Source organism: Achromobacter sp. 2789STDY5608615 (assembly GCF_001298995.1).
GTDB lineage: Bacteria > Pseudomonadota > Gammaproteobacteria > Burkholderiales > Burkholderiaceae_B > Achromobacter > Achromobacter insuavis.
The window spans coordinates 1-57,671 of sequence record NZ_CYTY01000037.1; the positions used below are offsets into that span (position 1 = coordinate 1).

Below are 57,671 nucleotides of genomic sequence, written 5' to 3' on the forward strand. Positions count from 1 at the left end.
GGCCCCGGACGGTTTTGCCGTCACGGGGCCGTGAGTAGTTCGTCGCCTCAGATCACATACAAGTCGATGTACTCGTGGACCGGCATCGTTTCCAGCTTTTTCTGGTCCAGCGAGGCTTCCAGGATGCGGGGCTGTTGGCGGGCGGGGAAGATGCGGGCGAGGTTGGTGCGGAACTTGGCTTCGAGCAGGGGGATGCCGTCGGCGCGGCGGCGCTTGTGGCCGATGGGGTATTCGCAGACGACCTCGTCGAGCTGGGTGCCATCGGTGAACCTGACGGTGAGGGCGTTGGCGATGGAGCGCTTGTCGGGGTCGTGGTAGTCGCGGGTGTAGGCCGGGTCCTCGACGCAGGTGATCTTGTCGCGCAGGGCGTCGATGCGCGGGTCGGCGGCGACGTCGTCCTCGTAGTCGGCGGCGGTGAGGCGGCCGAACAGGAGCGGGACGGCGACCATGTACTGGATGCAGTGGTCGCGGTCGGCGGGGTTGTTCAGCGGGCCCTTCTTGTCGATGATGCGGATGCACGCCTCGTGGGTGCGGATGGTGATGCTGGCGATGTCGTCGGTGGACTTGCCCAGGGACTTGAGGCGGTCATGGAGCTGCATGGCGCACTCGACCGCGGTCTGCGAGTGGAACTCGGCCGGGAACGAGATCTTGAACAGCACGTTTTCCATGACGTAGCTGCCGTAGGGGCGCTGGAACCTGAGCGGCTGGCCCTTGAACAGCACGTCGTAGAAGCCCCAGGTCTTGGCCGACAGCACCGAGGGGTAGCCCATCTCGCCGGTGCGGGCGATCAGCGCCAGGCGCACGGCGCGGCTGGTGGCGTCGCCGGCGGCCCAGCTCTTGCGGCTGCCGGTGTTGGGGGCGTGGCGATAGGTGCGCAGGCTCTGGCCGTCGACCCAGGCCAGCGAGACGGCGTTGATGACTTCGTCGCGGGTGAGGCCCAGCATCTGCGCCACCACGGCGGTGGATGCCACCTTGACCAGCACCACGTGGTCCAGGCCGACCTTGTTGAAGGAGTTTTCCAGCGCGATGCAGCCCTGGATCTCGTGCGCCTTGATCATGCCGGTCAGCACGGCGCGCATGGTCAGCGGCGGCTTGCCGGCGGCGACGGCGGTGCGCGACAGCCAGTCGGCGGTGGCGAGGATGCCGCCCAGGTTGTCGGACGGGTGGCCCCATTCGGCGGCCAGCCAGGTGTCGTTGAAATCGAGCCAGCGGATCATCGCGCCGATGTTGAACGCGGCCTGCACGGGGTCCAGCTGGAATTGGGTGCCGGGCACCTTGGCGCCGTGCGGGACGACGGTGCCGGGGACGACGGGGCCCAGCAGCTTGCGGCACGCCGGATATTCCAGCGCTTCCAGGCCGCAGCCGAGGGTGTCGATCAGGCAGTTGCGAGCGGTCTCGTAGGCCAGGCCGCTCTGGATTTCATAGTTCAGTACGTAGTCGGCGATATCGACCAGGACCTGGTCGGGCTCGGGACGGACGTTGGAGATCGGGGCAGACATTTGGTACCTCTCCTGAGTGTTTACAGGCGGCACTGGGCCCGCGCGGCGCGGGGAATGGCGTCGGCAGGCCCATGTCGTCGTCTTACTTGCGCTTGTCGATCGGCACGAACTTCTGATCTTCCGGACCGACGTAGTTGGCGGTCGGGCGGATGATCTTGTTGTCGACGCGCTGCTCGATGATGTGGGCCGACCAGCCCGCCGTGCGCGCGATCACGAACAGCGGAGTGAACATGGCGGTGGGCACGCCCATCATGTGGTAGCTGACGGCCGAGAACCAGTCCAGGTTGGGGAACATCTTCTTGATGTCCCACATGACCGTCTCAAGGCGTTCGGCGATGTCGAACATCTTGGTGCTGCCGGCCTTCTTGGACAGCTTCTTGGCCACTTCCTTGATGACCTTGTTGCGCGGGTCGGACACGGTGTAGACCGGGTGGCCGAAGCCGATGATGACTTCCTTGGCCTCGACGCGGCGGCGGATGTCGGCCTCGGCTTCGTCGGGCGTCTCGTAGCGCTTCTGCACGTCGAAGGCGACCTCGTTGGCGCCGCCATGCTTGGGGCCGCGCAGCGCGCCGATGGCGCCGGTGATGGCCGAGAACATGTCCGACCCGGTGCCGGCGATGACGCGGGCGGTGAAGGTCGAGGCGTTGAACTCGTGCTCGGCGTACAGGTTCAGCGAGATGTGCATCGCCTTGACCCACTCGTCGCTGGGCTTCTCGCCATGCAGCAGGTGCAGGAAGTGGCCGCCGATGCTGTCATCGTCGGTCTGCACGTCGATCACGCGGCCGTTGTGGCTGTAGTGGTACCAGTAGAGCAGGGCCGAGCCCAGGTTGGCCATCAGGCGGTCGGCGATGTCGCGCGCGCCGGGCAGGTTGTGGTCGTCCTTCTCGGGCAGCACGCAGCCGAGCACCGAGACGGCCGTGCGCATCACGTCCATCGGGTGGCTGGCGGCGGGCAGCGCTTCGAGCGCGTCCTGCAGTTGCACCGGCAGGCCGCGCAGCGAGCGCAGCTTTTCCTTGTAGGCCTTCAGTTCGGCCTTGTTGGGCAGCTTGCCGTGCACCAGCAGGTGGGCGATTTCCTCGAACTCGCTGGTATGGGCGATGTCCAGGATGTCGTAGCCGCGGTAGTGCAGGTCATTGCCGCTGCGGCCGACCGTACACAGCGCGGTGTTGCCGGCGACCACGCCGGACAGCGCGACCGATTTCTTGGGCTTGAAGCCGGCCTTTTCTTCGGGCTTGGCATCCGGGGTGGCGTCCGTCTTGGCTGCTTGCTTCTTGGGAGCCGTGCTCATGTCTCTACTCCTTTCCTTTCGCGGTGGTCGATGCAATGCAATGGGGGAAGCGTGGCGCCGCGGGTTCGCCGTGGCGCCGGATACGGTGGCAAGCGCTCAGGCCTTGCCCTTCTGGAACAGGGCGTCCAGGCGCGATTCGAATTCGTGGTAGCCGATGCGGTCGTACAGTTCCTCGCGCGTCTGCATCAGGTCGACCACGTTCTTCTGGTGGCCGTCGCGGCGGATCGCGGTGTAGACGGCCTCGGCGGCCTTGTTCATGGCGCGGAAGGCCGACAGCGGGTAGAGCACCATGCCCACGCCCACGCTCTTGAGCTCTTCCACCGAGAACAGCGGCGTCTTGCCGAATTCGGTGATGTTGGCCAGCACCGGCACGTTGACGGCCTTGACGAAGCGGTCGTAGGTCGGCAGGTCGTAGGCGGCTTCGGCGAAGATGGCGTCGGCGCCGGCTTCGACGCAGGCCAGGGCGCGCTCGATGGCGGCGTCCACCCCGTGCGAGGCGATGGCGTCGGTGCGCGCGATCAGGTAGAAGTCGCTGTCGGTGCGGGCGTCGGCCGCGGCCTTGACGCGGTCGGCCATTTCCTCGGTGCTGACGATTTCCTTGCCCGGACGGTGGCCGCAGCGCTTGGCGCCGACCTGGTCCTCGATGTGGCAGGCGGCGGCGCCGAACTTGATCAGGCTCTTGACGGTGCGGGCGATGTTGAACGCCGACGGACCGAAGCCGGTGTCGATGTCGACCAGCAGCGGCACGTCGCAGACGTCGGTGATGCGGCGCACGTCCGTCAGCACGTCGTCCATGGTGTTGATGCCCAGGTCGGGCAGGCCCAGCGAACCCGCCGCCACGCCGCCGCCCGAGAGATAGATGGCGCGGTAGCCGGCGCGCTTGGCCAGCAGGGCGTGGTTGGCGTTGATGGCGCCGATGATCTGCAGCGGGCTTTCTTCGGCGAGCGCGCGGCGGAACTGGGCGCCGGCGGATTCGGGTCTGGACATGAGGGGTCTCCGTTATAGAGGGCCGGGTGTCGTGACGTTGCCCCGGCTGGGATGGCTGGGTCTGCGGGCCCGCGGCGAGTGTGGCCGTGCCGGATCGGGTTCCGGCGCCTGGCCACGACCTTACCGCGGTCGCGGAACGTAAATCTGTCCCCTTCGCGACAATTCATTGCGCGGGCGCAAAGAGACAGGTTTGCGTTCCGCGGATGGCGCCTCTGTCGATGCGCCGTCCGCTTGCGAATTGGGCCCGCGTCAACGGGCCCAATTCTGCTTGATGACTGCTTACTTCAGCAGGTCCTTGACGCCGTCGCGCTCTTCGAGGAGCTCTTTCAGCGTGAAGCCCAGGCGCTCACGCGAGAAGGCGTCGATTTCCAGGCCTTCGACGCGCTTGTATTCGCCGTTTTCGGTCGTGACCGGCACGCCGTAGATGATGCCTTCGGGGATGCCGTAGGAGCCATCCGACGGGATGCCCATGGTGACCCACTTGCCGTTGCTGCCCAGGACCCAGTCACGCACGTGGTCGATGGCGGCGTTGGCGGCCGAGGCGGCCGACGACAGGCCACGGGCCTCGATGATGGCGGCGCCGCGCTTGCCCACGGTGGGGATGAACGTGTCGCGGTTCCAGGCGTCGTCGTTGATCAGCTTGGACAGCGATTCGCCGCCGACGGTGGCGAAGCGGAAGTCGGGGTACATGGTGGGCGAGTGGTTGCCCCACACGACCAGCTTCTCGATGTCGGCCACGGCCTTGCCCGACTTGGCGGCCAGTTGCGACAGGGCGCGGTTGTGGTCCAGGCGCAGCATGGCGGTGAAGTTCTTGGCCGGCAGGTCCGGCGCCGACTTCATGGCGATGTAGGCGTTGGTGTTGGCCGGGTTGCCGACCACCAGGACCTTGACGTTGCGGCTGGCGACGTCGTTCAGGGCCTTGCCCTGCGCCGTGAAGATCTGGGCGTTGACCGACAGCAGGTCCTTGCGTTCCATGCCGGGGCCGCGCGGGCGGGCGCCGACCAGCAGGGCCACGTCCGCGTCCTTGAACGCCGTGCGCGGATCGCTGTGGGCGGTGACTTCCTGCAGCAGCGGGAAGGCGCAGTCATCCAGTTCCATGATGACGCCCTTCAGGGCCTTTTGCGCTTTCTCGTCGGGGATTTCGAGCAGTTGCAGAATGACGGGCTGATCTTTGCCCAGCATTTCGCCGGAGGCGATGCGGAACAGCAGGGCGTAACCGATTTGGCCGGCGGCGCCGGTGACGGCGACACGCAAGGCAGGCTTAGACATGGACGTTCTCCGTAATGGTGTGGCGAGAAAAAAATCTCACCAATCAGTGTAATCTGTTGAGCGGCGAAGACCGTCCGCGCGCGAGGGGCGGACAGGTTGCCGGACAGACAGAAATCCTAGAACTAATTTACGGGTGCGTCAATTGATCTTATATCTTATATAAGACATAAGACGTTGGACAGCGCCACCCCCGATATGCCACAATAGAGCGTTTGTTCGAATGCGCCGCAGCACCGCCGGCTGCGCGCCTGTATCAGGCCAGAACACCGGCAACGCAGCAGCGCATGCGAATGGAAACCGCATCGTTTGCGCTGCCTTTCCATTCTCCGGATGAACATGACACTTCCAAGACGATCCATGGCAGACCCCCGGCCCGAAACTCCCCTACGCACACGCGCCGCCCGTCCGACGGGCGAGGGGGCCGCTTTCAGTCCGCTGTACCGCCAGATCAAGGACCTGCTCGTGCAGAGCCTGGACCGCGGCGAATGGAAGCCCGGCGAACTCATCCCCAGCGAAATCGATCTGGCCGCCCGTTTCCAGGTGAGCCAGGGCACGGTGCGCAAGGCGGTCGATGAGCTGGCCGCCGAACACTTGCTGCTGCGTCGCCAGGGCAAGGGCACCTTCGTCGCCACCCACCATGAAGCCCGCGTGCGCTACCGTTTCCTGCGCCTGGCCCCCGATGAAGAGGGCGAGGCCGTGCGGGCGGAAAGCCGCATCCTCGAGTGCCGCCGCCTGCGCGCGCCGGCCGAGATCGCGCGCGCGCTCGACCTGCGCGCCGGCGAAACCGTGATCTCGATCCGCCGGCTGCTGTGCATGGGGCAGGTGCCCACCGTGCTGGACGACATCTGGCTGCCCGGATCGATCTTCCGCGGCCTCACCCAGGAGCTGCTGACCGCCAACAAGGCGCCGCTCTATGGCCTGTTTGAATCCGAGTTCGGCGTGAGCATGGTGCGCGCGGACGAAAAGCTGCGCGCCGTGGCGGCGCCGGCCGAAGTCTGTACGCTGCTTAATGTTGCCGCCGGCGCGCCGTTGTTGCAGGTGGATCGCGTGTCGTACACGTATGGTGACCGCCCCATGGAAATTCGGCGGGGCTTGTACTTGACCGATCGCTACCACTACCGCAATAGTCTGAATTGATGAGCTTTTTATCTACGATTTGATACCAACCCGATCTCTGGGCGAAAATACCGTGTTTGCCCGCAAGGGCCACGGCATTAGCGCCGTCACGATTCCCTAGTTCCGAAACACCGAGGCCGTCATGTCCGACACCGCTGCCAAGCCACGTCCGCAGTTTCGCAATATTGGGCTTGCCCAAGTTGCGTTCTCCTATCGCCTGCCCCTGGCCGGCAAGCTGTCCATCCTGCACCGCATCAGCGGCATATTGCTGTTCCTCTGTTTGCCCTTGGTCATCGTTCCGCTGTTCGCAGCGAGCGTGGCCGCGCCGCAGTCGTTCGCATGGATCGCTTCCATCGCGGCCAACCCGATCGTCAAGCTTGTCTTCCTGGTCCTGATCTGGGGCTACCTGCACCACTTCTGTGCTGGCATCCGCTACCTGCTGCTGGACCTGCACCTGGGTATCGACAAGCTGTCGGCCAAGAAAAGCGCCGGCGTGGTCTTCGGTGTCAGCCTGGCGCTGACGCTGGTGTTCGGTCTCAAACTGTTCGGAGTGCTGTAAATGGCCGCCGCTAAAAACTACGGACCCAAGCGCCTGGTCGTCGGCGCCCATTACGGCGTCATGGACTTCATCATCCAGCGCATCACCGCCGTCATCATGGCCGTGTACACGCTGGTGCTGCTCATCGGCATCCTGACGATGCCCGCCTTCACGTACGAACACTGGGTCAAGCTGTTCAATTTCTACGTGGGCTTCATTCCGGTTGGCCAGATCCTGGCCTCCCTTGCCTTCTTTGCGTTGGCCTGGCATGCCTGGATTGGCGTGCGCGACATCTGGATGGACTACGTCAAGCCGGCGGGCCTGCGCCTGCTGCTGCAAGTGCTGACGATCCTCTGGTTGATCGGTACGGTCGTTTACTTCGCGCAAATCCTCTGGAGCATCTAAGCCGTGGTCTCTGTCCTGAAATCCTTGCCGCGCCGCCAGTTTGATGTGGTGGTCGTTGGCGCCGGCGGAGCCGGCATGCGTTGTTCGCTGCAACTGTCCCAAGCGGGCCTGTCCGTTGCAGTGCTGTCCAAGGTGTTCCCCACGCGTTCGCACACCGTGGCCGCGCAAGGCGGCGTGAGCGCCTCGCTGGGCAACATGAGCGAAGACAACTGGTACTGGCACATGTACGACACCGTCAAGGGTTCGGACTGGCTGGGCGACCAGGACGCCATCGAATTCATGTGCCACGAAGCCCCGAACGCCGTGTACGAGCTCGAGCACTTCGGCATGCCGTTCGACCGCAACCCCGATGGCACCATCTACCAGCGTCCGTTCGGCGGCCACACCGCCAACTTCGGTGAAAAGCCGGTCCAGCGCGCCTGTGCCGCTGCCGACCGCACCGGTCACGCGCTGCTGCACACCCTGTACCAGCGCAACGTTGCCGCCCGCACCCAGTTCTTCGTCGAATGGATGGCGCTGGACCTGCTGCGCAACGAAGCTGGCGACGTCGTGGGCGTGACCGCCCTCGAAATGGAAACCGGCGAGATCTACATCCTGGAAGCCAAGACCACGGTGCTGGCCACCGGCGGCGCCGGCCGTATCTGGGCCGCTTCCACCAACGCCTTCATCAACACCGGTGACGGCCTGGGCATGGCCGCCCGCGCGGGCATCCCGCTGCAGGACATGGAATTCTGGCAATTCCACCCGACCGGCGTGGCCGGCGCCGGCGTGCTGATCACCGAAGGCGTGCGCGGCGAAGGCGGCATCCTGCTGAACAAGGATGGCGAACGCTTCATGGAGCGCTACGCGCCCACGCTGAAGGATCTGGCCCCGCGTGACTTCGTGTCGCGCTCGATGGACCAGGAAATCAAGGAAGGCCGCGGTTGCGGTCCGGACGGCAGCTACGTGGTGCTCAAGCTCGATCACCTCGGCGCCGACGTCATCAACAAGCGCCTGCCCTCGATCCGCGAAATCGCCATCAAGTTCGGCAACGTCGACCCGATCAAGGAACCGATCCCCGTCGTTCCGACCATCCACTACCAGATGGGCGGCATCCCGGCCAACTACCACGGCCAGGTGCTGACGCGCGAAAACGGCGAGAACAAGATCGTCAACGGCCTGTACGCCATCGGCGAATGCGCCGCGGTGTCGGTGCACGGCGCCAACCGCCTGGGCACCAACTCGCTGCTGGACCTGATCGTGTTCGGCCGCGCCACCGGCAACCACATCGTCAATTCGCATCCGGAACGCCAGCACGCGCACCAGCCCGTGCCGCAGCAGGCCGTCGAATTCTCGCTGGATCGCGTCAACAAGCTGGAATCGCGCACCTCGGGCGAGAAGACCCAGGACATCGGCAACGCCATCCGCTTCTCGATGCAGCGCCACTGCGGCGTGTTCCGCACGCTGGAGCTGCTGAACGAAGGTGTGACCCAGATCGAAGACCTGGCCAAGCAAGCCGACAACATCTACTTCAAGGACAAGTCCAAGGTGTTCAACACCGCGCGCGTCGAGGCGCTGGAACTGGCCAACATGACCGAAGTGGCCCGCGCCACGATCAAGTCGGCCGCCAACCGCACCGAAAGCCGCGGCGCCCATGCGCTGGACGACCACCCGACCCGCGACGACGAGAACTGGCTCAAGCACACCCTGTGGTACTCCGAAGGCAGCCGCCTGGATTACAAGCCTGTGCAGATGAAGCCGCTGACGGTCGAGTCCTTCCCGCCCAAGGCGCGTACCTTCTAAGTCCGGATAGAGCCTACTATGAGCACCAAGAGAATCGTCAAGTTCGAAATCTACCGCTACGATCCGGACAAGGACGAGCGCCCGTACATGCAGAAGCTGGAAGTCGAACTCCAGCCCACCGACAAGATGCTGCTTGATGCGCTGGTGCGCATCAAGAACGACGTCGATGACAGCCTGGCCCTGCGCCGCTCGTGCCGTGAAGGCGTGTGCGGTTCGGACGCCATGAACATCAACGGCAAGAACGGCCTGGCCTGCACGACGAACCTGCGCGAGCTGAAGGAACCGATCGTGCTGCGCCCGCTGCCGGGCCTGCCCGTGATCCGCGACCTGATCGTGGACATGACGCACTTCTTCAACCAGTACCACTCGATCCGCCCGTACCTCATCAACGACACGCCGCCACCCGAGAAAGAGCGCCTGCAGTCGCCCGAGGCGCGCGAAGAGCTGGACGGCCTGTACGAGTGCATCCTGTGCGCGTGCTGTTCCACTTCCTGCCCGTCCTTCTGGTGGAATCCGGACAAGTTCGTCGGCCCCGCCGGCCTGCTGCAAGCCTACCGCTTCATCGCCGACAGCCGCGACGAAGCCACCGGCGAGCGTCTGGACAACCTGGAAGACCCGTACCGCCTGTTCCGTTGCCATACCATCATGAACTGCGTCGACGTCTGTCCCAAGGGGCTGAACCCGACCAAGGCCATTGGCAAGATCAAGGAACTGATGGTCCGTCGGACGGTCTAGTGGTTTGGTGTATTTAAGGTGTAATGATGAGCAGGCTTACTGAACTGGAACGGGCGCGTCTGCGTTGGCGGGCGCGCCGGGGCCTGCTCGAAAACGACTTGATCATCACCCGGTATCTCGACGCCCACGAAGCCGAGCTTACCGACGATGACGTGACGGCATTGACGCAGCTCTTCGAGTTGGGAGACAACGATCTTCTCGACCTGCTGCTGGCCCGCAAGGAACTCGAGGGCGAACTCGACACGCCCCGACTCCGCGGCATCATCGGCCAGATGCGGTCGCTCTGATTAATTGAGAGGAAAAAACATGAACCTGTCTGACAAAAAAGCCACTCTGTCCTTCTCGGACGGCAGCGCACCCATTGAGTTCCCTGTTTACAAGGGTACGGTCGGTCCGGATGTGATCGACATCCGCAAGCTGTACGGCCAGACGGGCATGTTCACGTTTGACCCCGGCTTCATGTCGACCGCCGCCTGCGAATCGGGCATCACCTACATCGACGGCGACAAGGGCGAGCTGCTGTACCGCGGCTACCCGATCGAGCAACTGGCCGTCAATTGCGACTTCATGGACATCTGCTACCTGATCCTGAACGGCGAACTGCCGAACCAGGAACAGAAGGCCGACTTCGATTCGCAAGTGACCCATCACACGATGGTCAACGAACAGCTGCACTTCTTCCTGCGCGGTTTCCGTCGCGACGCCCACCCGATGGCCGTCCTGACGGGCCTGGTGGGCGCGCTGTCGGCGTTCTACCACGACTCGACCGACATCACGAACCCGCAACACCGTCACATCTCGGCCATCCGCCTGATCGCCAAGATGCCGACGCTGGTCGCGATGGCGTACAAGTACTCGCAAGGCCAACCGTTCATCTACCCGCAGAACGACCTGTCCTACACGGGCAACTTCCTGCGCATGATGTTCGCCACGCCGTGCGAAGACTACAAGGTCAACGAAGTCGTCGAGCGCGCGCTCGACCGCATCTTCATCCTGCACGCCGACCACGAGCAGAACGCCTCGACCTCCACGGTCCGCCTGTGCGGTTCGTCGGGCACCAACCCGTTCGCCGCCATTTCGGCCGGCGTGGCTTGCCTGTGGGGCCCGGCTCACGGCGGCGCCAACGAAGCTTGCCTGCAGATGCTGGAAGAGCTGCAAGCCAACGGCGGCATCGCCAAGGTCGGCGAGTTCATGGAGAAGGTCAAGGACAAGAACTCGGGCGTGCGCCTGATGGGCTTTGGCCACCGCGTCTACAAGAACTACGACCCGCGCGCCAAGCTGATGCAGGAAACGTGCAAGGAAGTGCTCTCGGCCCTGGGCCTGGAAAACGACCCGCTGTTCAAGCTGGCCATGGAACTGGAACGCATCGCCCTGTCGGATCCTTACTTCGTGCAGCGCAAGCTGTACCCGAACGTGGACTTCTACTCGGGTATCGTCCAGCGCGCCATCGGCATCCCGACCTCGCTGTTTACGGCCATCTTCGCGCTGGCCCGCACGGTGGGCTGGATCGCCCAGTGGAACGAAATGCTGTCGGATCCCGATTACAAGATCGGCCGTCCGCGCCAGCTGTTCACCGGTTCGGTCACGCGCGACGTGCCCCCGATGGACAAGCGTTGATACGCTGCCTGGCTTGAACAAGAAACCGCCTTCGGGCGGTTTTTTGTTGCCCGCTCGCGCCGCCGTCGAGCGCGCCGTCGCGGCCGGGCGCTTTGGCGTTTATCATCCTTGCCATGATTCCGATAGCACTGCCCTCCGCGGGCTTCTATATCTTCGTTTCCCTGGGCTTCCTGGCGGGGCTTATCCTGCTTGGCTGGGCGCTGGTGCTGGTCGCCAGTGGCGGCGCGCGCCGCACGGTGCGCAAGTACTGGAAGACCTCCAGCCTGCTGTTCGTGGTGCTGGCGGTTCCCTTTGCCTTCTATGCCTGGGTCCAGGCGGTGATCTGGCAGGTGGAGCGCGAAGGCGATCGCGCCGAGGCCGCCCGCAATGTCACCCTCGCGGCGACGACCACGGTGGGCGGCATTGCCATGCCGGCCGGCACGCGCCTGAAGCTGCAGGACGAGGGGCAACTGGAGACCTACGTCGAGGCCGAGTTCCCGCGGCCGGTGGCCATGTACGGCGTGCAGGCGACGAGCGCGCGGCGCTATCTCGACGCCGAGTACGACAGCGAGACCTACGCGCTGCGCGGCCGGCATCCGCGCACCGTCCTGCTGCGGGGCGCCGGCAGCCAGGCGGTGCAGGGCTGGCAGTGCGACGCCACCCAGGACATCGAGTTCGACGTGATGCAGGATGGCGCCATGAAGGCGCTGAACACGTGCGTGCTGGGCCCGGGCAACCGGGTCGATGCGCTCGATCTTGCGCCCGGCTCCATCGTGTATGGATCGGGCGGCACCGTCTATACCGATGGCTCGCGCGACCCGGACCAATGGCGCATCGAGGTCAAGGATCCGGTGGCGGTCAAGGTGTTCGGATTGCCGTTGAGCGAGCCCCGGCTCTACCTCGATGGCGAGCGGCGCCTGCTGCGTGTCAGCGATGCCGAATTGGCCTGCCCGACGACCTTTGGCGGCGTCCGCTACGCCGCCGGCACGCAGGTCCAGACCATGCGGCGCGGCCGCGGCGATGGCCGCGAGCCGTTCCCGGGCGTGCTGGTGCTGAGTCCGTGGAATGGCGACGTCGCCAGGCGCGACGGCCAGGCCGACGTGCCCGAGGGCATGTCGGTGAGGCAGACGCTGTCGGGCGAGGTCATCGACGTGGTCAAGAACGACGCCGTGGGCGTGTTCCACTTCGCCACCATCATCGTGGGCGACGACGCGCCCCAGCCGACCCGCGCGCGCTGTCCCTGAGCCGGGCGGGCCGCGCGGGTCGCGGCGCGCGTTACGCGCCGATGCCGCGCGCCATCAGCACGGCGAACAGCGGCAGGAAGATGAACAGGTGCGATTCGATCATCACCCAGCGGCGCGCGCGCTTGATCTGCGCGGCGTCCGGCACGAAGGCGGGCTGCTGGCGCGCCTGTTTCGCCCAGCGCAGGAAGGCCAGCGTGGGCGGGGCCGAACAGAGGCCGATGATGACGAACAGCGTGACCTTGGCGTGGAACCACGGGTTGCCCATGTAGAACGCGGCGCCCTTGACGCCCAGGGTCAGGCGCAGCACGCCGGTGACCAGCACCAGGATCGCGCTGAGCAGATAGAGGCGGTCATAGACCACCAGGCGCTTGAGCGTGGCCGGCGTCAGGTCGGGGCGCAGCAGCACTGCTTCGGCGGTCAGCACCACCACCAGCACGAAGATGGCCAGGAAGTGAAACCAGGCCAGGAAGGCGTCGAGCAACATAGGGTCGGGCTCCGGTAGGGAAGGGGTCGAGGGGAGTCTCTGCCCCGTTTTTACCATTCGCCCGTCGCCACGCACTATCGCGCCATCAAGCCGCACAAAAAAAAGGACGCCCCGTGGGGCGTCCCTTGCGTGCCGATCAGCGCAATGCGATCAACGGCGCTTCTTGGCGGCCTCGGCGGCTTCCTGCTGCGCATCGACCACGGCCAGGGCGGTCATGTTGACGATGCGGCGCACGGTGGCGCTGGTCGTCAGGATGTGCACCGGACGCGCGGCACCCAGCAGGATCGGGCCCATCGCGACGCCATTGCTGCCGGTCATCTTCAGCATGTTGTACGTGATGTTGCCGGTGTCCAGCGTCGGCATGACCAGCAGGTTGGCCGGACCCTTCAGGGTGCTGTCCGGGTAGGCCTGCACGCGGATCTTTTCCGACAGGGCGGCGTCGGCGTGCATTTCGCCGTCCACTTCCAGGTCGGGCGCGCGGTCCTGCACCAGCTGGCGCGCGGCGGCCATCTTGCGCGACGATTCCGTGACGCGGCTGCCGAAGTTCGAGTGCGACAGCAGGGCGATCTTGGGCACCACGCCGAAACGCAGCATCTCGTCGGCGGCCTGGATGGTGATGTTGGCGACTTCCTCGGCCGACGGGTTCTCGTTGACGTGGGTGTCGGTGACGAACAGCGTCTGGTCGGGCAGCATCAGCACGTTCAGGGCGGCGTAGGTCTGGCCTTCCTTCCTGCCGATGATCTCGTCGATGTACTTGAGCTGGTTGTCGTACTTGCTGGCCACGCCGCACAGCAGCGCGTCGGCGTCGCCACGGCGCAGCAGCATCGCGCCGATCAGCGTGTTGTGCTTGCGGATCATCGCCTTGGCGATGGCCGGGGTCACGCCCTCGCGGCCCTTGAGCTGGTAGTACGCGTTCCAGGTTTCGTTGAAGCGGCTGTCGTCTTCGGGATCGACGATCTCGAAGTGCTGGCCGGCGACCAGGCGCAGGCCGAACTTCTTGATGCGCATCTCGATCACGGACGGGCGGCCGATCAGGATCGGGAACGCCAGCTTTTCGTCGGCCACGGTCTGCACCGCGCGCAGCACGCGCTCGTCTTCGCCGTCGGCGTAGATGACGCGCTTGGGCGCCTTCTTGGCCTGGGCGAACAGCGGGCGCATCAGCTGGCCCGAGTGGTAGACGAAGCCCATCAGCTTCTGGCGGTAGGCCTCGATGTCCTCGATCGGACGGGCGGCCACGCCGGAGTCGGCGGCGGCCTGGGCCACGGCCGGGGCGATCTGGACGATCAGGCGCGGGTCGAACGGCTTCGGGATGATGTAGTCGGGACCGAACGACAGTTCCTGGCCGGCGTAGGCGCGGGCCACTTCGTCGTTCTGTTCGGCTTCCGCCAGTTCGGCGATGGCCTTGACGCACGCCAGCTTCATTTCCTCGGTGATGCGCGAGGCGCCGGCATCCATGGCGCCGCGGAAGATGAAGGGGAAGCACAGCACGTTGTTGACCTGGTTCGGGTAGTCCGAACGGCCGGTGGCGATGATGCAGTCGGGGCGGGCGGCCTTGGCGATTTCCGGGCGGATTTCCGGTTCCGGGTTGGCCAGCGCCAGGATCAGCGGACGGTCGGCCATGGTCTTGACCATGTCGGCGGTCAGCACGCCGGCGGTCGAGCAGCCCAGGAACACGTCGGCGCCGTTGACCACGTCGGCCAGCGTGCGCGCGTCGGTCTTCTGCGCGTAGCGCTTCTTGTTGGCTTCCATGTTTTCATCGCGGCCTTCCCAGATCACGCCGCGCGAATCCACCACGTAGATGTTCTCGCGCTTGACGCCCAGGTGCACCAGCAGGTCCAGGCAGGCGATGGCGGCGGCGCCGGCGCCCGAGCAGGCCAGCTTGACCGTGCCGATGTCCTTGCCCACGACCTTCAGGCCGTTCAGGATGGCGGCCGACGAGATGATGGCGGTGCCGTGCTGGTCGTCGTGGAAGACGGGGATCTTCATGCGCTCGCGCAGCTTCTTCTCGATGTAGAAGCACTCGGGCGCCTTGATGTCCTCGAGGTTGACGCCGCCGAGCGTGGGCTCGAGCGCGGCGATGATGTCGACCAGCTTGTCGGGGTCGTTCTCGGCCAGTTCGATATCGAACACGTCGATGCCGGCGAACTTCTTGAACAGGCAGCCCTTGCCTTCCATGACCGGCTTGGCGGCCAGCGGACCGATGTTGCCCAGGCCCAGCACGGCGGTGCCGTTGGTGATCGCGCCCACCAGGTTGCCGCGCGAGGTGTACTTGGAGGCGGCGTCGTCGCCCTGGTCGAAGATGGCCATGCACGCGGCGGCCACGCCGGGCGAGTACGCCAGCGACAGGTCGTCCTGGTTGGCGAGGGTCTTGGTCGGGGTGACCGAGATTTTGCCGGGGGTGGGATAGGCGTGGTAATCCAACGCCAGCTTGGTGAGGGTTTCGTCCATGGGATATAGCCTTTTCGGCGCTAACTGTAGGTAAAAAACGGAAAGCAAAAAGCGGGCTCGCGGCCCGCCGTATTCTTTGGGAAATGCTTAGGGAACACCCGTATTTCAACAGAAAGCGGCGCGAATTGGTTGCTGCACTGCAGCGATCGTCCGATTTTGATCAAGCCGGCGCACTTTCGCGCCTCCGGCACGCAAAAGGAAAAAGCCCCGGCGTTCGGGGCTTTTTCCTTTGCTTTCAGCGCGTTATTGCGCCCAGGGCGGCGTGGCGCGGGTCGTGGCCCCGAGTTTCTGGCGCAGCGTGTCGGCCTGCGCCTGCAGGCCCAGGCTGTCCAGCGCGTGCAGCACGATCCAGTCGGCGCTGACTTCGAAGAAGTCGCGCAGGCGGGCGCGGGTGTCGCTGCGGCCGAAGCCGTCGGTGCCCAGCGTGCGGTAGGGCGCGGGCACCCAGGCGCGGATCTGTTCGGGCACGGCGCGCACGTAGTCGGTCGCGGCCACCACCGGCGCGTCGCTGCCGCCGAGGCAGGCGCGCACCCAGTCCGCGTCCGGCGCGGTGGCCAGGCCGAGCGCGCGGGCGCGTTCGGCCTCGCGGCCGTCGCGCGCCAGTTCGGAGAAGCTGGTCACGCTCCAGACCTCGGCATCCACGTCGTATTCCGCGTGCAGCCGCTCGGCGGCCATTTCCGCTTCGCGCAGCATGGGGCCGGCGCCCAGCAGGCGCACCGCGGCCTGCTGGCGCGCCGGGCGCAGGCGGTACATGCCGCGCAGGATGCCTTCGGCCGCCGCGCCGTCCTGCGGCAGGTCGGGCTGCGCCAGGTTCTCGTTGGTGACGGTCAGGTAGAAGAACTCGTCGCGCTGCTCGTCCAGCATGCGGCGCATGCCGTACTCGACGATCACCGCGACTTCGTAGGCGTAGGCCGGATCGTAGGCGCGGCAGTTGGGCACGGCCGCGGCCATGATGTGGCTGGAGCCGTCCTGGTGCTGCAGGCCTTCGCCGCCCAGCGTGGTGCGGCCGGACGTGGCGCCGATGAGAAAGCCGCGCGTGCGCTGGTCGGCCGCGGCCCAGATCAGGTCGCCGATGCGCTGGAAGCCGAACATCGAGTAATAGATATAGAAGGGCAGCATCGGCAGGCCATTGACCGAGTAGCTGGTGCCGGCCGCCGTCCACGACGAGATCGCGCCGGCTTCGGTGATGCCTTCTTCCAGGATCTGGCCGTCGCGCGCCTCGCGGTAGTACAGCACCGAGCCGATGTCCTCGGGTTCGTACAGCTGGCCCTGCGCCGAGTAGATGCCGATCTGGCGGAACAGGTTGGCCATGCCGAAGGTGCGCGCTTCGTCGGCCACGATCGGCACGATGCGCGGGCCGACCTGCGGGTCCTTCAGCAGCGCTGTCAGCATGCGCACGATGGCCATGGTGGACGACATTTCCTTGCCGTCGGCGCTGAGCGCGAAGCGCGCCCATTGCTCGACCGCCGGCGGCGCCAGGCGCGGCGCCTGCGTCTGGCGGCGCGGAATGTGGCCGCCGAGCGCGGCGCGGCGCGCCTGCAGGTGGCGCAGCTCGGCGCTGTCTTCGGCGGGGCGGTAGAACTTGAGCGCCAGACAGTCGGCGTCGGAAATCGGCAGCGCGAAGCGGTCGCGGAACGCCAGCAGCGCCTCGTCGTCCAGCTTCTTCTGCTGGTGGGTGGTCATCTTGCCCTGGCCGGCCGTGCCCATGCCGAAGCCCTTCTTGGTCTGCGCCAGGATCACGGTGGGCTGGCCGCGATGATGCGCGGCGCGGTGGTACGCGGCATGGATCTTGACCATGTCGTGGCCACCGCGGTGCAGGCGGTCGATGGCCTCGTCAGTCCAGTCGGCCACCAGCGCCGCCAGCTCGGGATTCTGGTTGAAGAAGTGCGCGCGGTTGAAGGCGCCGTCGTTGGCGGCGAAGGTCTGGAACTGGCCGTCCACCGTGTTGGCGAAGGCGCGCGCCAGGGCGCCGTTGGTGTCACGGCGCAGCAGGGCGTCCCAGTCGCTGCCCCAGACCAGCTTGATGACGTTCCAGCCGGCGCCGGCGTACAGCGTTTCCAGCTCGTCGATGATGCGGCCGTTGCCGCGCACCGGGCCGTCCAGGCGCTGCAGGTTGCAGTTGACCACGAACACCAGGTTGTCGAGTTTCTCGCGCGCGGCCAGGGTCAGCGCGGCGATCGATTCGGGCTCGTCCATCTCGCCGTCGCCGAAGATGCCCCAGACCTTGCGGTCGGCGCCCGGCACCAGCGAGCGGTGTTCCAGGTAGCGCATGAAGCGCGCCTGGTAGATCGCGTTGATCGGGCCGATGCCCATCGAGCCGGTCGGGAACTGCCAGAAATCCGGCATCAGCCACGGATGCGGGTACGACGACAGGCCGCGCAGGCCGCGCGCGGTGGCGGTGATTTCCTGGCGGAAGTGGGCCAGGTCGTCGTCGCTGAGGAAACCCTCCAGGTAGGCGCGGGCGTAGACGCCGGGCGCCGAGTGCGGCTGCATGTAGACCAGGTCGCCCGGGCCGTCGGCGCCGGCGGCGCGGAAGAAATGGTTGAAGCCGACCTCGAACAGGTCGGCGGCCGAGGCGTAGCTGGCGATGTGTCCGCCCAGCTCGCCATGGGCCTGGTTGGCGCGCACCACCATGGCCAGCGCGTTCCAGCGGTTGATGCGGGCAATGCGTTCCTCGACCGCCAGGTTGCCGGGGAAGGGCGGCTCCTGGTCGGCGGGAATGGTGTTCAGGTAGGCGGTGCGCGTCTGGCTGTTGGCGCGCAGCCCCAGCGTGGCGGCATGCCCCAGCAGGTTGTCCAGCACATAGCCCGCCCGGTCGGCGCCCGAGGCCTCGACCAGGGACTGCAGGCCGTCGCGCCATTCGGCGGTTTCGGCGGGATCGGCGTCATGCCGGGGGTCTGTCCCGGCGGGGGAATGGCTGGCGTCGCACATGATGGTTTTGTCTCCTTGTAAGCGCCATGCTAGTCCTGTCCCTGGGGCATGGGTAATCAAAATGCCAGGAGGAAATCCAGGTTTTCAGCATAATCGTTTGCCGATTTCAGGGTGGGCGGCAGGATCTGCCGCCAAGGGCCGCTTACCGGTGGTGACCACCTGCTGGACGCCGAGGCGCTAGAATTCGCGCTTCAGAAAAAACAAACCGGCAACCAACAGGGCGTAAACGCCCTGAAGGCCGTGGCCGTCCCGCTCCCGCGGCGGGTCGACCCCGGCCAGTAAAGGGAGACTTCAATGACTCAACCCACCACCGTCCCGGCAGAGGTCACGCTACCGGAACTGACGTTCCGCGGCGTGCTGCTGGGCGCGGTCATCACCATCATCTTCACCGCCTCCAATGTGTTCCTGGGGCTCAAGGTCGGCCTGACCTTTTCGTCGGCGATCCCGGCGGCGGTCATTTCCATGTCGGTGTTGCGGCTATTCAAGGACGCCAACATCCTCGAGAACAACATGGTGCAGACGCAGGCCTCGGCGGCCGGCACGCTGTCCTCCATCATCTTCATCCTGCCGGCCCTGGTCATGATGGGCCACTGGCAGGGCTTTCCGTTCTGGCAGACCCTGGGCATCTGCGCGGCCGGCGGCATGCTGGGCGTGATGTTCACGATTCCGCTGCGCCACGTGATGGTGGTGCAGAGCGACCTGCCGTATCCGGAAGGCGTGGCCGCGGCCGAGATCCTGCGGGTTGGCAGCGCCGAGCGCGCCCAGGAAGCGGCCGAAGAGGCGGGCCGGGCGCCGGCCAAGCCGGCCGCCACCGGCATGGGCGACATCGTCAGCGGCGGCGTGGTCGCGGCGGCGGTCAGCTTCGCCGCCAGCGGCCTGCGGGTGCTGGGCGAAGGCGTCAGCGGCTGGTTCGCGCTGGGCGGCGCGGTGTTCCGGCTGCCGATGGGTTTTTCGCTGGCGCTGCTCGGCGCCGGCTACCTGATCGGCATCGTGGCCGGCCTGGCCATGCTGACCGGGCTGGTGATCTCGTGGGGCATCGCGGTGCCGATCCTGACCTCGATGGCCGAGATGCCCGCCGGCATGACGCTGGCCAAGTTCGCCACCGGGCTGTGGTCGTCGCAGGTGCGTTTCATCGGCGCCGGCGTGATCGGCGTGGGCGCCATCTGGACGCTGGCGACGCTGTTCGTGCCGATGGCGCGCGGCGTCAAGGCCTCGTTCTCGGCGCTGACAAAGGCTGGCGCGGCGCGCGCCGGCAAGGCCCCGCGCACCGAGCGCGACCTGTCTGCCGGCTGGATCTCGGTGGTCACGCTGGTGCTGGTGGCGGTGCTGGTGATCACCTTCCAGGTGTTCCTGGCGGGCGCGCCGCTGTCGGCCGCGGCCATCTGGAAGCTGGTGGCCTACGCGGTGCTGTTCGCCTTCGTGTTCGGCTTCCTGGTGGCGGCCGCCTGCGGCTACATGGCCGGCCTGGTGGGGTCGTCGACCAGCCCGATCTCGGGCGTGGGCATCGTCGCCATCGTGCTGGTGTCGTTGCTGATGCTGGCCCTGGGCGGCGAATTGCTGGCGGTGCAGAACGGCGTGCAGATGACGATCGCGCTGGCCATCTTCAGCACGTCGGCGGTGGTGGCCGTGGCGTCGATCTCGAACGACAACCTGCAGGACCTGAAGACCGGCTGGCTGGTGGGCGCGACGCCCTGGCGCCAGCAGGTGGCGCTGCTGATCGGCTGCGTGGTCGGCGCCGCGGTGATCTCGCCGGTGCTGGAGCTGCTGTACAACGCCTACGGCTTTGCCGACGCCATGCCGCGCGAAGGCATGGATCCGGCGCAGGCGCTGTCGGCGCCGCAGGCCACGCTGATGCTGGCGATCGCGCGCGGCATTTTCACGCACCAGCTGAACTGGACCATGATCCTGATCGGCATGGCGGTGGGCGTCGGCCTGATCGTGCTGGACGAGATCCTCAAGCGCACCTGCAAGGTGGCGCGCATCCCGGTGCTGGCGGTGGGTATCGGCATCTACCTGCCGCCGACCGTGGCGGCGCCGATCGTGGCCGGCGCGCTGCTGGCCTGGCTGCTGGAGCGGGCGCTGCGCCGTCGCGCCGCGGCCGCCGGCAAGGACTACGAGTCGTTCGCCGAGGCCGCCAACCGGCGCGGCGTGCTGATCGCCTCCGGCCTGATCGTGGGCGAGAGCCTGGTGGGCGTGGTGATGGCGGCCATCATCGGCGCCGCCGGCACCGATGCGCCGCTGGCGATCGCGGGCGAGGAGTTCGCGCGCACCGCCTCGTTCCTGGGGCTGGCGGTATTCGCGCTGGTGGCGGTGCTGTTCTGGCGCCGGGTGATGCGGCTGGCGTAGCGCCGCGACGCATCGATCAAGGGGCATGGCGCGCGGGCGCCATGCCCTTTTTTCATGCGGATCGCAGCAGGTCGGCCAATGTGCGGGCGATGACCTTGGTGGCGCGCCGCAGGTCTTCCAGCACTACGCGCTCGTCGCTGCGCTTGGCGTGCGATTCCAGCACGGTGCGCGGACCGGCGCCGTAGATCACACCGGGAACGCCGGCCTCAGCATACAGGCGCACGTCGGTATAGAGCGGCGTGCCCATGGCGGGGATGGGCTCGCCGAACAGCTCCTGGCCGTGCTTGCGCAGGGCGTCCACCAGTGGCTGGTTGCCGGGCAGCGGCCGCATGGCGTTGGCCAGCAGCAGGCGCCTGATCTCGACGCGGATGCCGGGCGCGGCGGCCGCGGCGTCTTCGATGATGCGGCGGATGTCGGCCTCGACCTCGGCCGCGTTCTCTTCGGGGATCATGCGGCGGTCCAGCTTGAACACGACCTTGCCGGGCACCACGTTGGTGTTGGTGCCGCCTTCGATGCGGCCGATGTTCAGGTAGGGGTGGCTGATGCCTTCGACCTGCGAGGTGATCCCGCGATAGCGCGCATTCTGCGCATACAGCGCGTTCATGATGCCGACCGCGCCCTGCAGCGCGTCCACGCCGGTGGCGGGAATGGCGGCGTGCGCCATCTTGCCGTGCACCGTGACTTCCATCTGCAGGCAGCCGTTGTGCGCCGTCACGACTTCATAGCTGAAGCCGGCCGCGATCAGCAGGTCGGGTTTCGTCAACCCCTGGCGCAGTAGCCAGCCGGGCCCGAGCAGGCCGCCGAATTCCTCGTCGTAGGTGAAATGCAGCTCGACCGCGCCGTGGCTCGGACGGGCCACCGCTTCCAGCGCGCGCAGCGCGAAGGTGAAGCTGGCGAAATCGCTCTTGCTGACCGCGGCGGCGCGGCCGTACAGGCTGCCGTCCACGATCTCGGCGCCGTACGGATCGTGCTCCCAGCCGTCGCCCGGCGGCACCACGTCGCCATGGGCGTTGAGCGCGACGCGGCGGCCGCCGGCGCCGTATTCGCGGCGCACGATCAGGTTGGTGATGGATTCCATGCCATAGGCGCGCACCTCGTCGGCGGGCACGGGATGGGACTCGGCCTGCAGGCCGAAGCCCTGCAGCAGTTCGGCGGTGCGGACGGCGTGGGGGGCGTTGTTGCCCGGCGGCGTGTCGGTCGGCACGCGCACCAGTTCCTGCAGGAAGCGCACTTCTTCATCGAAGTGGGCGTCCACCCAGGCGTCGAGTCGGGCGTAATCGGTCATGGTTCAGCTCGTTGCTTCGTTGGCGAGATCGTCAAGCAGCCGCTGCATTGCCTGCGCGGCCAGCTGCATGTCGTGGTTGGTGGTGGATTCGAGCGGGTTGTGGCTGATGCCGGCGTTCTGGCCGCGCACGAACAGCATGGCTTGCGGCATGATCTCGTGCAGCTTCATGGCGTCGTGGCCGGCGCCGCTGGGCATGCAGTGGACCGGCACGCCCTGCGCCTGGACCGCGCGCTCCCAGCGTTGCTGCCAGGCCGGCGCGCTGGGCGCGGCGGCGGCGCGCATGGTCTCCTCGAGCGTGTAGCGCAGGCCGCGGCGCTGGCAGATCGCTTCCAGTTCGGCCAGCACGTCCGTGGCCAGCGCATCGCGCTGCGGATCGCTGGGCGCGCGCAGGTCGAGGCTGAAGCGGCATTCGCCGGGCACCACGTTGATCGAGCCATTGGGCACTTCCAGCATGCCGACGGTGCCGACCGAGTCGCCGTCGCGCGCGGCGCGGCCTTCGACGAACACGATCAGCTCGGCCGCGGCCACGGCGGCGTCGCGGCGCCGGTCCATCGGCGTGGTGCCGGCGTGGCAGGCCGTGCCGTGGATCCGCACGCGGTAGCGCACGCAGCCGTTGATGGAGGTGACCACGCCCAGCGGCAGGCCCATTTCATTGAGCACGGGGCCCTGTTCGATATGCACTTCGACAAAGCCCAGATAACGGGCCGGGTCGCGCTTGAGCTTGGGAATGTCGTCGATACACAGCCCCGCGTGCGCCATGGCCTCGCGCATGCTGATGCCGTCGGCGTCCTTCTGTTCCAGCCAGCGCGGCTGGAAGTCGCCGATCAGCGCGCCGGAACCGAGGAAGGTGGCCGGATAGCGCTGGCCCTCTTCTTCGGAAAAGGCGATCACTTCGATCGCGTAGGGCAGGCGCCGGCCCTGACGGTGCAGCGCGCGCACGCAGGCCATCGGCACGAAGATGCCGAGGCGGCCGTCGTATTTGCCGGCATTGCGCACCGTGTCGTAATGGCTGCCGCTCATCAGGATGGGCGCATCGGCGCGGACCGCATGGTAGCGGCCGACCACGTTGCCGACCGCGTCGATGCCGACTTCGTCGAAGCCGCAATCGCGCATCCAGTGCGAGATGCGCTGCGCGCAGGCGCGGTGCGCATCGGTCAGGTAGGTGACGGTGAGCTGGCCGTTCTCGGCATAGCCGGGGTCGCTGTGCGCGCTGAGTTTTTCCTGCCAGTCCCAGATGTCGTTGCCCTGTTGCGGTTCGGCGCCGAAGCGTTCGTGCAACTGCACTTCGGCGTCGCGGTGCAATTGGCGCAGGGCCTCGCGGCGCTCATCGTCCGGCGCGTTGTGCTGGCGGCGTTCGAGGGCCTGGACCCACTGCGCGTCTTGCACGGGGGCGCCGCGCGGGTCGTAGCGGGACAGCACGAACGGGAAGCCGAAACGCGCGGCATGGTCGGCGGCCAGCGCGGCTGCGGCGTTGGCGGCGAGGGCGGGCGCGGGCTGGGCGCGCAGCAGCGCCAATTGCGCGGCGGCATCGGCGTCGTCCACCGCGCGTTGCAGCGCCAGCTGCAACTGGGCCACGCTGTGCACCGGCCGCGCGCGCACCGCCTGGTCCACGGCCCAGGGCGCGTGCGGATACAGGTCGGCCAGCATGGCGGCCGCGTCTTGCGGCGCGGCGTCGTTGAATCGGGCGAGGGTATGGGCCATGGTTGCGCCGTTCAGGGAGCGGGTTGATAGGGATGGCGCGCCTGCCAGTGCCGGGCGATGTCCAGGCGGCGGCAGACCCAGACGCGGTCGTGGCGCGCGATGTGGTCCAGGAAGCGTTGCAGGGCGACGATGCGGCCCGGCCGGCCCAGCAGGCGGCAATGCATGCCGATGCTGAGCATCTTGGGGGCCTCGTCGCCTTCGGCGTAGAGCGCGTCGAAACTGTCCTTGAGGTACTGGAAGAACGGGTCGGCGTGCGAGTAGCCCTGCGGCAGCGCGAAGCGCATGTCGTTGCAATCCAGGGTGTAGGGCACGATCAGTTGCGGCGCCACGCTGCCGTCGCTCTTTTGCACCTGCATCCAGAAGGGCAGGTCGTCGCCGTAGTAGTCGCTGTCGTACTCGAAGCCGCCGTAGTCGGCCACCAGGCGGCGCGTGCGCGGGCTGTCGCGGCCGGTGTACCAGCCCAGCGGGCGGGCGCCGGTCAGCTGCGCCAGGGCGTCCATGCCCAGGCGCATGTGCTCGCGTTCGGTGGCTTCGTCCACGTTCTGGTAGTGCACCCAGCGCCAGCCGTGGCAGGCGATCTCGTGGTCGAGTTCGACCAGCGCCGAGGCCAGCTCGGGGTGGCGCTGCAGCGCCATGCCGACGGCGAACACCGTGAGCGGCAGGCCGCGCTTTTCGAATTCACGCAGGATGCGCCAGACGCCCACGCGCGAGCCGTACTCGTAGATGCCTTCCATGCTCAGGTGGCGTTCCGGGTAGCTGGCCGGATTGAACATCTCGGACAGGAACTGCTCGGACCCCGCGTCGCCATGCAGCACGCAGTTTTCGCCGCCTTCCTCGTAATTGAGCACGAACTGCACCGCGATGCGGGCGCCGCCGGGCCATTGCGCATGCGGCGGGTTGCGGCCGTAGCCGATCAGGTCACGCGGGTAGGGCTGGGTGGCGTCGTAGGTGCTCATGGCGGGGCGGGCGTGGACATCGTGTTCGACACGATAAGGTAAACCGCATTGTCTGTATACAATTTATGTACATCATTAGTGATGACCCTAATACGCCAGGGAAAATCGGTCGTCCTGAAACGAACAACCCGCCGGCATGCGCTGCCGGCGGGTTGTTCGTGGGCATCGGTAATCGGTCGGGTCAGCGCAGGTCGCCGCAGGGCCAGGCGCTGGCGCCGTAGCCGCCGTCAGCCGTTGCGGTAGAGAAAGCTGTAGGCGTTGATCGCCGGCACCCCCCCCAAGATGCGCGTACAGCACCCGGGAACCGGCAGGAATCTCTCCGCGCCGCACGATGTCCATCATGCCCTGCATCGATTTACCCTCGTAGACCGGGTCGGTCATCATCCCTTCGAGCCGCGCGCACAGGCGGATGGCCTCGTTGGTCTCGGCCGACGGCAGGCCGTAGGCCGGGTACGCATAACGCGTGTCCAGCACCACGTCGCTGTCCGTGATGGGGCGTTGCAGGCCCACCATGTCGGCGGTGCGGCGCGCGATGCGCAGGATCTGCGCGCGGGTCTGGTCGGGCGTGGCCGAGGCGTCGATGCCGATCACGCGGTCGGCGCGGCCGTCGGCGGCAAAGCCCACCACCATGCCGGCCTGGGTGCTGCCGGTGACGGCGCAGACCACGATGTAGTCGAACCTGAAGCCCAGCTCGGCCTCCTGCCGCCGCACTTCCTCGGCGAAGCCGACATAGCCCAGCCCGCCCAGCTCATGGTCGGAGGCGCCGGCCGGGATCGCATAGGGCTTGCCGCCGCGCTTGCGCACGTCTTCCAGCGCCTCTTCCCAGCTGCGGCGGAAACCGATGTCGAAGCCCTGGTCCACCAGGCGCACGTCGGCGCCCATCAGCCGGCTCATCATGATGTTGCCGACCCGGTCGTAGACCGCGTCCGAGTAGTCCACCCAGTTTTCCTGCACCAGCACGCAGGCCAGGCCGAGCTTGGCGGCCACCGCCGCCACCATGCGGGTGTGGTTGGACTGGATGCCGCCGATGGTGACGAGCGTGTCGCAGCCCTGTTCCAGCGCCTGCGGAATCAGGTATTCCAGCTTGCGCAGCTTGTTGCCGCCGAATGCCAGGCCGCTGTTGCAGTCCTCGCGCTTGGCATAGATCTCGACCTTGCCGCCCAGATGGGCGGACAGGCGCTCGAGCTTCTCGATGGGGGTGTCGCCGAAGGTCAGGCGATGGCGGGGAAAGCGTTGCGGATCCATGCGGGCTCCTGGTGGGGAAGGGTCCGGGCGGACGGCGCCGCGGATGGAAAAATCATAGGAACCCGTCGGATTGTTGGTCAATTGCGTATTTTTTTTATTTCTTCCTTTTAAATTTTTAGGAAATTGGATTTTTAGATCTAATATTTATGAATAAAAAATAAAAACCAAATTAAATTTTATAGGGACATATTGAATGGCCGCCATCGCCGGGCTGGATCGCATCGACCGCCAGATCCTTCGCCTGCTGCAGCAGGACGCCCAGATCACCAACCTGGACCTGAGCGCGCGCGTGCACCTCAGTCCCGCGGCCTGCCTGCGGCGCGTGGAAAAGCTCAAGGCCGAGGGCATCATCCGGAAGACCGTGGCGCTGCTCGAACCGGCTGAGGTCGAGATGGCCACGCTGGTCATCGTCGGGGTGGTGCTGGACCGCTCCACGCCCGAGTCCTTCACCGACTTCGAAGCGGCGGCGCGCGGCATCAGCGGCTGCCTCGAATGCCACCTCGTGGCGGGCGAGTTCGACTACTTCCTGATGCTGCGCATCCGCGACCTGGAGCGCTTCAACAAGCTGCACGCGGGCGAGATCATCAAGCTGCCCGGGGTGCGCCAGATCCGCACTTTTTTCGTCCTGAAAGAGATCCTGTCGACCACCGAGCTGCCGCTCTGACGAGGCTATTGCGCAACACCCCGTGCGCGGGCCAAAAAAAATGCCGCATTGCGGCATTTTTCGTTAGCGGAAATTGGTGGCGAGTAGACAGCGTAATTGCAGGGGTTGGGCGGACATTCCAATACCGCATGGAGCCATTCCGCTTGCGCTTTTGCGTCACGCAATCGCAAGAAGACGCCCATAAACTCAAAGGGTTATACTTTCATCCATACGGCTTTCAAGGCTTGTACGCGCCTTCTGCCCCTGCTATCCGCTAAACGGGAAGCCCGTGTCGCGGAAGGTTTTCCTGCATCGTAATCGAGTGAAGCACTCGTAAAGGTGAAGCGATTATGTCTTCGGAAATAGAATCCCTATCCACGTCTTACTTGTTTGGGGGAAATGCCCCCTACGTTGAGGAGCTTTACGAAGCCTACCTCGACAACCCCGGTTCGGTACCTGACAACTGGCGCGAATACTTCGACCAGCTGCAGCACGCTCCCGCGACCGACGGCCAGGAATCCACCCGCGACCAGGCCCACGCTCCCATCGTCGAATCGTTCGCCCAGCGCGCCAAGGCCAATGCCTTCGTGCAACGCGCCGCCGAACCCGATCTGAGCGTCGCCTCCAAGCAAGTCTCGGTGCAATCGCTGATCGCCGCCTACCGCTCGCTGGGTTCGCGCTGGGCCGACCTGGATCCGCTCAAGCGCCAGGAACGTCCCCCGATCCCCGAACTCGATCCGGCCTTCTACGGCCTGACCGAAGCCGACCTGGACCAGACCTACTCGGCCACCAACACCTACTTTACGACCGCCAGCACCATGACGCTGCGCGACATCCTGAAGGCGCTGCGCGACACGTACTGCCGCAGCATCGGTGCTGAATTCACGCACATCTCCGACCCCGCCGCCAAGCGCTGGATCCAGGAACGCCTGGAAACCACGCTGGGCGCGCCGACCTACTCGGTCGAGGAAAAGCGTCACATCCTGCAGCAGCTGACCGAGTCCGAAGGCCTCGAGCGTTTCCTGCACACCAAGTACGTCGGCCAGAAGCGCTTCTCGCTGGAAGGCGGCGAAAGCTTCATCGCCTCGATGGACGAAGTGGTGAACCACGCCGGTGAAAACGGCGTCCAGGAAATCGTGGTCGGCATGGCCCACCGCGGCCGCCTGAACCTGCTCGTGAACATCATGGGCAAGATGCCCGGCGACCTGTTCGCCGAGTTCGAAGGCAAGCACGCCGAAGGCCTGACCGATGGCGACGTGAAGTACCACAACGGCTTCTCGAGCGACCTGTCGACCCGTGGCGGTCCGGTGCACCTGTCGCTGGCGTTCAACCCGTCCCACCTGGAAATCGTCAACCCCGTGGTCGAAGGCAGCGCGCGCGCCCGCCAGGAACGCCGCGGCGACGCCGAAGGCAAGCAAGTGCTGCCGGTGCTGGTGCACGGCGACGCGGCCTTCGCCGGCCAGGGCGTGGTGATGGAAACGCTGAACCTGGCCCAGACCCGCGGCTACGGCACGGGCGGCACGATGCACATCGTCATCAACAACCAGATCGGCTTCACCACGTCGGATCCGCGCGACTCGCGCTCGACGCTGTATTGCACCGACGTGGCCAAGATGATCGAAGCCCCGGTGTTCCACGTCAACGGCGACGATCCCGAAGCCGTCGTGTTCATCACCAAGCTGGCCCTGGATTACCGCCTGCAGTTCCGCCACGACGTCGTGGTCGACATCGTCTGCTTCCGCAAGCTGGGCCACAACGAGCAGGACACCCCGTCGCTGACGCAGCCGCTGATGTACAAGCGCATCGGCCACCACCCCGGCACGCGCAAGCTGTACGCCGACAAGCTGACCACGCAAGGCGTGCTGGCCGAAGGCGAAGCCGACCAGCTGGTCAAGGACTACCGTCAGCTGATGGAAGACGGCCAGCGCACCATTGAACCGGTGCTGACCGACTACAAGAGCAAGTACGCCATCGACTGGTCGCCGTTCCTGGGCGCCAAGTGGACCGACCAGGCCGACACCGCCGTGCCGCTGGCCGAGCTCAAGCGCATCGGCGAGCGCATCACCACGGTGCCGGAAGGCTTCACGGTGCACCCGCTGGTCGCCAAGCTGCTGAACGACCGCCGCACCATGGCCAAGGGCGAGATGAACCTGGATTGGGGCATGGGCGAACACCTCGCCTTCGCCACGCTGGTTTCGTCGGGCTACGCCATCCGCATCACCGGCCAGGACTCGGGCCGCGGCACGTTCACGCACCGCCACGCCGTGCTGCACGACCAGAACCGCGAGCGCTGGAACGACGGCACCTACATTCCGCTGCAGAACGTCTCGGAAGGCCAGGCTCCGTTCACCGTGATCGACTCGGTGCTGTCCGAAGAGGCCGTGCTGGGCTTCGAATACGGCTACTCGAGCGCCGAACCCAACACGCTGACCATCTGGGAAGGCCAGTTCGGCGACTTCGTCAACGGCGCCCAGGTCGTGATCGACCAGTTCATCAGCTCCGGCGAAGCCAAGTGGGGCCGCCAGTCGGGCCTGACGCTGATGCTGCCGCACGGCTACGAAGGCCAGGGTCCCGAGCACTCGTCGGGCCGCATCGAGCGCTTCCTGCAGCTGTGCGCCGACAACAACATGCAAGTGATCCAGCCGACCTCGGCCTCGCAGATCTTCCATGTGCTGCGTCGCCAGATGATCCGCCCGTTCCGCAAGCCGCTGGTGCTGTTCACGCCCAAGTCGCTGCTGCGCAACAAGGACGCCGGTTCGCCCCTGACCGAACTGGCCGGCGGCAGCTTCCGCCCGGTCATCGGCGAGGTCGACGAGGCCATCGACGCCGCCAAGGTCAAGCGCGTGCTGGCTTGCTCGGGCAAGGTCTACTACGATCTGGTCAATGCCCGCCGTGAACGTGGCGCCGACAACGTCGCCATCGTCCGCGTCGAGCAGCTGTACCCGTTCGCGCACAAGTCGTTCGAGACCGAACTGCGCAAGTACCCGAAGGCCACCGAAGTGATCTGGGTCCAGGACGAGCCGCAGAACCAGGGTGCGTGGTTCTACGTTCAGCATCACGTGTACGAGAACATGGTCGAAGGCCAGAAGCTGGGTTACGCCGGCCGCGCCGCGTCGGCATCGCCGGCCGTGGGCTACCTGGCCAAGCACCAGGAACAGCAGAAGGCCCTGATCGAAACGGCTTTCGCGCCCAAGTTCAAGGTCATGCTGACCAAGTAACCAACCCGATGCACGCGCGGCGTGCGGCAAGTTCCAGCAACCCGCTTTCGAACTTTGCCCGCGCCGCGCGGTCCAGAACACACACTCTACGGAATAAACAAAATGGCTATCACCGACGTCGTCGTCCCCCAACTCTCCGAATCCGTTTCCGAAGCGACCCTGCTGACCTGGAAGAAGCAGCCCGGCGCTGCCGTCGAAGCGGACGAAATCCTGATCGAAGTCGAAACCGACAAGGTCGTGCTGGAAGTGCCGGCTCCCGCCTCGGGCGTGCTGGCTGAAATCGTCAAGGGCGATGGCAGCACCGTCACCTCGGGCGAAGTCCTGGCCCGTATCGACACCGCCGGCAAGGCCGCCGCCACCCCGGCCACCGCCCCCGCCGCCGAAGCGCCCAAGGCCGCCGCGCAAGCCGCCGCCGCCCCGGCCGCTCCCGCCTCGACCGCCGCCGCCGGCGTGGCTTCGCCCGCCGCCGCCAAGATCCTCGCCGAAAAGGGCGTGGACGCCGCCAACGTCGCCGGCTCCGGCCGTGACGGCCGCGTCACCAAGGGCGACGCCCTGAACGCCAGCGCCCCCGCCGCCAAGGCCGCCCCGGCCAAGGCCGCCGCCGCTCCGGCCCCGACCACGCTGTCGCTGGACGGCCGTCCGGAACAGCGCGTGCCGATGAGCCGCCTGCGCGCCCGCATCGCCGAGCGCCTGCTGCAATCGCAACAGGAAAACGCGATCCTGACCACGTTCAACGAAGTGAACATGCAAGCGGTCATCGATCTGCGCAACAAGTACAAGGACAAGTTCGAGAAGGAACACGGCATCAAGCTGGGCTTCATGTCGTTCTTCGTCAAGGCCGCCGTTGCCGCGCTGAAGAAGTTCCCGCTGATCAACGCCTCGATCGACGGCAAGGACATCATCTACCACGGCTACTTCGACATCGGTATCGCTGTCGGCAGCCCGCGTGGCCTGGTGGTGCCGATCCTGCGCAACGCCGACCAGCTGTCGATCGCCGAGATCGAAAAGACCATCGCCGACTTCGGCCGCCGCGCCGCCGACGGCAAGCTGGGCATCGAAGAGATGACCGGCGGCACGTTCTCGATCTCCAATGGTGGCGTGTTCGGCTCGATGCTGTCGACCCCGATCATCAACCCGCCGCAATCGGCCATCCTGGGCGTGCACGCCACCAAGGATCGCGCCGTGGTGGAAAACGGCCAGATCGTCATCCGCCCGATGAACTACCTGGCCCTGTCCTACGACCACCGCATCATCGACGGCCGCGAAGCCGTCCTGGGCCTGGTCGCCATGAAGGACGCCCTGGAAGATCCGCAGCGCCTGTTGCTGGACCTGTAATCTCGGCGCCCTGAGCCCGGCGCCGCCGCGGCCTTCGGGCCGGCGGCGCCCGGCCGGCCCCTCGGGCCGGCTCGCGCGGGCCGGGGCGAGTTTCACTCCCTCCTCATTCGCGAGAACACTATGTCCAAACAATTCGACGTCGTCGTCATCGGCGCGGGCCCCGGCGGCTACATCGCCGCCATCCGCGCCGCGCAGCTCGGCATGTCGGTGGCTTGCATCGACGCCTGGCAGAACGGCCAGGGCGGCCCGGCCCCCGGCGGCACCTGCACCAACGTTGGTTGCATCCCGTCCAAGGCGCTGCTGCAATCGTCCGAGCACTACGAGCAGGCCAACCACCACTTCGCCGAGCACGGCATCGAAGTCAAGGGCGTCAGCCTGAAGCTCGACACGCTGATCGGCCGCAAGAACTCGGTGGTCAAGCAGAACAACGACGGCATCCTGTACCTGTTCAAGAAGAACAAGGTCACCTTCTTCCATGGCAAGGGCGCGTTCGTCGGCCAGGTCGAGGGCGGCTGGGCCATCAAGGTCACCGGCACCGCCGAGGAAGACCTGGTTGCCAAGCACGTGGTGGTCGCCACCGGTTCGTCGGCGCGCGAGCTGCCCGGCCTGCCGTTCGATGAAAAGGTCGTGCTGTCCAACGACGGCGCGCTGAACATCGGCGCCGTGCCGAAGTCGCTGGGCGTGATCGGCGCCGGCGTCATCGGTCTGGAAATGGGCAGCGTGTGGCGCCGCCTGGGTTCGGAAGTCACCATCCTGGAAGCGATGCCGGAATTCCTGGCCGCCGCCGACCAGCAAGTGGCCAAGGAAGCCCTGAAGGCCTTCACCAAGCAAGGCCTGAACATCCAGATGGGCGTCAAGATCGGCGAGATCAAGGCGACCGCCAAGTCGGTGACCGTGCCCTACGTCGACGCCAAGGGCGCCGAGCAGAAGCTGGTGGTCGACAAGCTGATCGTCTCGATCGGCCGCGTGCCCTACACCGGCGGCCTGAACGCCGACGCCGTGGGCCTGAAGCTCGACGAGCGCGGCTTCGTTGCCGTGGACGGCGATTGCAAGACCAATCTGCCCAACGTCTGGGCGGTGGGCGACGTGGTGCGCGGCCCGATGCTGGCGCACAAGGCCGAGGAAGAGGGCGTGGCGGTTGCCGAGCGCATCGCCGGCCAGCACGGCCACGTCAACTTCGACACCGTGCCGTGGGTCATCTACACCTCGCCGGAAATCGCCTGGGTCGGCAAGACCGAGCAGCAGCTCAAGGCCGAAGGCCGCGAGTACAAGGCCGGCAGCTTCCCGTTCCTGGCCAACGGCCGCGCCCGCGCGCTGGGTGACACCACCGGCTTCGCCAAGGTGATCGCCGATGCCAAGACCGACGAAGTCCTGGGCGTGCACATCGTGGGCCCGATGGCCTCGGAACTGATCTCGGAAGCCGTGACCATCATGGAATTCCGCGGCGCCGCCGAAGACATCGCCCGCATCTGCCATGCGCACCCGACGCTGTCGGAAGCCGTGAAGGAAGCCGCCCTGGCCGTCGACAAGCGCGCCTTGAACTTCTGATCCGGCACCGCGCTGCGGCTTAGCCAAAGGGGCGGGTTCTCGGACCCGCCCTTTTTTTCATTTGCCTGACCTGCCTTCCCCATGAACGTCCGCGAATACTACGAACAAGCCCTGGCCGAACGCGGCTACCAGCCCGACGCCGCCCAGAAAAAGGCGATCGACCGGCTGCAGCGCTATTACGACGAATGGGTCAAGTTCAAGGCGCTGCGCTCGAACGCGCTCAAGAAGCTATTGAACCGTCCCGACGTGCCGCGCGGCGTGTATCTGTGGGGCGGGGTGGGGCGCGGCAAGAGCTTCCTGATGGACGCGTTCTACGCCACCGTGCCGGTGGTGCGCAAGACGCGCCTGCACTTCCACGAATTCATGCGCGGCGTGCACCGCGAGCTGGAAGAAGTGAAGGGCATGCAGGACCCGCTGGACGAGGTCGCCAAGCGCGTCGCCAAGCGTTATCGCCTGATCTGTTTCGACGAGTTCCATGTGTCGGACGTGGCGGACGCGATGATCCTGCACCGTCTGCTGTTCAAGCTGTTCGAGTACGGCACCTCGTTCGTGATGACCTCCAACTACGAGCCATCGACGCTGTATCCCGACGGCCTGCACCGCGACCGCGTGCTGCCGGCGATCGAGCTGATCCAGGCGCGCATGGACGTGATGAACGTGGATGCCGGCGTCGATTACCGCCGCCGTTCGCTCGAGCAGGTGCAGTGCTATCACTCGCCGCTCGATGAGCATGCGCAGCAGGCGCTGCAGCAGGCGTTCGACAGCCTGGCCGACACGCCGCCGCAGGAGCCGGTGCTGCACATCGAGCACCGCGAGATCCGCGCGCTGGCGCTGGCCGGTTCGGTGGTGTGGTTCGACTTCGCCACGCTGTGCGGCGGCCCGCGTTCGCAGAATGATTACCTGGAGCTGGCCAACCGCTTCCACGCCGTGATCCTGTCCGGCGTGCCGCGCATGGGACCGCGGCAGGCCTCCGAGGCGCGCCGCTTCACCTGGCTGATCGACGTGTTCTACGATCACCGCGTCAAGCTGATCATGTCGGCCGAGTGCGAACCCGAGGAAATCTATACCGAGGGCGTGCTGGCCAATGAATTCCACCGCACGGTCTCGCGCATTCTCGAAATGCAGTCGCGCGAATACCTGGAATCCGAGCGCCGCCTGACCGTAACGTTGTAGTTATGCCGCAAGCGCCCGCCCCGTGGACGCGCGCGGGGCGGTTTGCGTGGTTAGCATTAGTAATGCAAGTCATTATCAATTAAGATCCGAAGACTTCAGGTCCCGTACCGCAGTCTTCAAGTGTCTTCCCCCTTCATTCCGTCTTCGGCCTCGTGCGCCGATGCGTCCGTCACGCCCGTCGATGGCCTGTACCGCGACCATCGGCCATGGCTGTTCGGCTGGCTGCGCCGCAAGCTCGGCTGCGCGCACCGCGCCGAGGACCTGGCGCAGGATGTGTTCGTGCGCGTCATCCAGGGCCGCAAGACGGTGCGCGCCGGCGATGCCCGCGCCCTGCTGACCACCATCGCCAAGGGCCTGGTGGTCGATCATCAGCGCCACGCGGCGTTGGAACACGCTTATCTGGCCTATCTGGCCGCGATGCCCGAGGCCCATGCGCCGTCGCCCGAAACGCAGGCCGAGCAGATGCAGGCCCTGATGCAGCTCGACCGGCTGCTCGACAGCCTGCCGCCCAAGGCGCGCTCGGCGTTCCTGTTGTCGCAGCTGGACGGCCTGACCTATCCCGAAATCGCGCAGCGGCTCGGCGTGTCGCTCAGTTCCGTGCAGCAGTACATGGTGCGCGCCATGTCCGCCTGCTATGCGGCGCTTTATGACTAGCGTCCTCGGCAGGCCGTCGGAGTCCGTGGTGCGCGAGGCCATCGCCTGGTGGGCCCGTCTGCAATCCGGTCAGGCCGATGCGCACGACCGCGACGCCTGTGATGCCTGGCTGGCGCGGGATCCCCTGCACCGGCAGGCCTGGGATCGGCTGGAAATGATCGGCCACGATGCGCGCCGCGTTCCCGCGGCATTGGCGCATGCGGCGCTGGACGCGCCGGGGCCGGCCGGCCGCCGCCGGGCTTTGCGCGCCATGCTGACGCTTGCGGGCGTCGGCGTGGCGGGATGGGCCGGATACCGGCACACGCCGTGGCAACGCCTGGCGGCGGACCTGAGCACCGGCGTCGGCGAACGGCGCACGGTCGCGGTGGCCGATGGCCTGCTGATCACCTTGAACAGCGACAGCGCGCTGCGCTTGCGGCTCGACGGCGGCGCGCGCGGCATCGATCTGCTGCGCGGTGAGATTCTGGTCAACGCGCAAGCGCGGGCGGGCGCGACCGCGCTGCGGGTGGATACGGGCTACGGCGCGCTGTTGGCCGAGAACGCGCGCTTTGACGTGCGGCGCATGGATGACGGCGCGCGGCTGGGGGTCTACCAGGGCAGCGTCGCGCTGCTGCGCGACGGGCGGCAGGCCCAGGCCGAGGCGGGCGAGCGCCTGACCTATGGCGCGCAGGGCGCCGTCGAGCGGCATGCCGCGGATCCGGACCGCCTGGCCTGGGTCGACGGCCTGGTGGTGGCCAAGGACTGGCGCCTGGATTACTTCGCCCAATACCTGGCGCGCCAGCGGATCGGCGTGATCCGGGTGGACCCGGCGGTGGCCGGGCTGCGGCTGTCGGGCGTCTTTCCGCTGGACGACGCCGAACGCGCGCTCAGGGCGCTGGAGCCGGCCCTGCCCATCGTGGTGACGCGGCATACGCAGTATTGGCTGCAGGTCGGTCCGCGCGCGGTCTGATCGTTACAATTTTCTCGCTCGACGCATTGCAGGTTTTTGTTCCCGGTACGGAAAGGCAGAGATAGAGACCTACGTACAGGGAGTTTTTCGTGTCCGCTTCATCCTGCCCGCGCCCGCGCGCGACCTTGACCGCCGGCCGCCTGGCCGTGCTTGCCGCGACCTGCGCCGGCGCCTGGCTGGCCGCCGCGCCTGCCGCCTGGGCGCAAGCCTCGCCCGCCGCGGCCCAGGCCCCGCGCACCTACCAGATCGCCGCCGGTCCGCTCGGCGATGCGTTGACCCAGTTCGCGCGCAGTGCGGGCGTGGTGCTGTCGTTCGACCCGGCCCAGGTGCGCGGCCTGCGCTCCGACGGCCTGGACGGCGCCTATTCGGTGGGCGCGGGCTTTGCCCGCATCCTGGCGGGCAGCGGCCTGCTGGCGCGCGCCCAGTCCGGCAACACCTGGACGCTGGTGGCGGCCCCGGCCGCGCAGGCGGGTGATACGCATACGCTGGCGCCAGTCACGGTGTCGGGCAATTCCCTCAGCGCGCTGGCGCCGACCGTGGGCTATGTGGCCGGCGCCAGCGTCAGCGCCACCAAGACCGACACCCCGCTGATCGAGACGCCGCAATCGGTGTCCGTGGTCACGCGCGAGCAGATCGCGGAGCAGGGCGCGCAGACGCTGAACCAGGTGCTGCGCTATACGCCCGGCGTGGCGACCGAAACGCGCGGCGCCACCGCCACGCGGCTGGACCAGTTCAGCGTGCGCGGTTTCTCCGCGTCGACCTACCTGGACGGCTTGCGCGTGTTTGGCGGGCGCGATGCCCTGCCGCAGGTGGATGCCTACCGCCTGGAGCGCGTGGACGTGCTGAAAGGGCCGGCCTCGGTGATGTATGGGCAGGGCGGCCCCGGCGGGGTGGTCAACCAGGTTAGCAAGCGGCCGCTGGAAGAAGCGCTGCATGAAGTCGAGCTGCAGGTCGGCAACTACGACTACCGGCGCGCCAATTTCGATTTCGGCGGCCCGCTCGATACGGACGGCAAGTACCTGTACCGCCTGGTGGGATCGGGCTACATGTCCGACGGCCAGATCGACCACACCAAGGAGCGCCGCTATTTCGTCTCGCCGGCCTTCACCTGGAAGCCCAGCGGCGACACCTCGCTGACCGTGCTGACGAATTTCCAGCGCGATCCCGACATGGGTTCCTACGGCGCGGTGCCGCCGATGCGCTCGCTGCTGTCGGCGCCGGACGGCATCCGCCTGTCTCCGAGCTACTACGACGGCGACGCCAACTTCGAGAAAAGCGACCGCAAGAGCTATTCGCTCGGCTATGTGCTGGACCACCGCTTCAGCGACAGCCTGAAGGCGACGCAGAGCCTGCGCTGGACCCATTCCGACGCCAAGTACCGCAGCATCTACGGCGCGTCCAGCCGCTTCTACGGCTACACCGACAGCCGCTACCTGTATCAGCAGCGCGCCGCGATCGCGACCGACGTCGAGGTCGGCGCGCTGACCATCGACAACAACCTGCAGGCGCGTTTCAACACCGGCGCCTTCGGCCACACGGTGCTGCTGGGCTTCGACTACCAGCACGTCAAGACCGACACGCTGTCGGGCTTCGGCAGCGCGCCCGCGCTGAACGTGATGAACCCGGACAACCACCAGAACATCCCGGTGCCGCCGTTCTCGACCGACGCCACCACCACGCAGTACCAGACCGGCCTGTACTTCCAGGACCAGATCAAGATCGATCGCCTCTCTGTGCTGCTGGGCGGACGCTACGACTGGTCGCGCAACGTCGGTGAAAGCACCGCCATCGCCACCGGCCGCACCACGCCCTCGTCGCTGCGGGCCGAGGCCTTCACCGGCCGTTTCGGCGTGATCTATAACTTCGACAACGGCGTGGCGCCGTACTTCAGCTATTCCGAATCGTTCGAGCCGCAATCGGGCACCGGCTGGAACAACGCGCCGTTCAAGCCGATCGAGGGCAACCAGTACGAGGTCGGCATCAAGTGCCAGCCGCCGGGCAGCGCGACGTTGCTGCCGGTGGCCGCGTTCGACATCCGCCGCGAGAACATGCTGACCACCGATCCGGACCCGGCGCACCTGTGCGGCACGTCGAACGCGCGCTGCCAGATCCAGTCGGGAGAACTGCGCACGCAGGGCGTCGAGCTGGAAGCCAAGACCGAGCCGCTGCGCGGCCTGACGCTGATGGCGGGCTATTCGTTGCTGGACAACGCCTATTCCAAGGCCAATCCCGGTACGACCGGTCTGAATCTCAAGGGCAAGGCGCCGGTGGGCGTGCCGTCGCAGCAGGCCTCGGCCTGGGCCCGCTACCAGTTGCAGGGCGGTCCGCTGGCCGGCCTGGGCGTGGGCGGCGGCGTGCGCTACATCGGATCGTCGTATGGCGACGAGGCCAACACCATGAAGGTGCCGTCGGTCACGCTGTTCGACCTGATGCTGGACTACGACCTGGGCCGCGTGTCGCCATCGCTCAAGGGCATGCAGGTGGCGCTGAACGTGCAGAATCTGTTCGACAAGGAATACATCGCCTCGTGCTCGGGCGATTCCTGGTGCTGGTACGGCTACCAGCGCTCGATCAAGGCCAGCCTGCGTTATCGCTGGTAGGCCAGATGGCCCGTCCACGGCCCGGCCGTGGACGGGCGCGCGCGCAGATCCTCACATCGTAGTGAGAATGGTTATAATTCAGACCCTTGCCGATAAGGCGGCCGCCGCGGGGGCGGTTCCGGACCGGCATTCATAACAGGAAGATCGACAATGAAATTCGCAAGGACTTTGGCAGCCATTGCGCTGCTGGGCAGCGCCGGCGCGGCGCAGGCGCACTTCGTCTGGCTCGAGCGGGCCGACCAGGGCCCGGCAAAGGCGTACTTCGGCGAATGGGCGGACGACCTGCGTGAAAAGCGCGACGGCCTCCTGGGCAAGGTCCTGGTGGCGCCGGTGGTGACCGGCGCCGACGGCAAGGCGCTCAAGGCGTCGGCCGAGGGCGCGGATTTCGTCGAGTTCGCCGCCGCCGGCAAGGGCGACGTGCGCCTGTCGCAGCCGATCCAGTTCAAGGACACGCTGATGCAGTACGGCGCCAAGGCCGGCCGCGAAGACACCCAGGGCAAGCTCGACCTGGAACTGGTGCCGGCCGCCGCGGGCAGCAATACCTTCGTGCTGCAGTTCAAGGGCAAGCCGCTCGCCAAGACCGAAGTCACCGTGTTCGGCCCGCCGAAGTGGGAAAAGCGTTTCCACAGCGACGAGAACGGCCGCATCGAGATCACCACGCCGTGGCCGGGCCAGTACGTGCTGGAAGCCGCCCACGTCGAGGACAAGGCCGGCGAGGCCGACGGCAAGGCCTACGCCAAGATCCGCTACGTTTCCACCCTGACCTTCAACGTGACCAAGTGAAAGCTCCCGCAGCCGGCGCAGGCATGATGCGCTACCGTCTTGCCGTGGCCTCGCGGGCCCTGGCCGCCATCCTCGGCGGCTACGGCCTGGCCTCGGCGGCCGCGGCCTGCCTGGCCGTCTGGCTGCCCATGCAGCGCGCCGATGCCGTGGTCACGGCGCAGATGTCGGCCTTCGTGGTCTACACCTGTGGCGTCATCTGGGTGTTCGCCACCCGCAACGCCTGGCGCGCCTGGGCTGGCATCCTGCTGCCGGCGGCGCTGTTCGGCGGCCTGTTCCTGATCGGCCGCATGGTGGGGGGCGCATGAAACCCGCTAACGGAAAAGCGCAAGGCGAAGAGGGCCTGCGCCAATCCATGTCGTGGCTGCACACCTGGTCGGGGTTGATCTTCGGCTGGGTGCTGTTCGCGATGTTCCTGACCGGCACGCTGTCGTTCTTCCGGCCCGAGATCACCCGCTGGATGCAGCCCGAGATCCAGGTGCAGGCCGCGCCCACGCTCGAGTCCGTGGCCATGGCGCAGCGCTACCTGACCGAGCACGCGCCTGACGCCAAGCGCTGGTTCATCACGCCGCCGACCGACCGCGAACCGGTGATCCAGCTGCTGTACCAGGTGCCCAAGCCCAAGCCGGGCGAGCGCGGCTTCGTGCGCGCCAAGCTCGACCCGCGGACCGGCCAGGCCGTCGAAGGGCGCGAGACGCGCGGCGGCGACTTCTTCTACCGCTTCCATTTCGAACTCGAGACCGCGTTCCCGTGGGGGCGCTGGCTCGCCAGCATCGCCGGCATGTTCATGCTGGTGGCCATCATCAGCGGCATCATCACGCACAAGAAGATCTTCGCCGACTTCTTCACCTTCCGTCCGAAAAAGGGCGGGCAGCGGGCCTGGATGGACGGCCACAACGCGCTGTCGGTGCTGGGCTTGCCGTTCCACCTGATGATCACCTTCAGCGGCCTGGTGCTGTTCATGGCCATGCTGATGCCGGCCGGCATCATGGCGGTCTATGAAAACCCGCGCCAGTATTCGGATGACGTGTTCGCGGCGTTCAAGGTCACGCCGCCGCGCAACGAACCCGCGCCTCTCGTTGCCCTGGCGCCGCTGGTGGACCAGGTGCAGCAGCGCTGGCATGGCCGCGTGGGCCGCGTCACGGTCAACAACCCCGGCGATGCCGGCGCCACCGTCACCGTGACGCGCGATGCGGCCGATGGCGTGTCCTATGGCCGGCTCGCGCCGTATGCGCGCTTCGATGGCGTCACCGGCGCGTTCCAGGAAGGGCAGGACGAACTGAGCCCGACCGTGCGCACCGCCGGCGTGGTGGTCGGCCTGCACCTGGGCCTGTTCGCCGAGCCGCTGCTGCGCTGGTTCTATTTCCTGGTCAGCCTGGCGGGCACCGGCATGGTCGGTTCCGGCCTGGTGCTGTGGATCGCCAAGCGCCGCCAGAAAGCGCGCCCCGGCGCCCGCGAGGCCTTCTCGTTGCGCCTGGTGGACGGCCTGAACGCCGGCACCATCGCCGGCCTGTTCATCGCGGTCGCCGCGTTCTTCTGGACCAACCGCCTGGTGCCGGCCGACCTGCCGGGCCGCCAGTTGTGGGAAGTGCGCGCGTTCTTCGCCGCCTGGGGCCTGTCGCTGGTGTATGCGTTCCTGTTCCAGAAGCGCAAGTGGGTGGACCTGCTGACGCTGGCCGCCGCTTCGCTGGCGCTGGTGCCGGTGGTCAATGCCCTGACCACCTCGCGCCACCTCGGCGTGTCGTTGCCGGCGGGCGACTGGGTCATGGCGGGATTCGACCTGACCTGCCTGGCCGGCGCGCTGCTGCTGGGCTGGATGGCGCGCAAGGCCGCCCGCGCGCGCAAGGCGCCGGCCAAGGGCGCGGCCAAGGCGCCTGCCCGGGCCGCCGCGCCTGCCGCGACGTCCAGGCCCGCCACGGCCGCCGCGCCTGCCGCGCCCGTCCAGGCTCGCACCCGCCCCGCCGCCACGTCCGAACTGACGCCCTCGCATTCCCCTTCCGAAGCCGCCTATGAACCGAGGTGATACGCCATGACGCTCGCCGCCTTCTGCCTTGCCTGCGCGGGATTCTCCGCCCTGTGCCTGGGCATGGATCGTCACTACGAGGATCTGTTCGACCGCGCCTTGCCGCGCCGCCACCGCGTGCCGCTGCGCACCTTCGGCTGGCTGGCGCTGGCATTGTCGCTGTGCGCCTCGGCCGCGGTCTGGGGCTGGAGCTACGGCACCGTTGAATGGATCGGCATCCTCAGCATCGCCGGCCTGCTGCTGATCTGGTTCCTGACCTTCCGCCCGCGCGCGGCGCTGACCGCCGGCGGGCTGTGCGCGCTGGCCGCGCCGCTGCTGGCCGTCCTGTAGCCGCGGCGTTGCCCTGACGCCCCGTGGGCGTCGAACCCGGCCGGGAAGGGCCGCCGCCGCGCCCGGGCGATCCCATGCCATCCAGGCGCCGCGCGCGGCACGTTACACTGGGTGTTTCACCAAGCAAACGCCCGCATCGTCCATGAACACCCGCGTCCTCACTGGCATCACCACCTCCGGAACCCCCCACCTCGGCAACTACGCTGGCGCGATCCGCCCGGCGGTCCAGGCGAGCACGCAACCGGGCGTCGACGCGTTTTTCTTCCTGGCCGACTACCACGCGCTGATCAAGTGCGACGATCCGGCCCGCGTGGCCCGCTCGCGGCTTGAAATCGCCGCCACCTGGCTGGCGGTCGGGCTCGATCCCGAGCGCGTGACCTTCTACCGTCAATCCGACATCCCCGAGATCCCCGAACTGAGCTGGCTGCTGACCTGCGTCACGGCCAAGGGCCTGATGAACCGCGCGCACGCGTACAAGGCCTCGGTCGACCAGAACGTGGCCAAGGGCGTGGATCCCGATGATGGCGTGACCATGGGCCTGTTCTCGTATCCGGTGCTGATGGCCGCGGACATCGTTATGTTCAACGCCAACAAGGTGCCGGTGGGCCGCGACCAGATCCAGCACCTGGAAATGGCGCGCGACATCGCCCAGCGCTTCAACCACCTGTACGGCCGTGAATACTTCACGCTGCCCGAGGTCGCCATCGAAGAAGACGTGGCCACCTTGCCGGGCCTGGACGGCCGCAAGATGTCCAAGAGCTACAACAACACCATCCCGCTGTTCGAGGGCGGCGCCAAGGCGCTGCGCGCCTCGATCATGCGCATCGTCACCGACTCGCGCGAACCGGGCGAACCCAAGGACGCCGAAGGCTCGCACCTGTACACTATCTACCGTGCCTTCGCCACGCACGAACAGGCCGCGGCCTTCCGCAAGCAGCTCGAGGAAGGCCTGGGCTGGGGCGAAGCCAAGCAGGCGCTCTACGATCACCTGGAGAACCTGCTGGCGCCGATGCGCGAGCGCTACTTCGACCTGATGGCCAACCCCGGCCGCATCGAGGACGTGCTGCAGGCCGGCGCCGTCAAGGCGCGCAAGCTGGCGGTGCCGATGATGCGCGAGCTGCGCGAGGCCGTCGGCCTGCGCAACCTGAACGCGCAGGCGCCGGGCAAGGACGCGCCGGCCAAGAAGGAAAAGGGCAAGGGCGCGCGTTTCGTCAGCTTCCGCGACGAGGATGGCGGCTTCCGCTTCCGTTTCCTGGCCGCCGATGGCGAGGAACTGCTGCTGTCGCAGCGCTTTGCCGATCCCAAGGAAGCCGGCGCGCTGATGCGCCGCCTGCAGGCGGAATCGCCCGAGACCCTGCTGCAAGCCACGGCCGAGGGCCTGGCGGCGGTGCTGGACGGCGCCACCGTGGCGACGGCGCCCGCCGGCGCCCAGGGCGACGTCCAGGCGCAACTGGCGAAGGCGCGCGACGCGCTGCGCTCGATGGCGCAGGAATAACGCCGCGCGGGCGCAGGACAAGGGCGGCGCCATCGCGCCGCCCTTGTCGTTTGTATCCGCAAGGAAAGGCCGCCGTGCCGCGCGCCGGGCGCCGTGCCTAGCGGCCGTTGGCGGAAACGATGCGGCCGTCGCGCACCTGGAATCGTTGCGCGCTGCCCTGGCCGGCGATTTCCAGCATGTCGCCTTCCGAATAACCCGTCACGGTGGGACAGTCGAGCCATTCCGGGTTGATGAACGGGAAGTACTTGAGCGTGCCGCTGCCCTGGCTGACGAAATCGAACGTGGTGTTGGCCACGACTTCCGGATCCCATTGGCTGGCGTCGAAGGTCAGCGCACAGCCGGCGCCGATGCGGTAGATGATGCTGGCACCCATGCTGGCGAAACCCAGCGCGCCGACGTGCAGCTGCGCGCCATTGCACAGCTCGATGACGCGGCTGCCCAGGCGTTCCAGGGTGATGTGCTTGAAGGTGACTTCGGCGCCGTCCACGGTCAGGTGGGCATATTGGCCAAGGGTGACTTCGTTGTAGGCGCCGCTCAGGCTGGCTTCTTTCTCGGTGATGATTGCCGTTTCGTTGGCGGCAAGCGTAATCGTGTTGCGCATGGCGGGACGGATCTCCGGTCTCTCAGGTATGGCGCTGTTTTTCTTGTGCTTCGACCCGATAGACGCTTGCGCCGCAGCTCGCCTGATCATGGGTTTGCTTCCGCCGGGTGAGCCCGATTCGCCGGCTTATTATTATTTGGACACAATTCGATATTTTCCCTTATTTTTGTTGCGCCCGGCTTGAGGCAACGCAAGGAAGGGGAAGCTTTGAGGGAAAGTCCTTAGTTGAATGACAACCGGCGCCTGAGCGCCGGTTGGGGGACTTCCGGATGCCGCCTGGCCGGCTCCCGCGGGAGCCGGCCAGGGGAGGGGGATCAACGCTTGAGCTTGGCGAACGCGTCGGCCATGGCGCTGTTCATCGCGCCGCTGCCGCCGCCGGCGTTGCCGCGGCCACTGTCGCCTTGCGGGCGGCGGCCGCCACGATCGCCGCCCTTGGGGGCGTCGGCGCCGCGCCGGGCCGGCACGGCGGCGTCGTTCATGCGCATGGTCAGGGCCACGCGCTTGCGCGCCACGTCCACTTCCAGCACCTTCACGCTGACCGTCTGGCCCACGCGCACCACGTCGCGCGGATCCTTCACGAACTTCTCGGCCAGCGCCGAGATGTGGACCAGGCCGTCCTGGTGCACGCCGATGTCGACGAACGCGCCGAAGTTGGCGACGTTGGTCACGACGCCTTCGAGCACCATGCCGGGATACAGGTCATTGAGGGTCTCGACGCCTTCCTTGAACTGCGCGGTCTTGAACTCGGGACGCGGATCGCGGCCGGGTTTTTCCAGTTCGGCGAAGATGTCGCGCACCGTCGGCAGGCCGAAACGCTCGTCCGTGAAATCAGACGGCGACACCCCCTTGAGCGCGTCGCGCTGGCCGATGATCTGCTTCACCTCGGCCTTGATCTTGGCCACGATGCGCTCGACCACCGGATAGGCTTCCGGGTGCACCGACGAGGCGTCCAGCGGATTGTCGCCGTTGGGGATGCGCAGGAAGCCGGCGGCCTGTTCGAAGGCCTTGTCGCCGAAGCGCGGCACCTTGCGCAGCAGTTCGCGGGTGGGGAAGGCGCCGTTCTCGTCGCGCCAGGCCACGATGTTCTTGGCCAGCAGCGAGTTCAGGCCCGACACGCGCGCCAGCAGCGCGGCGGAGGCGGTGTTGACGTCGACCCCCACGGCGTTCACGCAATCCTCGACCACGGCGTCTAGCGAACGCGCCAGCTCGCGCTGATTGACGTCGTGCTGATACTGGCCGACGCCGATGGCCTTGGGATCGATCTTGACCAGTTCGGCCAGCGGATCCTGCAGGCGGCGCGCGATCGACACGGCGCCACGCAGCGTCACGTCGAGGTCGGGGAATTCGAGCGCGGCGGTTTCCGATGCCGAGTACACCGAGGCGCCGGCCTCGGATACGACCACGCGCGTCACCTTCAGGTCGGGAAAACGCTCCTGCATGTCGCCCACCAGCTTCTCGCTTTCGCGCGAGGCGGTGCCGTTGCCGATGGCGATCAGGTCGACCTTGTGGCGCGCGACCAGCGCGGCCAGCGTATTGATGGTGCCGTCGCGGTCACGGCGCGGCTCGAACGGGTAGACGGTGGAGGTATCGACGACCTTGCCGGTGCGGTCGATCACGGCCACCTTGCAGCCCGTGCGGATGCCGGGGTCCAGGCCCAGCACGGCCTTGGGGCCGGCCGGCGCGGCCAGCAGCAGGTCCTTCAGGTTGGCGGCGAACACGCGGATGGCTTCGGCCTCGGCGGTCTCGCGCAGGCGGCCGACCAGTTCGCTTTCGAACGCCGTCACCAGCTTGACGCGCCAGGTCCAGCGGCACACTTCGCCCAGCCAGCGCGCGCGCGGCGAGGCGTCCAGCGCGAACAGGCCGTTGCCGAGCTTGAGGAAGCCGGCGATGCGCGCCACGCAGGGGTGCGGCAGCTGCGCTTCGAGCTCGGTTTCCAGACCCAGGCGGATTTCCAGCACGCCTTGCTGGCGGCCGCGCAGCAGCGCCAGGATGCGGTGCGAAGGCAGCGTGCGCAGCGGCTCGTTGAAGTCGAACCAGTCGCGGAAGTTGGCGCCTTCGGTTTCCTTGCCCTCGACCATCTTGGAATACAGGTAGCCGGTGGACCAGAGATGCTCGCGCATGTCGGCCAGCAGGTCCGCGTTTTCGGCGTAGCGCTCGGCCAGGATGTCGCGGGCGCCGTCCAGCGCCGCCTTGGCGTCGTTGATCGAGGCTTCGGGATTCAGGTATTGCGCGGCCAGCGCGGCCGGATCGCAGGCCGGGTCGGCCAGGATGGCGTCTGCCAGCGGCTCCAGGCCGGCCTCGCGGGCGATCTGGGCGCGCGTGCGGCGCTTGGGCTTGTACGGCGCGTACAAGTCTTCCAGGCGCTGCTTGGTGTCGGCGCTGGCGATTTCCTGCTGCAGTTCGGACGTCAGCTTGCCTTGCTGCGAGATCGATTCGAGGATCGCGCCGCGGCGCTCTTCGAGCTCGCGCAGGTAGCCCAGGCGCACTTCCAGGTTGCGCAGGACGGTGTCGTCCAGGCCGCCGGTGGTTTCCTTGCGGTAGCGCGCGATGAAGGGCACGGTGGCGCCATCGTCCAGCAGTTCGACCGCGGAGGCGATCTGGGAGGCGCGTGCGCCGAGCTCGGTGGCGAGCTGGGCAACGATACGGGCATTGTCGACGCCGGCGGCGACGTTCGTGATAACGGAAGTTTCAGACATCTCGATACGACGGCAAAAAAGGAAAAACAAGGGGCGGATTGTGCCATAAGCCGTTGTTACAGAACGTGCCAGGCGGGACACATCCGTCCCCACGGGATGCGGCGTTTGCGACGCGATCGGCGGAAAAGAGCGGCGCCAGCGGGTATCATTTGGTCCTTTCCCACCCTATTCAGGGCCAGGCGTCCCGACCGTCGATCCGCGCGGTCGACCGCGATGCCTGGCTGTTTCAATGCTGGACCTGGACATCTCCGAATTCTTCGCCGAGGACGGCCCGCTCGCGTCGGCCATGCCCGGCTACAAGCCGCGCCCGTCCCAGGTGGAACTGGCGCAGGCCATAGGCGAGGCCATCCAGGACCGCGCCACGCTGGTGGCCGAGGCCGGCACCGGCATCGGCAAGACCTGGGCCTACCTTGTACCCGCCTTCATCCAGGGCGGCAAGGTGCTGATTTCCACTGGCACGCGCACCCTGCAGGACCAACTGTTCACCCGCGACCTGCCGCGCGTGCGCGCCGCGCTGGCCGCGCCGGTCACCGCCGCGCTGCTCAAGGGCCGCGGCAACTATGTCTGCCATTACCACCTGGAACGGCTGCAGGGCGACGAACGCGCGCTGAAGTCGCGCACCGAAATCCAGCAGTTGCGCCAGATCCAGGTGTTCGCAGGCATTTCCAAGACCGGCGACCGCGGCGACCTGGCGCAAGTGCCCGAAGACGCCGATATCTGGCAGCGCGTCACCTCGACCCGCGAGAACTGCCTGGGCCAGGAGTGCCCGCGCATCCGCGACTGCTTCGTGGTGAAGGCCCGCCGTCAGGCCCAGGAGGCCGACGTGGTGGTGGTCAACCACGCCCTGTTCATGGCCGACCTGGTGCTGCGCGAAGAGGGCGTCACCGACCTGCTGCCCGAAGCCGACACCGTTATCTTCGACGAAGCGCACCAGTTGCCCGACACGGCCACCCGCTTTCTCGGCAGCAGCGTGTCGACCCACCAACTGCTGGACTTCGGCCGCGCGCTCGAGGCCGCCGGCCTGGCCTATGCGCGCGAAGCCACCAAATGGAGCGACGTCGCGCGCCACCTGGAAACGGCCACGCGCGAATTGCGCCTGGTCTGTGCGCCGCTCGAGCGGCTGCCGGGGCGCAAGGCCACGTTCGAGGCCATTCCCAATGCCGACGAGTTCGATGCCGCGCTGGCGGTGTTGCGCGAGGCGGTGGACATCGCCACCAACGCGCTGGGCTCGGTCGCCGAACGCCATCCCGACCTGGTGGCCGCCGCCCGCAGCGGCGCCGAGATCGCCGTGCGCCTCAAGCGCTGGGCCACGCCGGGCCGCGACGGCGCCGGCTTCGACGACGAAGGCTGGGGCCGCGACGACCAGGCGCCCGCGCCGGCGCCGCAATCGGCGTTGGGCGATGGCCTGTCCACGCCCGCCGCGATTCTCGAAGGCGCAGCCGCGGCGGTGGAATGGACCGGCCCGGCGGTGCGCTGGGTCGAGCATGGCCAGCATCACGTGCGGCTGCATTCCGCGCCGCTGTCTGTGGCGCAGGCGTTCTCCAAATACCGCAAGCCGGGCCAGGCCTGGATCATGACCTCGGCCACGCTGTCGGTGAACGGCGAGTTCACCCATTTCACCGGCCAGCTGGGGCTGGATCGCGCCCGCACCGGCAAGTGGGAATCACCCTTCGACTACCCTGAGCAGGCGTTGCTGTTCGTGCCGCGCGGCATGCCCGAGCCGCAATCGCCGCAGTTCCTGGACCGCTTCGTGCAGACGCTGCTGCCGCTGCTGGAAGCCAGCCCGGGCGGCACGCTGGTGTTGTGCACCACGCTGCGCGCCGTGGACAAGGTCGCCAACCTGCTGGCCGACGCTTTCGACGACGCCGGCCACGACTGGCCGCTGCTCAAGCAGGGCGAGGGCACGCGCCGCGACCTGCTGGACCGCTTCTGCAAGCTGACGCACCCGGTGCTGGTGGGCAGCGCCAGTTTCTGGGAGGGCATCGACCTGCCCGGCGACGTGCTGACGCTGGTGGCGATCGACAAGCTGCCGTTCGCGCCGCCGGACGATCCGGTGATCGAGGCGCGGCTGCGGGCCTGTCGCGCCCACGGCGGCAATCCGTTCTCGGAATACCAGCTGCCCGAGGCCGCGATCTCGCTCAAGCAGGGCGCCGGCCGCCTGATCCGCACGGAATCGGACTGGGGCGTGCTGATGGTGGGCGATGCCCGCCTGGTCGAAAAGCCCTACGGCAAGCGCCTCTGGCGTGGCCTGCCGCCGTTCGCGCGGACGCGCGAACTGGAAGAGGTGCTGGCCTTCTACCGCCGCAAGCAGGAATAGGGCGGCGGGCAGCACGTCCTCAAAAATAGGACGCCAGGACGACAGAGCAAAAAAAAGCCCCTCGAGAGATCGAGGGGCTTTTCCCATGCGGGCGGTGTTCAGTTGAACGGATTCCACCAGCTCTTGTCGGCCTTCAGGCCCTTGTCCTTGAACGAGCTGTTGGGGAAGTTCTTGTCGAACACGCGTTGCGAGTCGTTCTTCAGCTCGGTCATGCCGAGCTTGTCGTAGGACTGCACCATCAGGTAGAGCGCCTCTTCGGTGGCGGGGGCGCCCTCGAAGTCGGTGATGACGGTCTGCGCGCGGTTGGCGGCGGCGATGTAGGCGCCGCGCTCGTAGTAGTAGCGGGCCACGTGCACTTCGTTCATGGCGATGGTGTTGACCAGCCAGGCGACGCGCTTGATGGCATCCGGGGTGTACTTGCTGTCCGGGTAGCGCTTGATCAGGTCGTTGAACGCGTCATAGGACGCGCGCAGGCCCTTGGGGTCGCGCTCGGCCGGATCCTGGCCGGTGATGTTGCTCATGAACGCGCTGGCCGGCGTGAAATTGATCAGGCCCTTCAGGTACAGCGCGTAGTCGGTGCCGGGATGGTTGGGGTAGAGCTGCTGGAAGCGGTCGATCGCGGCCAGCGCCTGTTCGTTTTCGCCGTCCTTCCAGTTGACGTAGGCCAGTTCCAGCAGGGCCTGCTGGGCGTAGACGCCGAAGGGATAGCGGCTCTCGATGGCGGTCAGGCGCTCGCGCGCTTCTTTCCAGCCACCCGAGGAGATTTCGGCCTTGGCGTCGGCGTAGAGCTGTTCGGCGCTCCAGTTGGTGGTCTTGTCGTACTTGCTGTTGGTCGAACCGCAACCGGCGATCGCGATGACGGCAAATAGCGCGATAACCACGCGCAAAACCGACCCGCTTCGGGAGGCGGGGTTCAAGGGAGCTGCGGAGTGGTGAATCACGAGAATCGTATCCTTGGTGTTAGCATGGCAGGCTGATTATATGATTTGTCTCCATGTCTGATACAGCCATCAGCGCAGATCTCGTTTCCGACGATGAACTCCTGAGCCTTCCCGGCGAAAACCCGCGCGGCGAACCGCAATTTGTAACGGTGCCCGCGGGCACTCGCGCCGACCGGCTGGACAAGGTGCTGGCCGGTCTGTTGACGGATCATTCCCGCAGCCGGCTGCAAGGTTGGATCGAGGCCGGCAACGTCCACGTCAACGGCGCGCCCGGCAAGATCCGCCAGACGGTGGGGCCGGGCGACGAACTCACGGTCTGGGCCCAACCGGCGCCCGAAACCCTGGCTTTCGCCCCCGAACCGATCGATTTCCCCGTGGTCGACGAAAGCGCCGACTGGATCGTGGTGAACAAGCCCGCCGGCCTGGTGGTGCATCCCGGCGCCGGCAACTGGAGCGGCACGCTGCTCAACGGCCTGCTGCATCGCTACCCCGAACTGGCGCAGGTGGCCCGCGCCGGCATCGTTCACCGGCTGGACAAGGACACCTCCGGACTGATGGTGGTGGCGCGCAATGAAATCGCGCAGACCCACCTGGTGCGCCAGTTGCAGGCGCGCAGCATGGGGCGTGAATACGTCGCCCTGGCGCATGGCTGGCTGGCCGCCGCCGGCAAGGTCGACCGCCCGATCGGCCGCGATCCGCGCGTGCCGGTGCGCATGAGCGTCGAGCGGCCGGTGGCGCCCAAACCCGCCATCACCCACTACGCCCCCGCGCGCCGCGGCCAGGTCGATCCCGGCGGCCGCGTCACCGAGGTTGTCTGCCGCCTGGAAACCGGCCGCACCCACCAGATCCGGGTGCATCTGGCCAGCCTCGGCCATCCGCTGCTGGCCGACACGATCTACGGCGGCAAGAACATCGCGGGCGCGCAGCGGCAGATGCTGCACGCCCGCGCCCTGCATTTCGACGATCCGGGCGGGCGCGGCGAGGTCCAGTTCGCCGCCCCGATGCCGGCCGACATGACCCTGGTTCAGGAAGCGATCGCATGGAACGCGTGATGGAAGGCTTGCCCGTGGTGACCGGCCCCGCCTGGGCCGGCGTCAACTATTTCTGCACCACCCGCGCCGGCGGCGTGGGCGTGGCGCCGCATGACACCCTCAACCTGGGCCGCCGCGCTGGCGACGATCCCGACACCGTGGCCGAGAACCGCCGCCGCCTGCGCGCGGCGCTGCCGGCCGAGCCGTTGTGGCTGCGCCAGGTGCACGGCAGCGATGTGATCGACGCCGACGCCGCCGACCTGCCCGACGAGCCGGCGCTGGACGCCAGCGTCACCGCCCAGCCGGGCCGCGTGCTGGCCGTGATGGTGGCGGACTGCCTGCCGGTGGTCATCGCCGATGCCGATGGCCGCGTCCTGGGCGCGGCCCATGCCGGCTGGCGCGGCCTGTCCGGCGGCGTGCTGGAAAACACCCTGGCCGCCATGCGCGCCAAGGCGCCGGGCGCAACCGCCTGGCGCGCCTGGGTCGGCCCCGGCATCGGGCCGGACGCCTTCGAGGTCGGCCGCGACGTGCTGGACGCCTTCATGGCGTACGATCCCGCCGCCGAGCGCTATTTCCGGCCGCGTCCCGGCGTGCCGGGCAAATGGCTGGCCGACCTGGCCGGCCTGGCCGAATTCCGCCTGCGCCGGGCCGGCGTGCAGGACGTCACCCTGAGCGGCCTGTGCACCGTGGCGGACGCCGGGCGCTTCTTTTCCTACCGCCGCGACAGCGAGACCGGCAGGATGGCTTTGCTGGCCTGGCTCGATCCGGACTGATCCAGCGCAAAGCGGCCGCACGCGCGGGCGGCTAGCCTTGCTGGCCTCATTGAATACCCGCATTGACAGCGCTGAACCCGACATGCAACATCAATCGGGAAGTCTCGATAACAAGGTGTCGAAGTGAATGCCAATCTCTCCGCCTCAGGGCCCCTTCCGGTGAGCGTGGCTCCGGACGTCCTGGCCGATATCCAGGCTGAATTCTCGCGCGAATGGCAGCGGCTGTGCGACGACGCCCGTCGCGGCGCGCTGACCCCGCTGGCCGACCGGCGCTTCGCCGGCGAGGCCTGGGCCGCCAATGGCCAGCACCTGCTGATGGCCCATACCTACCTGCTGTCGGCCCGCGCCATGTCGCGCATGGTCGACGCCGCCCAGGTCAGCGAACCGATGCGCGACCGGCTGCGGTTCTCGATCATGCAGTGGGTCGACGCGTTGTCGCCGTCGAACTTCCTGGCCCTCAATCCCGATGCCCAGCAATCCATCGTCGAAAGCGCCGGCCGCGCCCTGAACGAGGGCCTGGCCAATCTGCTGGGCGACGTCAAGAAAGGCCGCATCACCCAGACCGACGAGGCCCAGTTCGAGATCGGCCGCAACGTCGCGGTGACGCCCGGCGAGGTGGTGTTCGAGAATCCGCTGTTCCAGCTGATCCAGTACGCGCCGACCACGGCCACGGTGCACGAGGTGCCGCTGGTGATCGTGCCGCCGAACATCAACAAGTTCTATATCCTCGATCTCCAGCCCGACAACTCGTTCGTGCGCCACGCGGTCGAGCAGGGCTTCACCGTTTTCCTGATCTCCTGGCGCAATCCGCTGGCCAGCGACACCGACGGTGTCGACCGCGCCACCTGGTCCGACTATCTCGATGACGCGGTGCTGCAGGCGCTGCGCGTGGCCAGCGACATCACGCGCCAGCCGCAGGTCAATGCCCTCGGTTTCTGCGTCGGCGGCACCATGCTGGCCTCGGCGCTGGCGCTGGCCGAGGCGCGCGGCGAACATCCGGTCGCGGCGCTGACGCTGCTGACCTCGCTGCTCGATTTCCACGACACCGGCATCCTGAGCGTCTTCGTCGACGAGGCCCACGCCTTGCTGCGCGACCATCAACTGGGCGCCGGCGGGCTGATGCCGGGGCGCGACCTGGCCACCACCTTCTCGTTCCTGCGGCCCAACGAACTGGTCTGGAACTACGTCGTCGGCAACTACCTCAAGGGCCAGAAGCCGCCGGCTTTCGACCTGTTGTTCTGGAACGGCGACAGCACCAACCTGCCGGGCCCGTTCTTTTCCTGGTACTTCCGCAACACGTATCTCGAGAACAATCTCAAGGTGCCGGGTCGCGCCCAGGCCGCCGGCCTGCCGCTGGACCTGACGCGCCTGTCGATGCCGGCGTATATTTTCGGTTCGCGCGAAGATCACATCGTGCCGTGGGTCTCGGCCTACGCCTCGACCCAGGTGTTGCGCGGTCCGCAGCGTTTCGTGCTGGGCGCGTCGGGCCATATCGCGGGGGTGGTCAATCCGCCGGCCAAGAAGCGCCGCAGCTACTGGGTGGCCGAAGGCGCCGGCGCCGAGGGCCGGCCGCTGCCGGGCGATCCCAACGCCTGGCTGGCGCAGGCGCAGGAAAAGCCGGGCAGCTGGTGGCCCGACTGGGCCAGCTGGCTGGCCGGGCATTCCGGCAAGCAGGTCAAGGCTCGTGCAAAATCAGGTAACGCCAGATACCGGCCGATCGAGCCGGCGCCTGGCAGGTATGTGAAGGTCAGGGCCGCCTGAAGCCGCGCTTGCGGTGGGCCCCAGGCCAATAAGAAGTAGAAGTCAATCAACGAGGCGTCCGTCGCACACAGGAGGAAGTCCAATGAGCGGAAAACTGGCTTACGTTACAGGCGGGATGGGCGGGATCGGCACCTCTATTTGCCAACGCTTGGCCAAAGAGGGCTTTCGCGTCGTGGCAGGCTGCGGCCCGAGCCGCAATTACCAGCAATGGCTGGATGAGCAGGCGGCGCAGGGATATACCTTCCATGCTTCCGTCGGCAATGTGTCCGACTGGGATTCCACCGTCGCCGCTTTCGAGCGGATCACGGCGGAACTCGGCCAGGTCGATGTGCTGGTCAACAACGCGGGCATCACCCGCGACGGCCTGTTCCGGAAGATGACCGCCGACGATTGGCGCGCGGTCATCGACACCAACCTGAACAGCCTCTTCAACGTGACCAAGCAGGTCATCGACGGCATGGTCGAGCGCCAGTGGGGGCGCATCATCAACATCAGCTCGGTGAACGGCCAGAAGGGCCAGTTCGGCCAGACCAACTACTCCACGGCCAAGGCCGGCATCCATGGTTTCACCATGGCGCTGGCCCAGGAAGTCGCGAGCAAGGGCGTCACCGTCAACACCATCTCGCCCGGCTACATCGGGACCGACATGGTGCGCGCCATCCGGCCCGACGTGCTCGAGAAGATCGTCGCCACCATCCCGGTGCGCCGCCTCGGCACGCCCGAGGAAATCGCGTCGATGACGGCATGGTTGGCTTCCGACGAGTCCGGCTTTTCCACCGGCGCGGACTTCTCGCTCAACGGCGGCCTGCACATGGGCTGACCCATCGCGGGTCGCCCGCGGGGCGGCCTTTCCAGGCCGCGGCGCTTCGGGGAGAAGGCGCCGCGGCATTACACTTCACCCTATTCGAAGTCTTAGAGATCGCCCGATCCGGGGACAACCATGACGCAAGCACAAACCGGCGCCAGCCTGCGCCTGATTAAAAAATACCCCAACCGTCGCCTATACGACACCCGGACCAGCACCTACATCACCTTGGCGGATGTCAAGCAACTGGTCCTGGCCAACGAAGAATTCCAGGTCGTCGACGCCAAGAGCGCCGAGGACCTCACGCGCAGCATCCTGCTGCAGATCATCCTCGAAGAGGAAAGCGGCGGCATGCCCATGTTCTCCTCGAACATGCTGTCGCAGATCATCCGTTTCTACGGCCACGCGATGCAGGGCATCATGGGCTCCTACCTGGAAAAGAACATCCAGGCCTTCATGGAAATCCAGCAACGCATGGCCGAGCAGTCCAAGGGCCTGTACGGCAGCCAGTTCGGCCCCGAGGCCTGGACCCAGTTCATGAACGTGCAGACGCCGATGCTGCAGAACATGATGAACAACTACATCGACCAGAGCAAAAACCTGTTCGTGCAAATGCAGGACCAGATGCAAGACCAGACCCGTGCCATGTTCTCGAACTTCCCGTTCACGCCAGGCGGTTCGCAGGGCGGCGGCCGCAAGCCGTAGCGGATCCTCCGGACCGCGGCCTGGCCGCGGACCTGAAAACCGGCCAGCCGGCGGCGCAATTTTGCTCCGCCGGCTTTCTTTTGGCTTGACCGGATGCAAGCATCCTCTTGTTTCGGACTATTCCGATTCAGGGATATGTCAGATTTTTTCGTTACATTAATGCAAACGGTTCTTGTTTATGTTTTGAACACCGTCGTTTCAATCGAGCTTTGAGGATGACCCACATGATGAAGAAAGCCTTGGCGCTGGCCATTGTCGCTTTGAGCGTGTCCGCCGCCCAAGCGGCCGAATACCCCATCGGCAAGCCCGTGGAAAAAGGCGGCATGGAAATCGGCGCGGTCTACCTGCAACCGATCGAAATGGACCCCCCGGGCATGATGCGTCCCGCCAAGGATTCCGACGTCCACCTGGAAGCCGACATCCACGCCACCGCCGGCAACCCCACCGGTTTCCCGGAAGGCGAATGGATGCCCTACCTGGTCGTGAACTACGAAATCCAGAAGGTCGGCAGCCAGAACGTGCAGAAGGGCGAGCTCATGCCCATGGTGGCCAACGACGGCCCGCACTACGGCGAGAACATCAAGCTCGAAGGCCCGGGCAAGTACAAGCTCAAGTACACCATCCTGCCGCCGACGGCCAACAAGATGAACCACTTCGGTCGCCACATCGACAAGGAAACCGGGGTGGGTGATTGGTTCAAGCCGATCGAACTCGAATATGACTTCGTCTACGCCGGCACCGGCAAGAAGGGCGGTTACTGATCGTGCGTCGCCTGTCTCGCGTCATCACCGCGCTGCTGATCAGCCTGGCTGGCCTGGCCGGCATGGCGCCCGCGCAGGCGGACGAACTGCCTACCTTCACGTTGACGTTCAAGCCCAACGGCACCTTTGAACCGGCCACGCTGGAAGTCCCGGCCGGCCGCTTCAAGATCGAACTGATCAACGAAAGCAACGAGCCGGTCGAATTCGAAAGCATTCCGCTGCGCAAGGAAAAGGTGCTCGGCCCCGGCGTCAAGTCGTTCGTGGTCATCACCATCTCGCGCCCCGGCGAGTATCCGTTCTTCGATGATTTTCACCAGGCGGTCAAAGGCACCCTGATCGTCAAGCCCAAGGAATAGGCGGCCGCATTACATGGAACAGGTTCTTTTCATCGTCTGGCGCGAAAGCGTCGAAGCCATGCTGGTGGTGGGCATTCTGTACACCTGGCTGCGCGCGACGCCGGAAGGCAAGCGCGGACTGAAGTATCTGTGGGGTGGCGTGGGCGCGGGCCTGGCGTTGGCAATCGCGCTGGCGCTGGTGCTGCTGGGCGTGTCGTCGTGGCTCAGCGACGAAGGCCAGGAATGGTTCCAGGCGATCATGTCGCTGGCGGCGTGCGTGCTGGTGGTGCAGATGGTCGTGTGGATGAAGAAGCACGGCCGCACCCTCAAGGGCGAGCTCGAAAGCGGCGCCCGTTCCTCGGTGGCCAACGATAACTGGTGGGGCCTGTTCGTCCTGGTGGCGATCGCGGTGGCCCGCGAAGGCGGCGAAACCGTGGTGTTCCTGTACGGCACCGTCGCGGCGGGCGAGGGCGGCAGCGACATGCTGATGCTGGCGCTGGCCGGCGTGGCCGGTTTCCTGGTGGCGCTGCTGACCTTCTGGCTGCTGCAGCTGGGCGGCAAGCTCATCACCTGGCGCCGCTTTTTCCGCGTGACCGAAATCCTGTTGCTGCTGCTGGCCGGTTCGTTGCTGGTGGGCGGCCTGGATCACCTGATTTCGCTGGACGTGCTGCCGACCATCATCGACCCGGTCTGGGACAGCTCGTGGCTGTTGAGCGACAGCACCGGCGTTGGCAAGATTCTGGCTGATTTCGCGGGCTATCGCGCCTTGCCTGCCCTGATCTCGGTATTGTTGTGGGTTGCGTACTGGATCGTGGTCTGGGCGTTGCTGCGCTGGGTCGGCGGCAAGCCCGCGCCGGTCGCGGCCACCCGCGCCGCTTCCTGACCGCCGATTCCGACCCATTCATCGGACTGAATTAATGAAGGTTTGACCATGGCAGCTGCACTCGGGAGGGCAACCTCCCGTATCGCCGACTTTCTCCGAGACCATGCCCCTCTGTTGCGCAAGCTGCAGTGGGGCATTGTTGCGATATACGCTTTCCTCCTGATCGTGCCGGCCATCATGCCGTTGCCGGACAATTCGGCATCGGTTTTCAACAACCTGACCATCGTGGCCCAGTTCGCCTTCTGGGGCGTGTGGTGGCCGTTCGTGCTGATCTCCATGCCGATCCTGGGGCGGGCCTGGTGCGGCTGGTTCTGTCCGGAGGGCATGCTCACCGAATGGGCCAGCGAACGCGGCCAGGGGCATGCCATTCCGAAGTGGATGCGCTGGGGCGGCTGGCCGTTCGTGGCCTTCGCGCTCACCACCATCTACGGCCAGCTGGTCAGTGTCTACCAGTACCCGCTGGCGGTGCTGGCGGTGCTGGGCGGTTCGACCGTGGCGGCGATGATCGTCGGTTGGCGCTATGGCCGCAGCAAGCGGGTCTGGTGCAAGTACCTCTGTCCGGTCAACGGCGTCTTCAACCTGCTGGCCAAGCTGGCGCCGTGGCACTTCAAGGTCAACGAAGAAAAGTGGCGCCATCCGGTCATCCGGATCGAACCCATCAACTGTGCGCCGCTGGTGCCCTTGCGTCACATGAAGGGTGCCGGCGACTGTCACGTGTGCGGCCGCTGCAGCGGTTATCGCGGCGCCATCGAACTGACGCCGCGTTCGCCCGAGGAAGAAGTCGTCAGCGTCACCGATGGCGAACCCTGGCAGACCGTGCTGCTGTGCTTCGGCCTGATGGGTATCGCCATGGGCGCGTTCCTCTGGAGCGCCAGCCCCTGGTATGTGACGGCCAAGCAGTGGGCCGCGACCTGGCTGGTCGAGCACGACATCATGTGGCCGCTGATGGACAACGCGCCGTGGTTCATCCTGACGCACTATCCGGAAGTGAACGACAGCTTTTCCTGGCTCGATGGCGCCGGCATCATGATGTTCGTGGTGGGCGCCACGATCTGCATCGGCGGCGCCAGCTTCCTGTCGCTGTGGATCGCCGACCGGCTGGCGCCGGCGGCGCCGGTGGACGGGCAACCCGCGGGCGGCTGGTTCCGCCCGGGATTGCACAAGCTGGCGCAGGGCCTGATCCCGTCGGCCGGCATCGGCGTGTTCCTGGGATTGTCGGCCACCACCATCAACCTGCTCAAGCACGAAGGCGTGCGCGCGGCCTGGGCGGCGCCGGTGCGCTTCACGCTGCTGACGCTGGCCGTGCTGTGGACCCTGCGCCTGTTCGCGCGGTTGCTCAACCAGCGCCCGGTAAGCCTGGCGCGCAAGAGCGCGGCGTGGCTGGTGCTGGCCGCCGGCCTGGCGCCGTTCTGCTGGGCCTGGGTGCTGTTCTTCGCCATCTGGTAAAGACCGAGCAATC

45 protein-coding genes and 1 pseudogene are annotated in these 57,671 nt (G+C 66.7%); 32 read left to right on the forward strand and 14 right to left on the reverse strand.

All coding sequences use genetic code 11. The annotated features are described in order from the left end of the window. Window positions 1–47 precede the first annotated feature (47 nt). From AOZ49_RS24865 to AOZ49_RS24880, 4 genes are all read right to left on the reverse strand, one after another. A complete protein-coding gene (locus AOZ49_RS24865) occupies window positions 48–1,499 on the reverse strand; it encodes a bifunctional 2-methylcitrate dehydratase/aconitate hydratase (RefSeq protein WP_054478376.1) in 1,452 nt (483 codons plus the stop codon). Between the two features lie 82 nt (window positions 1,500–1,581). Beyond that, window positions 1,582–2,787 carry a bifunctional 2-methylcitrate synthase/citrate synthase gene (gene prpC, locus AOZ49_RS24870; protein WP_054429537.1) on the reverse strand — a complete coding sequence of 402 codons (1,206 nt, stop codon included), beginning with the start codon at window positions 2,785–2,787 and terminating at the stop codon, window positions 1,582–1,584. A 96-nt stretch (window positions 2,788–2,883) separates the two neighbouring features. After that, a complete protein-coding gene (gene prpB / locus AOZ49_RS24875; protein ID WP_054429536.1) occupies window positions 2,884–3,774 on the reverse strand; it encodes a methylisocitrate lyase in 891 nt (296 codons plus the stop codon). Between the two features lie 279 nt (window positions 3,775–4,053). Next, window positions 4,054–5,043, reverse strand: coding sequence for a malate dehydrogenase (locus tag AOZ49_RS24880; RefSeq protein ID WP_054478378.1), 990 nt, complete (start codon window positions 5,041–5,043; stop codon window positions 4,054–4,056). A gap of 357 nt (window positions 5,044–5,400) precedes the next feature. On the opposite strand from AOZ49_RS24880, the gene AOZ49_RS24885 reads away from it, so the two are divergent. The 8 genes from AOZ49_RS24885 (at window position 5,401) to AOZ49_RS24920 (ending at window position 12,459) form a co-directional block, all read left to right on the forward strand. After that, window positions 5,401–6,180, forward strand: a complete 780-nt coding sequence (locus AOZ49_RS24885) for a GntR family transcriptional regulator (RefSeq protein WP_035360087.1) — start codon at window positions 5,401–5,403, stop codon at window positions 6,178–6,180. 121 nt (window positions 6,181–6,301) lie between these two features. Continuing rightward, on the forward strand, window positions 6,302–6,718 hold the full coding sequence (gene sdhC / locus AOZ49_RS24890) for a succinate dehydrogenase, cytochrome b556 subunit (RefSeq protein WP_006393551.1): 417 nt from the start codon (window positions 6,302–6,304) through the stop codon (window positions 6,716–6,718). Beyond that, on the forward strand, window positions 6,719–7,102 hold the full coding sequence (gene sdhD / locus AOZ49_RS24895) for a succinate dehydrogenase, hydrophobic membrane anchor protein (RefSeq protein WP_054478380.1): 384 nt from the start codon (window positions 6,719–6,721) through the stop codon (window positions 7,100–7,102). It abuts the gene before it with no gap. Window positions 7,103–7,105: 3 nt separating this feature from the next. Beyond that, entirely contained in the window at window positions 7,106–8,884 is a 1,779-nt protein-coding gene (gene sdhA, locus AOZ49_RS24900; RefSeq protein WP_054478382.1) for a succinate dehydrogenase flavoprotein subunit, read from the forward strand. 18 nt (window positions 8,885–8,902) lie between these two features. After that, window positions 8,903–9,619, forward strand: coding sequence for a succinate dehydrogenase iron-sulfur subunit (locus tag AOZ49_RS24905; protein WP_006389365.1), 717 nt, complete (start codon window positions 8,903–8,905; stop codon window positions 9,617–9,619). A 26-nt stretch (window positions 9,620–9,645) separates the two neighbouring features. After that, entirely contained in the window at window positions 9,646–9,906 is a 261-nt protein-coding gene (locus tag AOZ49_RS24910) for a succinate dehydrogenase assembly factor 2 (protein WP_054429697.1), read from the forward strand. Window positions 9,907–9,925: 19 nt separating this feature from the next. After that, window positions 9,926–11,236 carry a citrate synthase gene (locus tag AOZ49_RS24915; RefSeq protein ID WP_006393556.1) on the forward strand — a complete coding sequence of 437 codons (1,311 nt, stop codon included), beginning with the start codon at window positions 9,926–9,928 and terminating at the stop codon, window positions 11,234–11,236. Window positions 11,237–11,349: 113 nt separating this feature from the next. Then, the gene (locus AOZ49_RS24920) at window positions 11,350–12,459 is read left to right on the forward strand and encodes a hypothetical protein (protein ID WP_054478384.1); all 1,110 of its coding nucleotides are present in this window, start codon (window positions 11,350–11,352) and stop codon (window positions 12,457–12,459) included. Between the two features lie 31 nt (window positions 12,460–12,490). On the opposite strand, the gene AOZ49_RS24925 is transcribed toward AOZ49_RS24920, so the two are convergent. The 3 genes from AOZ49_RS24925 to mdeB form a co-directional block, all read right to left on the reverse strand. Continuing rightward, entirely contained in the window at window positions 12,491–12,943 is a 453-nt protein-coding gene (locus AOZ49_RS24925) for a DUF2214 family protein (protein ID WP_054429532.1), read from the reverse strand. Between the two features lie 150 nt (window positions 12,944–13,093). Then, window positions 13,094–15,391: an NADP-dependent malic enzyme gene (locus AOZ49_RS24930; RefSeq protein ID WP_054478385.1), complete on the reverse strand. Its 2,298-nt coding sequence runs from the start codon at window positions 15,389–15,391 to the stop codon at window positions 13,094–13,096. Between the two features lie 243 nt (window positions 15,392–15,634). Further along, entirely contained in the window at window positions 15,635–18,322 is a 2,688-nt protein-coding gene (gene mdeB / locus AOZ49_RS24935) for an alpha-ketoglutarate dehydrogenase (RefSeq protein ID WP_054478386.1), read from the reverse strand. Between the two features lie 294 nt (window positions 18,323–18,616). Here mdeB and AOZ49_RS24940 point away from each other — a divergent pair, with 294 nt between their 5' ends. After that, a complete protein-coding gene (locus AOZ49_RS24940) occupies window positions 18,617–20,668 on the forward strand; it encodes an OPT family oligopeptide transporter (protein WP_054429529.1) in 2,052 nt (683 codons plus the stop codon). A gap of 52 nt (window positions 20,669–20,720) precedes the next feature. On the opposite strand, the gene AOZ49_RS24945 is transcribed toward AOZ49_RS24940, so the two are convergent. The 4 genes and pseudogenes from AOZ49_RS24945 to AOZ49_RS24960 all read right to left on the reverse strand — a co-directional run bounded on the left by AOZ49_RS24945 (window position 20,721) and on the right by AOZ49_RS24960 (window position 25,855). Further along, the gene (locus AOZ49_RS24945) at window positions 20,721–21,953 is read right to left on the reverse strand and encodes a M20 family metallopeptidase (protein WP_054478388.1); all 1,233 of its coding nucleotides are present in this window, start codon (window positions 21,951–21,953) and stop codon (window positions 20,721–20,723) included. Window positions 21,954–21,956: 3 nt separating this feature from the next. Then, window positions 21,957–23,654, reverse strand: coding sequence for a hydantoinase/carbamoylase family amidase (locus AOZ49_RS24950; protein WP_054478390.1), 1,698 nt, complete (start codon window positions 23,652–23,654; stop codon window positions 21,957–21,959). 11 nt (window positions 23,655–23,665) lie between these two features. Further along, window positions 23,666–24,610 (reverse strand): allantoinase PuuE, encoded by a 945-nt coding sequence (gene puuE, locus AOZ49_RS24955; RefSeq protein ID WP_054429526.1) that lies wholly within the window; start codon window positions 24,608–24,610, stop codon window positions 23,666–23,668. 227 nt (window positions 24,611–24,837) lie between these two features. After that, window positions 24,838–25,855: pseudogene (locus AOZ49_RS24960) on the reverse strand (1-aminocyclopropane-1-carboxylate deaminase). Window positions 25,856–26,048: 193 nt separating this feature from the next. Between AOZ49_RS24960 and AOZ49_RS24965 the strand changes: the two are divergent. The 13 genes from AOZ49_RS24965 to AOZ49_RS25025 all read left to right on the forward strand — a co-directional run bounded on the left by AOZ49_RS24965 (window position 26,049) and on the right by AOZ49_RS25025 (window position 42,603). Continuing rightward, window positions 26,049–26,519 (forward strand): Lrp/AsnC family transcriptional regulator, encoded by a 471-nt coding sequence (locus AOZ49_RS24965; RefSeq protein WP_006393566.1) that lies wholly within the window; start codon window positions 26,049–26,051, stop codon window positions 26,517–26,519. A 329-nt stretch (window positions 26,520–26,848) separates the two neighbouring features. Continuing rightward, window positions 26,849–29,716: a 2-oxoglutarate dehydrogenase E1 component gene (locus AOZ49_RS24970; RefSeq protein ID WP_054429524.1), complete on the forward strand. Its 2,868-nt coding sequence runs from the start codon at window positions 26,849–26,851 to the stop codon at window positions 29,714–29,716. Between the two features lie 102 nt (window positions 29,717–29,818). After that, window positions 29,819–31,051, forward strand: coding sequence for a 2-oxoglutarate dehydrogenase complex dihydrolipoyllysine-residue succinyltransferase (gene odhB, locus AOZ49_RS24975; protein WP_054478392.1), 1,233 nt, complete (start codon window positions 29,819–29,821; stop codon window positions 31,049–31,051). Window positions 31,052–31,171: 120 nt separating this feature from the next. Then, window positions 31,172–32,599 (forward strand): dihydrolipoyl dehydrogenase, encoded by a 1,428-nt coding sequence (gene lpdA, locus AOZ49_RS24980; RefSeq protein ID WP_054429522.1) that lies wholly within the window; start codon window positions 31,172–31,174, stop codon window positions 32,597–32,599. A gap of 81 nt (window positions 32,600–32,680) precedes the next feature. Continuing rightward, window positions 32,681–33,772: a cell division protein ZapE gene (zapE, locus tag AOZ49_RS24985; protein WP_006393570.1), complete on the forward strand. Its 1,092-nt coding sequence runs from the start codon at window positions 32,681–32,683 to the stop codon at window positions 33,770–33,772. 120 nt (window positions 33,773–33,892) lie between these two features. Further along, window positions 33,893–34,426: a sigma-70 family RNA polymerase sigma factor gene (locus AOZ49_RS24990; RefSeq protein WP_054478394.1), complete on the forward strand. Its 534-nt coding sequence runs from the start codon at window positions 33,893–33,895 to the stop codon at window positions 34,424–34,426. Continuing rightward, on the forward strand, window positions 34,419–35,375 hold the full coding sequence (locus tag AOZ49_RS24995) for a FecR domain-containing protein (RefSeq protein ID WP_054478396.1): 957 nt from the start codon (window positions 34,419–34,421) through the stop codon (window positions 35,373–35,375). The genes AOZ49_RS24990 and AOZ49_RS24995 overlap by 8 nt, the downstream gene beginning before the upstream one ends. Before the next feature lie 89 nt (window positions 35,376–35,464). Then, on the forward strand, window positions 35,465–37,975 hold the full coding sequence (locus AOZ49_RS25000; RefSeq protein ID WP_054478398.1) for a TonB-dependent siderophore receptor: 2,511 nt from the start codon (window positions 35,465–35,467) through the stop codon (window positions 37,973–37,975). A gap of 150 nt (window positions 37,976–38,125) precedes the next feature. Beyond that, on the forward strand, window positions 38,126–38,758 hold the full coding sequence (locus AOZ49_RS25005; protein ID WP_054429518.1) for a DUF4198 domain-containing protein: 633 nt from the start codon (window positions 38,126–38,128) through the stop codon (window positions 38,756–38,758). Window positions 38,759–38,781: 23 nt separating this feature from the next. Beyond that, window positions 38,782–39,063, forward strand: a complete 282-nt coding sequence (locus AOZ49_RS25010; protein WP_006389389.1) for a DUF3649 domain-containing protein — start codon at window positions 38,782–38,784, stop codon at window positions 39,061–39,063. Beyond that, window positions 39,060–40,778, forward strand: a complete 1,719-nt coding sequence (locus tag AOZ49_RS25015; RefSeq protein WP_082380581.1) for a PepSY-associated TM helix domain-containing protein — start codon at window positions 39,060–39,062, stop codon at window positions 40,776–40,778. The genes AOZ49_RS25010 and AOZ49_RS25015 overlap by 4 nt, the downstream gene beginning before the upstream one ends. Before the next feature lie 6 nt (window positions 40,779–40,784). Continuing rightward, window positions 40,785–41,108, forward strand: coding sequence for a DUF3325 domain-containing protein (locus tag AOZ49_RS25020; protein WP_054478399.1), 324 nt, complete (start codon window positions 40,785–40,787; stop codon window positions 41,106–41,108). Between the two features lie 142 nt (window positions 41,109–41,250). Further along, the gene (locus AOZ49_RS25025; RefSeq protein WP_054478401.1) at window positions 41,251–42,603 is read left to right on the forward strand and encodes a tryptophan--tRNA ligase; all 1,353 of its coding nucleotides are present in this window, start codon (window positions 41,251–41,253) and stop codon (window positions 42,601–42,603) included. A gap of 97 nt (window positions 42,604–42,700) precedes the next feature. On the opposite strand, the gene AOZ49_RS25030 is transcribed toward AOZ49_RS25025, so the two are convergent. Together AOZ49_RS25030 and tex are read right to left on the reverse strand one after the other, a co-directional pair. Further along, on the reverse strand, window positions 42,701–43,204 hold the full coding sequence (locus AOZ49_RS25030; RefSeq protein WP_054429515.1) for a hypothetical protein: 504 nt from the start codon (window positions 43,202–43,204) through the stop codon (window positions 42,701–42,703). A 314-nt stretch (window positions 43,205–43,518) separates the two neighbouring features. Beyond that, entirely contained in the window at window positions 43,519–45,900 is a 2,382-nt protein-coding gene (tex, locus tag AOZ49_RS25035) for an RNA-binding transcriptional accessory protein Tex (RefSeq protein WP_054478402.1), read from the reverse strand. Between the two features lie 229 nt (window positions 45,901–46,129). Here tex and AOZ49_RS25040 point away from each other — a divergent pair, with 229 nt between their 5' ends. Further along, on the forward strand, window positions 46,130–48,217 hold the full coding sequence (locus AOZ49_RS25040; protein ID WP_054429513.1) for an ATP-dependent DNA helicase: 2,088 nt from the start codon (window positions 46,130–46,132) through the stop codon (window positions 48,215–48,217). Between the two features lie 98 nt (window positions 48,218–48,315). Here AOZ49_RS25040 and AOZ49_RS25045 read toward each other — a convergent pair whose 3' ends face one another. After that, a complete protein-coding gene (locus tag AOZ49_RS25045) occupies window positions 48,316–49,104 on the reverse strand; it encodes an outer membrane protein assembly factor BamD (RefSeq protein WP_006393582.1) in 789 nt (262 codons plus the stop codon). A gap of 107 nt (window positions 49,105–49,211) precedes the next feature. On the opposite strand from AOZ49_RS25045, the gene AOZ49_RS25050 reads away from it, so the two are divergent. The 9 genes from AOZ49_RS25050 to AOZ49_RS25090 all read left to right on the forward strand — a co-directional run bounded on the left by AOZ49_RS25050 (window position 49,212) and on the right by AOZ49_RS25090 (window position 57,658). Continuing rightward, window positions 49,212–50,210 (forward strand): RluA family pseudouridine synthase, encoded by a 999-nt coding sequence (locus AOZ49_RS25050; RefSeq protein WP_054429512.1) that lies wholly within the window; start codon window positions 49,212–49,214, stop codon window positions 50,208–50,210. After that, window positions 50,198–50,962: a peptidoglycan editing factor PgeF gene (gene pgeF / locus AOZ49_RS25055; RefSeq protein ID WP_054478404.1), complete on the forward strand. Its 765-nt coding sequence runs from the start codon at window positions 50,198–50,200 to the stop codon at window positions 50,960–50,962. The genes AOZ49_RS25050 and pgeF overlap by 13 nt, the downstream gene beginning before the upstream one ends. Before the next feature lie 123 nt (window positions 50,963–51,085). Further along, entirely contained in the window at window positions 51,086–52,723 is a 1,638-nt protein-coding gene (phaC, locus tag AOZ49_RS25060) for a class I poly(R)-hydroxyalkanoic acid synthase (RefSeq protein ID WP_054429510.1), read from the forward strand. 82 nt (window positions 52,724–52,805) lie between these two features. Then, the gene (locus AOZ49_RS25065) at window positions 52,806–53,543 is read left to right on the forward strand and encodes a 3-ketoacyl-ACP reductase (protein ID WP_006393586.1); all 738 of its coding nucleotides are present in this window, start codon (window positions 52,806–52,808) and stop codon (window positions 53,541–53,543) included. A gap of 120 nt (window positions 53,544–53,663) precedes the next feature. Next, complete coding sequence (gene phaR / locus AOZ49_RS25070) at window positions 53,664–54,233, forward strand: polyhydroxyalkanoate synthesis repressor PhaR (protein ID WP_006393587.1); 570 nt, start codon at window positions 53,664–53,666, stop codon at window positions 54,231–54,233. A 224-nt stretch (window positions 54,234–54,457) separates the two neighbouring features. Further along, window positions 54,458–54,994: an iron transporter gene (locus tag AOZ49_RS25075; protein WP_006393588.1), complete on the forward strand. Its 537-nt coding sequence runs from the start codon at window positions 54,458–54,460 to the stop codon at window positions 54,992–54,994. 2 nt (window positions 54,995–54,996) lie between these two features. Beyond that, window positions 54,997–55,350: a cupredoxin domain-containing protein gene (locus tag AOZ49_RS25080; RefSeq protein WP_054429509.1), complete on the forward strand. Its 354-nt coding sequence runs from the start codon at window positions 54,997–54,999 to the stop codon at window positions 55,348–55,350. A 13-nt stretch (window positions 55,351–55,363) separates the two neighbouring features. Then, complete coding sequence (locus AOZ49_RS25085) at window positions 55,364–56,212, forward strand: FTR1 family iron permease (protein ID WP_054478406.1); 849 nt, start codon at window positions 55,364–55,366, stop codon at window positions 56,210–56,212. A gap of 48 nt (window positions 56,213–56,260) precedes the next feature. After that, a complete protein-coding gene (locus AOZ49_RS25090; protein ID WP_054429696.1) occupies window positions 56,261–57,658 on the forward strand; it encodes a 4Fe-4S binding protein in 1,398 nt (465 codons plus the stop codon). Window positions 57,659–57,671 lie beyond the last annotated feature (13 nt).

What these genes read in the sequence shown, in the direction of transcription:
- zapE (WP_006393570.1), top strand. Translation starts at nt 32,681, where the DNA reads ATGAACGTCCGCGAATACTACGAACAAGCCCTGGCCGAACGCGGCTAC.
- AOZ49_RS25025 (WP_054478401.1), top strand. Translation starts at nt 41,251, where the DNA reads ATGAACACCCGCGTCCTCACTGGCATCACCACCTCCGGAACCCCCCAC.
- AOZ49_RS24880 (WP_054478378.1), bottom strand. Translation starts at nt 5,043, where the DNA reads ATGTCTAAGCCTGCCTTGCGTGTCGCCGTCACCGGCGCCGCCGGCCAA.
- AOZ49_RS24920 (WP_054478384.1), top strand. Translation starts at nt 11,350, where the DNA reads ATGATTCCGATAGCACTGCCCTCCGCGGGCTTCTATATCTTCGTTTCC.
- AOZ49_RS24995 (WP_054478396.1), top strand. Translation starts at nt 34,419, where the DNA reads ATGACTAGCGTCCTCGGCAGGCCGTCGGAGTCCGTGGTGCGCGAGGCC.
- puuE (WP_054429526.1), bottom strand. Translation starts at nt 24,610, where the DNA reads ATGAGCACCTACGACGCCACCCAGCCCTACCCGCGTGACCTGATCGGC.
- AOZ49_RS25040 (WP_054429513.1), top strand. Translation starts at nt 46,130, where the DNA reads ATGCTGGACCTGGACATCTCCGAATTCTTCGCCGAGGACGGCCCGCTC.
- sdhD (WP_054478380.1), top strand. Translation starts at nt 6,719, where the DNA reads ATGGCCGCCGCTAAAAACTACGGACCCAAGCGCCTGGTCGTCGGCGCC.
- mdeB (WP_054478386.1), bottom strand. Translation starts at nt 18,322, where the DNA reads ATGTGCGACGCCAGCCATTCCCCCGCCGGGACAGACCCCCGGCATGAC.
- odhB (WP_054478392.1), top strand. Translation starts at nt 29,819, where the DNA reads ATGGCTATCACCGACGTCGTCGTCCCCCAACTCTCCGAATCCGTTTCC.
- AOZ49_RS24965 (WP_006393566.1), top strand. Translation starts at nt 26,049, where the DNA reads ATGGCCGCCATCGCCGGGCTGGATCGCATCGACCGCCAGATCCTTCGC.
- AOZ49_RS24885 (WP_035360087.1), top strand. Translation starts at nt 5,401, where the DNA reads ATGGCAGACCCCCGGCCCGAAACTCCCCTACGCACACGCGCCGCCCGT.
- phaR (WP_006393587.1), top strand. Translation starts at nt 53,664, where the DNA reads ATGACGCAAGCACAAACCGGCGCCAGCCTGCGCCTGATTAAAAAATAC.
- AOZ49_RS25075 (WP_006393588.1), top strand. Translation starts at nt 54,458, where the DNA reads ATGATGAAGAAAGCCTTGGCGCTGGCCATTGTCGCTTTGAGCGTGTCC.
- AOZ49_RS25065 (WP_006393586.1), top strand. Translation starts at nt 52,806, where the DNA reads ATGAGCGGAAAACTGGCTTACGTTACAGGCGGGATGGGCGGGATCGGC.
- tex (WP_054478402.1), bottom strand. Translation starts at nt 45,900, where the DNA reads ATGTCTGAAACTTCCGTTATCACGAACGTCGCCGCCGGCGTCGACAAT.
- AOZ49_RS25015 (WP_082380581.1), top strand. Translation starts at nt 39,060, where the DNA reads ATGAAACCCGCTAACGGAAAAGCGCAAGGCGAAGAGGGCCTGCGCCAA.
- AOZ49_RS25005 (WP_054429518.1), top strand. Translation starts at nt 38,126, where the DNA reads ATGAAATTCGCAAGGACTTTGGCAGCCATTGCGCTGCTGGGCAGCGCC.
- AOZ49_RS24930 (WP_054478385.1), bottom strand. Translation starts at nt 15,391, where the DNA reads ATGGACGAAACCCTCACCAAGCTGGCGTTGGATTACCACGCCTATCCC.
- AOZ49_RS24915 (WP_006393556.1), top strand. Translation starts at nt 9,926, where the DNA reads ATGAACCTGTCTGACAAAAAAGCCACTCTGTCCTTCTCGGACGGCAGC.
- AOZ49_RS24940 (WP_054429529.1), top strand. Translation starts at nt 18,617, where the DNA reads ATGACTCAACCCACCACCGTCCCGGCAGAGGTCACGCTACCGGAACTG.
- AOZ49_RS24905 (WP_006389365.1), top strand. Translation starts at nt 8,903, where the DNA reads ATGAGCACCAAGAGAATCGTCAAGTTCGAAATCTACCGCTACGATCCG.
- AOZ49_RS25050 (WP_054429512.1), top strand. Translation starts at nt 49,212, where the DNA reads ATGTCTGATACAGCCATCAGCGCAGATCTCGTTTCCGACGATGAACTC.
- AOZ49_RS25030 (WP_054429515.1), bottom strand. Translation starts at nt 43,204, where the DNA reads ATGCGCAACACGATTACGCTTGCCGCCAACGAAACGGCAATCATCACC.
- AOZ49_RS24950 (WP_054478390.1), bottom strand. Translation starts at nt 23,654, where the DNA reads ATGGCCCATACCCTCGCCCGATTCAACGACGCCGCGCCGCAAGACGCG.
- AOZ49_RS24945 (WP_054478388.1), bottom strand. Translation starts at nt 21,953, where the DNA reads ATGACCGATTACGCCCGACTCGACGCCTGGGTGGACGCCCACTTCGAT.
- prpC (WP_054429537.1), bottom strand. Translation starts at nt 2,787, where the DNA reads ATGAGCACGGCTCCCAAGAAGCAAGCAGCCAAGACGGACGCCACCCCG.
- AOZ49_RS25085 (WP_054478406.1), top strand. Translation starts at nt 55,364, where the DNA reads ATGGAACAGGTTCTTTTCATCGTCTGGCGCGAAAGCGTCGAAGCCATG.
- AOZ49_RS24925 (WP_054429532.1), bottom strand. Translation starts at nt 12,943, where the DNA reads ATGTTGCTCGACGCCTTCCTGGCCTGGTTTCACTTCCTGGCCATCTTC.
- AOZ49_RS24910 (WP_054429697.1), top strand. Translation starts at nt 9,646, where the DNA reads ATGAGCAGGCTTACTGAACTGGAACGGGCGCGTCTGCGTTGGCGGGCG.
- lpdA (WP_054429522.1), top strand. Translation starts at nt 31,172, where the DNA reads ATGTCCAAACAATTCGACGTCGTCGTCATCGGCGCGGGCCCCGGCGGC.
- AOZ49_RS24970 (WP_054429524.1), top strand. Translation starts at nt 26,849, where the DNA reads ATGTCTTCGGAAATAGAATCCCTATCCACGTCTTACTTGTTTGGGGGA.
- prpB (WP_054429536.1), bottom strand. Translation starts at nt 3,774, where the DNA reads ATGTCCAGACCCGAATCCGCCGGCGCCCAGTTCCGCCGCGCGCTCGCC.
- AOZ49_RS25020 (WP_054478399.1), top strand. Translation starts at nt 40,785, where the DNA reads ATGACGCTCGCCGCCTTCTGCCTTGCCTGCGCGGGATTCTCCGCCCTG.
- AOZ49_RS25090 (WP_054429696.1), top strand. Translation starts at nt 56,261, where the DNA reads ATGGCAGCTGCACTCGGGAGGGCAACCTCCCGTATCGCCGACTTTCTC.
- sdhC (WP_006393551.1), top strand. Translation starts at nt 6,302, where the DNA reads ATGTCCGACACCGCTGCCAAGCCACGTCCGCAGTTTCGCAATATTGGG.
- AOZ49_RS24865 (WP_054478376.1), bottom strand. Translation starts at nt 1,499, where the DNA reads ATGTCTGCCCCGATCTCCAACGTCCGTCCCGAGCCCGACCAGGTCCTG.
- pgeF (WP_054478404.1), top strand. Translation starts at nt 50,198, where the DNA reads ATGGAACGCGTGATGGAAGGCTTGCCCGTGGTGACCGGCCCCGCCTGG.
- AOZ49_RS25010 (WP_006389389.1), top strand. Translation starts at nt 38,782, where the DNA reads ATGATGCGCTACCGTCTTGCCGTGGCCTCGCGGGCCCTGGCCGCCATC.